The sequence below is a fragment of the Rhizobium sp. CSW-27 genome (assembly GCF_018760785.1).
Classification (GTDB): domain Bacteria; phylum Pseudomonadota; class Alphaproteobacteria; order Rhizobiales; family Rhizobiaceae; genus Neorhizobium.
Genome location: NZ_JAHHZO010000004.1, coordinates 335,393 through 392,368, shown reverse-complemented (window position 1 = coordinate 392,368; position 56,976 = coordinate 335,393). Strand labels below are relative to the sequence as shown.

Sequence of the window (56,976 nt, the reverse complement as noted above, 5' to 3'; positions counted from 1 at the left end):
CGAGGTGACGCTTGCCGCCTTTCTGTCCAGCCCGTCGAAGACGGTGCCGGGCACGCGGATGCGGTTCTTCGGTTTCTGGTTCTCCTCGCAGATCGAGGATGTCATTGCCTATCTGAAGGCCAATCCCTGAACGATTCCGCACAGCCTGTCGCGCGGATTTTGACCGGATATCCGGCAGCCTTGCGGTTTATGTCGCGCGGTTAATGAAGTGTTTATCGATTCATGAAAAAACTCTTTCCGGGTGCGATGGTGCCAGCGCGGTGAGAAGGGCCGGGCTTGGGGCACAAACGCGGTTTCTATCGCACCACGGATGTTTCGCCTGCGCATCCTCCCCCTGCAGGCTGTGTTTGGAGTTTTGCCATGTTCAAGAAGCCGTTCGCCCTGGCGCTTTTTGCCGCCCTGTCCACCTCGTCCCTGGCGACGGTCGCCGTTGCCGCTGACCTTGCCAACAGCTATGCGCCGCCGCCGGCCTATAACAGCGCGCCCGTTTCCAGCTGGAACGGCGCCTATGCCGGTATCCATGGCGGCTTTGCCTCGCCGAAGCTCGACCCGTTCAACAATAGCGGCCTCGCGATCGGCGGTCAGGCCGGCTACAATGTCGATATCGGTGGCGGCGTGATCGGCGGCGAAGTCGAGGGCTCCTATCTGGGCGATTCGCAGGTGAAAGTAAGTGGCGGCGAACTGAAGGAACGTCACCGTCTGGCTGCCAAGGTAAAGGCGGGCGTACCGCTCGACCAGACGCTGATCTACGGCACCACCGGTCTCGCCATGACCAACTTCCGCGACAGCGGCGGCGTGTCCGGTCCGGACGGCTGGAAGCCGGGCTGGATCATCGGTGCCGGCGTGGAGCAGAAGCTGAACCAGAACCTCTCGGCCCGCGTGGAATATAACTACACGGCGACCAATGACGTGCGCAGCTTCGCCAATGGCGTTGGCACCGAAAAGGACATTCACGACCACACCGTAAAGGCCGGCATCAACTATCACTTCTGATCCACCGCCGATTGATGCCTGCGCGGCTCTCCCGTACCCCGGGGGAGCCGTTTTGCATTTGCGGGGTCGCCGCGCTATCAGTTCCGCTCAGGAGCAGGATGGCATGAGGAGGCCGGACGATGAGCAGGATTGACGGGAAGATCGCGGTTGTCACGGGTGGCACGCAGGGGCTCGGCGCGGCGGTGGCCGAGCGACTGGCAGAGGCCGGTGCCGGCGGCATCGTCATTGTCGGGCGCGGCGCGGAAAAGGGGCGGACGGTGGCCCGGCGGATTTCTGATGCTACCGGTGTCCGCGTGGAACTGGTGACCGCCGATCTTGCCGAGATCGATGCCGTGCGATCCGTCATCCCGGCGGCCGACAGGCTGTTCGGCCGTATCGACATTCTCGTCAATGCCGCAGGCCTCACCGATCGCGGCAACATCCTCAACACCACGCCGGAACTGTTCGACCGCATGTTTGCGGTGAACACGCGGGCGCCCTTCTTCCTTCTGCAGGATGCGGCGAAGGTGATGATCCGCGAAGGGATCGAGGGCAGGGTGGTCAATATCGGCTCGATGTCGAGCCTTGCCGGCCAGCCGTTTCTTGCGCCCTATTCCGCCTCCAAGGGCGCGCTTGCGACGCTGACGCGCAACGCCGCCTTTTCGCTGATGCGCCACCGCATCCATGTAAACCAGCTGGATATCGGCTGGATGAATTCCGACCACGAGCGCAAGCTGATCCTGTCGGAAACCGGCGACCCGGATTTCATCGACCGCGCCGCCGCCCAAAAACCCTTCGGCCGCATTCTCGACCCGAAGGAAGTGGCCCGCGCGGTGCTGTGGATGGCGTCTGACGAGAGCGGCATGATGACCGGGGCGGTGATCCCATTCGACCAGTCGGTCTATGGCGGCTATGACGATGCGCCGGTGCCGAAGGAGAGGCTGGAGGGGTAGGGGATTTTTTTGGGCTTGCCTCACCAGAGTTCGGGATAAAGATCTCGCCAATCGGGGTTCATGCTTTCGATCAGCTGGATCTTCCATTTCCGGTACCAGCGCTTCAGTGACTTTTCGCACTGGATAGCCGTCTCGATCCGGTCATGCTCCTCGTACCAGACCAGCGTACGGCAACCGTATTTCGCGGCAAACCCGTCGTTGAGGCCTTCACGATGTTCCCAGATCCGGCGCGCGATGTCCGACGTCACACCGATATAGAGCGTGCCGTTCCGTTGATTGGTGATGATGTAGACATAACCTGTCATGCGTGCAGCATGCTTGGCAGTGGATCCTCGGGTCAAGCCCGAGGATGACGGAGTGCGGGGGGAGACGTCGGCGCATATCGTAGGTCCGGCCTCTGTCGTGACGTCAATATGGGGTTGTCGTGCGGGGAGGCAGGCTCTCTCCGTTAGTTGAGCCGAAACTCTTGCGCCTCTGGTTGCGGTTCTTTGGGCAGAGGCCCCGCTCGGTCGTCATCCTCGGGCTTGACCCGAGGATCCATCCACGAGCGGTACAAAGGAGCACCCTGGGGAAGTGACCTCTGGCCGATCCAGCCACCCATACACCAGAATCATTTCGGCCCGAGGTTTCCCCCGGGCCGCATTCCATTCAAACCTCAGCCAATCAGCTGCACCCGCTCGTTGCGCCACACGTCTCGCACTTCTCGCAGGTCCCATTGCGCACCATCGTAAAATTCTGGCACTCGGAGCACATGTTGCCCGTGTAGCCCTGCGCGATGGAGCGCATGCGGCGTTCGGCTTCCACCTTCTTGGCGTCCGCCTTGGCAGAGGCCGCGTCGGCGGCGGCCTTGTCGGAGAAGAGGGCGGTGGCGGCCTCGTCGGCGATCGCTTCCTCGATCATCTCTTCTGCCAGTTCCTTGGCCCGCTCCTCGTAGTCGCGCTTGAACGACACGACTTCGGAGGTGGAAATGGCAACCGTTGCTTCCAGCTTGCGGGCGGCGGAGCCGGCAAAGGCCGTCACATTGCCGCCGGCCGATGCCTTGGCCGGTGCCGCGGAGGCGGCGCCGCGCGGTTCGCCGGACTGGGCGCTGGAGACCAGCGTCGGGCGGTAGCCGCGGGTCAGACCCTTCGAGACGATGTCGGCCTTGCCTTCCGACACGCCGCGGCCGAGCGCCGTGGAGGAGAAGTCGGAGGTATCGACATGCGCCAGATCGTGGCGACCGAGATAGGAGATGGCGAGTTCGCGGAACACGTAGTCGAGGATCGAGGTTGCGTTCTTGATCGCGTCATTGCCCGTCACGATGCCGGCCGGCTCGAACTTGGTGAAGGTGAAGGCATCGACATATTCTTCCAGCGGCACGCCATACTGCAGACCGAGCGACACCGAGATGGCGAAGTTGTTGATGAAGGCGCGCAGCGCCGAACCTTCCTTGTTCATGTCGAGGAAGATTTCGCCAAGACGGCCGTCGTCATATTCGCCGGTGCGCAGGAAGATGGTGTGGCCGCCGATCTTCGCCTTCTGGGTATAACCCTTGCGGCGGGACGGCAGCTTTTCCTGGCTGCGGACCAGACGTTCCACCACGCGCTCGACGATCTTTTCGGTGACGACCACGGCCTGGGCGGCAGCCGGCTGCGACAGCAGCTCTTCCACCGTATCCTCGTCCTCCTCGTCCTCGATCAGCGAGGCGTTCAGCGGCTGGGAGAGCTTGGAGCCATCGCGATAGAGCGCATTGGCCTTCAGCGCCAGCTTCCAGGACAGCATGTAGGCGGAGCCGCAATCCTCGACGGTCGCCTCGTTCGGCATGTTGATCGTCTTGGAGATCGCACCCGAGATGAAGGGCTGGGCGGCCGCCATCATGCGGATATGGGATTCGACCGAGAGATAACGCTTGCCGATCTTGCCGCAGGGATTGGCGCAATCGAAGACGGGCAGATGCTCGGCCTTCAGGAAGGGCGCGCCTTCCAGCGTCATCGCACCGCAGACATGGATGTTGGCGGCCTCGATGTCCTTCTTCGAGAAGCCGATATGCTCCAGCAGGTTGAAGCTCATGTCGGCGAGCTGCTCGTCGGTGACCTTCAGCACGTCCTTCAGGAAGTCGGCACCCAGCGTCCACTGGTTGAAGACGAACTTGATGTCGAAGGCAGCCTTGGTGGCGCCGTTGATCGCCTCGATCTTCTCGTCGGTGAAGCCCTTGGCCTTCAGCGAGCCGGGATTGACGCCCGGCGCCTGGTTGATGTTGCCGTGGCCGACGGCATAGGCCTCGATCTCGGCGATCTGGCTTTCGGTGTAGCCCAGCGTACGCAGCGCTTCCGGAACGGCACCGTTGATGATCTTGAAATAGCCGCCGCCTGCGAGCTTCTTGAACTTCACCAGCGCGAAGTCGGGCTCGATGCCGGTCGTGTCGCAGTCCATCACGAGGCCGATCGTGCCGGTCGGCGCGATCACCGTCGTCTGGGCATTGCGGTAGCCGTGCTGTTCGCCGAGCGAGAGCGCCTTGTCCCAGGCGGCCTTGGCGTGGGCCACCAGATCCTGGTCCGGGTTCTCCGAATGGATCAGCGGAACCGGGTTGACGGAGAGGCCCTCATAGCCGGCCGCTTCGCCATAGGCGGCGCGGCGATGGTTGCGGATGACGCGCAGCATGTTGTCGCGGTTCGGGGCAAAGCCCGGGAAGGGGCCGAGTTCGGAGGCGATTTCCGCCGAGGTTGCGTAAGCCACGCCCGTCATGATCGCGGTCAGCGAGCCGGCAATGGCGCGACCTTCCGCCGAATCATAGGGAATGCCGGAGGACATCAGGAGGCCGCCGATATTGGCATAGCCGAGGCCGAGCGTGCGGTATTCATAAGAGAGTTCGGCAATGCGGCGCGACGGGAACTGCGCCATCATCACCGATACTTCCAGAACCACCGTCCACAGGCGCACCGCATGCTCGTAATCGGCAATGTTGATGCGCTTGGTGGCCCGGTCCTTGAACTGCAGCAGGTTCAGCGAGGCAAGGTTGCAGGCCGTGTCATCAAGGAACATGTATTCCGAGCACGGGTTCGATGCACGGATGGGGCCTGCCGCCGGGCAGGTGTGCCAGTCGTTCATCGTGGTGTTGAAGTGCAGGCCCGGATCGGCCGATGCCCAGGCGGCGTAGGAGATTTTTTCCCACAGGTCGCGCGCCTTCAGCGTCTTCATCACGCGGCCGTCCTTGCGGGCGGTCAGGTTCCACTCGCCGTCATTTTCGACAGCGCGCAGGAAGTCGTCCTTCAGTGAGACGGAGTTGTTGGAGTTCTGGCCGGAGACGGTGAGATAGGCTTCCGAATCCCAGTCCGTGTCATAGGTCTTGAACTCGAGATCCTTGTAGCCCTGGCGGGCGAACTGGATGACGCGCTTGACGTAGTTTTCCGGAACCTGGTCCTTCTTGGCGGCGCGGATCTCGCGCTTCAGGGCCGGGTTCTTCGTCGGGTCGAAGCAATCCTCGCCATCACCCTCGCAGTTGATGCAGGCCTTCATGATGGCCTTCAGGTGCCTCGACACGATCTTGGAGCCGGTGACGAGGGCGGCAACCTTCTGCTCCTCCTTCACCTTCCAGTCGATATATTCCTCGATATCCGGATGGTCGATGTCGACGACGACCATCTTTGCCGCGCGGCGGGTGGTGCCGCCGGACTTGATGGCGCCGGCCGCACGGTCACCGATCTTCAGGAAGGACATGAGGCCGGAGGAACGGCCGCCGCCGGACAGCTTTTCGCCTTCGCCGCGCAGATAGGAGAAGTTGGAACCGGTGCCGGAGCCATACTTGAACAGGCGGGCTTCGCGCACCCACAGGTCCATGATACCGCCCTCGTTGACGAGGTCGTCCTCGACGGACTGGATGAAGCAGGCATGCGGCTGCGGATGCTCATAGGCAGACTTCGACTTGGTCAGCTTGCCGGTGAAGGGATCGACATAGAAATGGCCCTGGCCGGGGCCGTCAATGCCATAGGCCCAGTGCAGGCCGGTGTTGAACCACTGCGGGGAATTGGGTGCCACGCGCTGGGTGGCGAGCATGTAGGCAAGCTCGTCCTTGAAGGCGGCGGCATCTTCTTCCGAGGAGAAATACTTGCCCTTCCAGCCCCAGTAGGTCCAGGTACCGGCCAGACGGTCAAAAACCTGACGTGCATCGGTTTCCGAGCCGTAACGTTCGGCTTCCGGCAGATCCTTCAGGGCCTTCTCGTCGGCAACCGAGCGCCACAGGAAGGAGGGAACGTCATTTTCCTCGACCTTCTTCAGGACCTTCGGCACGCCGGCCTTGCGGAAATATTTCTGCGCGAGAACGTCCGTCGCCACCTGGGAGAACTGCGCCGGAACATCGATGTCTTCCAGGCGGAAGACGATCGAGCCGTCCGGATTGCGGATTTCGCTCACGGCCTTGCGGAATTCGATCTCCGCATAGGCGCCCTGGCCAGGTTTGGTGAAACGACGTTCAATGCGCATCTCTCTCGTCCTCGCTGTTGCGCCTCTGCCAGGCGCACAAAAATCCGTTGGCGGCGATCGCTGGAAAACAACGCGCAGCCGTGTCCGTTTCAACTCGAATGGTAAATCATCCGTGGATGGTCGACCTGTATCTTGTGGGCAGATTGGCTGCAAACACTAAATATAGCGTAAAAGCAGTTTTCCACCACCCCATTTTGTCGAGGCGATGCCGCAAAAAGACACACGATCTCCCTCCAGCGAGCGAGCCATCATGGCCAGCCGCCGATCGACGGAGTTGGGTGATTTTTTGCGCGTGGGAGAACCGGCCTCGTGACGCCCGATCCTGTTGTCGCCGCAACGGTGCCAATCTCGGCCGAAGAGGGAGATTCGTCAAGGCTTAGACTGCAACGGTTTTTTAACCACAATATCTTGTGTCTGTAAGCTGTGGAAAACGGGGAGAAGCGAATCATTCAATCGCATCAAGCGCTTGGCCGGCGCGCCTTTGCTGGCGTGCGGACCTGCCTCGCGGATTTTGTATCCTTCGGCGCTGCGGGACCCCGTAAATTCTCCCAGTTTTCCCATGCGAAATTTTAACTTACGCACCTTAGAAACTTCGAATGGAAGAGTGGCGCGGGTGTGTACCCTGCCGTGCAATCCGCCTCGTGCAAAGCCTTCGGAGACGTGTCCGTGACGATCAAGAACCTGTCGATCCTGAAGAAGATCAGTCTGGTGGTGGTGCTGATGGGCGCAGCCGCCGCCGCCATTGCCGCAGTCGGAACGCAAGGCCTGTTCTCGCTCGGCGGTGCGCTGAAAGACACCGGCGCCCGCGAGGAGGTGGCCCGCGAGGCCATGGACCTGCGCATCGACATCATCGCCATCAGTCGCATGACCTATCAGCTGGCACTGGCACCCGAAAAGGCGGCCGACTTTGCCGCCGAGACGGAAAAACGCGCCAAGGAAATGCTGGAACGGCTGCCGAAGATCGCCTCCACCGCCGATGCGGAAGAGCAGAAGCAGCTTTCCGACATCAAGACCAGCCTCAATGCCTATTTCGACACCATCCGCCAGATGGTGAAGGTGGCGGGTACCGAGGCTGGCAAGGATCGCCAGGCCATGACCGCCGCGCTTGAGAAGGCGCTCGACGGCCAGAAGGCGGTCACCGCCGCGGTCAAGGTCTACAGCACCTATTCCGCCAAGACGCTGTCGCAGTCGCGCAGCCATGCCATCGATCAGTCGCAGACAACGGTGATGATCCTCGCGATCACCGCCCTCGTCTGCATCGTCGCCGGTGTGGCGCTCAGCCTTGTCATTGCCCGCCGCGAAATCGCCAACCCGATCCGCCGCATGACGCTGGTGATGAGCGCCATGGCCAAGGGCCAGACCGACCAGCCGGTGATCGATACCGACCGCACCGACGAGATCGGCGAGATGGCCCGGGCGCTCGAAGTGTTCCGTGCCAACGAAATCCACATGCGAGCCATGGAGGCGCAGGAAGCGGCGCTGAACCGCCAGAGCAAGGACCTGCAGGTCTCGATCAGCGGCATCGTGGCTGCGGCCGCGGCCGGCGATTTCAGCCAGCGTATCAGCAAGCGTTACGAAGATGCCGATCTCGAACGCTTTGCAAGCAGCGTCAACGAACTGGTCGACAATGTCGACAAGGGCATCAACGAGGTGCGCCGCGTCATCGCCGCCCTCGCCGAGCAGGACCTTACCCAGGACATGCGCGGTGAATTCCAGGGCGCCTTTGCCGAACTGCAGCAGAACGTCAACGTGACCATGGGCGTGCTGCGCGGAACGATGGAAAACGTGCGCACCGCCGCCGGCACCATCACCGACAATTCCGGCGAACTGTCGACGGCGTCGAACCAGCTGGCCCGCCGCACCGAGCAGCAGGCGGCGGCGCTGGAGGAAACCGCGGCAGCGCTTGAAGAGATCACCACCACCGTTCGCATGTCCACCGATCGCGCCAATGAAGCGACCCGCATGGTGGCTGAGACGAAAGCGAGCGCCGGACGCTCCGGCGGTATCGTGCGCGACGCGATCGAGGCGATGGGCCGCATCGAGCAGTCCTCGCAGAAGATCAGCCAGATCATCTCGGTGATCGACGAGATCGCCTTCCAGACCAACCTGCTGGCGCTGAATGCCGGCGTCGAGGCGGCCCGCGCGGGCGAGGCCGGTCGCGGCTTTGCCGTGGTGGCGCAGGAAGTGCGGGAACTCGCCCAGCGGTCCGCCAATGCCGCCAAGGAGATCAAGACGCTGATCAATACCTCCGCTGACGAGGTGAAGGGTGGCGTGACGCTGGTGCTGTCGACCGGCGATGCGCTGAAGGAGATCGAGGATCTGGTCAACCGCGTCAACGACCATGTGGCGACCATTGCGCGTGCCGCCGGCGAACAGTCCGCAGCACTTGGCGAGATCAACACCTCCGTCAACCACATGGACCAGATGACGCAGCAGAACGCCGCGATGGTGGAGGAAACCACCGCTGCGAGCCAGGTGCTGGCTGCCGAAAGCCGCCAGCTGACGGCGATCCTCGCACGGTTCCGCCTGGATGGTGCCGCAAGCGGCGGCCATGCCTATCGCACCGCGGCCTGAGAGCGGAGCCAGCAGACGGCAGGAATCGAAAAGGCGCCCGCAAGGCGCCTTTTCCCGTTTTCATGCCGTGGATCTCCGGCAGGATTTGCTGCTCAGAACTTTGCGGCCAGCTTGAAGACCACGCTGCGCGGCTCGCCATAGAAGTTGAACACCGAGGTGCCACCGACGCGCTCGTAATATTTCTTGTCGAACACGTTGTTGACCGTCAGGCTTGCCGAGAGGTTCTCGGTGAACTGATAGCCGGCCTGCAGGTCGACCACGCCATAGCCGGGCGCCTCGATGGTCGTGGCGCCACCCGTTGACGTGCGCGAGATATTCTTGAACGAGCTGAACAGCTTGACGCCGCCGCCGATATAGAGTCCGCTCAGCAGCGGCTGGCTGTCATCGAAGGTATATTTCGTCCACAGCTGCACCATGTGCTCCGGCGTGTAGAATTCCGAACCGGCGGCCGTTCTCGTGTTGTCATAGACGGTATCGGTATAGGTGTAGGCGGCCGTCGCCTCCCAGTTGTCGAGGATGGTGCCGGTCATTTCCAGCTCGATGCCCTGGATATTGGCCTCGCCGCTGGCAAGGTAATAGCCGGTATGAGCGGTATCGCTGACCGCGCGGTTCTTGTCCTTGATGTTGAAATAGGCGGCGGTGGCGTTCACGTCGTCAAACAGTTCCGCTTTCACGCCCGCTTCGTATTGCCGTCCCGTGCGAGGCTTCAGGATGCCGCCGCCATGGACCGGGCTTGATTGGGGCTGGAAGATTTCCGTGTAGCTCGCATAGGCCGTCACCTGGTCCGTGAGATCATAGGTGATGCCGGCATAGGGCGTCACCTTGCCATTGACGCTGACACTGCTGCTGCCGCTGTCGCTTTCATACCAGCTGACGCGACCGCCACCGATCAGGGTCAGCGGATCGACCGGCTTGATGCGCCACTGCCCGTAAAGACCCACCTGCCAAGTATCGGTATCAGTCGGTGCGCCGAATGTGACTGTCGGACGCGCGATGGAGCTGTTCCAGTCATAGATGCTCTGAACGCCACTGATGGTGTCCGATGCCGAGTACAGCCGGCTATCGACGCCGCGATAGTCGATCCCGGCGATGATGTTGTTTTCCAGCCCGAACAGTTCGAAGGGGCGGCTGACATGCGCATCCACCGCGTAGGATTCTTCGTGGTAATCGCGCGCCAGCCAGCGGGTGCCGGACGTAACATTGCCGGAGGCATTGGCGGCGCCGGCGGCATAGGCATAGAGGAAATCCACGTCGACGACGGAATAGAGCGCCGAGATCTTGGCGTGGCCGCCATCCTCGAAACGATGCTCCACCTCGGCGATGTAGTTGGTCACCTTGTTGTTGAAATAGTTCCAGTCGGCACCGGTATAGGTCGAGCGGTCGACATCGAGCAGGGTGCCGTCGGAAAGCGTCGGCAGGCCGTTGAACGGTGTGATGTCGCGCTGCTGGTGGGTCACGGACAAGGTGGCCGTGGTATTGTCGGTGATGTCGGCCTGCAGGGTGCCGTAGATCGCGCCGACCTTGTTGTCGGTGCCGTCGATGAAGCCGTCTTTCGAGGAGAGCGTGCCGACAAGGCGCCCGCGCACATCGCCGCCTTCCACCAGCGGTCCGGTGACATCGCCCTCGATGCGCTTGCCGTTCCACGAGCTGAAGATCGTGTTGATCCCCGCCTTGAATTCGTCCGAGGGCTGCTTGAGGCGCATGTTGATGGCGCCGCTCGGTTCGCCCGTGCCGCCGAACAGGCCGGAGGGGCCACGCAGGATCTCGACGTGGTCGACGAAGACCATGTCCGGCTGCGTGCCGTAGATGCTGGACAGCGGCGTCGGCAGGCCGTTCAGATAAAGCGAATCGAACTCGAAGCCGCGCGAATAGAGACTGGAGCGACCGTCGTCATTGGTGAGCACCACGACGCCGGGCGTTTCCTTGAGCGCCGTGTCGAGCGAGGTATAGTTGCCGTCGTCCAGCCGCTCGCGGGTCAGAACCGTGGTGGATTGCGGCACCTCGCGCAGGGGACGGGTATCCTTGTCGCCGACACTGATCAGGTCGGTCGTATAGCTGCCGGTGGTGTCGGTCTGATAGGTCGAGCCCTGTACCAGAACCGGATCGAGAACCGTGCCTTCTTCCGCCTCCTGAGCCCGAACAGTGGAGAGGGAACCGGCAAGGGCCGTGGTGGCAAGTGCAAGGCGAGCGAGGCGGCGGAGGTTCGAGACGTTGTTTTCGCGCAAGGATCTGGACATGCGTTTTTCCTGTCTTGTTCCATTGGTGATCAAATCATGAGGTTTTTGATCAAGAATGCGTGACAGGCGCAAGTGCAGGAATGTCGCAATCAGAATTTTCCTGAATCTTTTACTCCAATTTATCCGGCAGGAAGCCGCCGGTCTGCCGCTGCCAGAGCCGGGCATAGAGACCGCCCTTCGCCAGCAGGGCCTCCGGCGCGCCTTCCTCGACGATCCGACCGGACTCCAGCACCACGATCCGGTCCATGCGCGCAATCGTCGACAGGCGGTGCGCAATCGCGATGACCGTCTTTTTCTCCATGACCAGGTTGAGCCTGTCCTGGATTGCCGCTTCGGCCTCGCTGTCGAGCGCCGATGTGGCCTCGTCCAGCACGAGGATCGGCGCGTTCTTCAGCAGGACCCGGGCGATCGCCACCCGCTGGCGCTGGCCGCCGGAAAGCTTGATCCCCCGATCGCCGACATGGGCGGCATAGCCGGTGCGACCTTCCGAATCGGTGAGACTTGCGATGAAGCTGTCGGCCTCGGCGGCGCGTGCGGCCTGCGCGATCTGCTCCTGCGTCGCCTCCGGGCGTCCATAGCGGATGTTGTCGGCGACCGAGCGATGCAGCAGAGCGACATCCTGGGCAATCACGCCGATATTGCGCCGCAGGCTGGCCTGCGAGACCGCCGCGATATCCTGCCCGTCGATGAGGATCGATCCCTCGGCAATGTCGTAGAACCTGAGCAGAAGACTGACGAGCGTGGTCTTGCCGGCGCCGGACAGGCCGACCAGGCCAACCTTCTCGCCGGGCGCGATGGCAAGGGTCAGGCCATCGATGACCGGCCGGCCGTTCCCGTAGGCGAAACGGATGTTCCTGAAGAGGATCTCGCCGCGGTGCACTGCCAGTTCGCTCGCATCCGGCCGGTCGACGATGGTCGGCGGTGTGGTCATTACCGGCATGGCATCCTTGATGGTGCCGAGCGCCTTGAAGATCTGCTGGCCCATCTGCAGGAAGGTGAAGGCGCCGGCGGAAAGACGCTGCAGGATGTAGACCGCGGCGACAAAATCTCCCACGGTCAGGAAGTCCCGGTAGAGCCCCCAGAAGCCGATGCCGAGCATCACGAGCCACAGCAGCATGTTGAGACAGATCACCGCCAGCTCGGAGGTGCGGTAGATGCGCTGTTCCAGATGCATCGTGTCGACGGCTTTCGCCATGATCCGCCGCAGCGTGCCCGCCTCGCTGTCTTCCGCCGCGAACTGCTTGACCATCTGGATATTGCCGTAGAGGTCGGTGAGAGCGCCGGTGATCAGGCTGTACTGCCTGGCCGAGCGGCGGGAGCGTTCGGTAAAATGCGGCACCACCTTCACCGTCATCGCCACGTTGATGGCGACCCACAGCACGACAGGCAGGGCAAGCTGCCACGACAGCGACAGCAGGATGGCGACCGAGCCCAGGATCTGCAGCAGGAAGCGCGGCGCGGTCTGGAAGGCGATGAGGATCTGCTGCTGCACGGCATCGGCCACCTGGTTGAGGCGAGAAGCCACCTGGCCGGCAAACAGGTCGTGAAAGAAGGCAAGATCCTGCCGTTCCACCGCCTTGTGTCCCTGCCACTTGACGGCGATCGACAGGCTGATGCCGATGACATGCGAATTCAGCACATTGGTGATGTAGAAGAACACCGGCATGGCCGGGAAGATCATCAGGCCGAGACAGACAAGCAGAACCGTGTGGCTTGCGACGAAGGCCTCGACACCCTGCGTCGATACCCCGTCCACGATGACCGACAGCCCCCAGATGACGGCAAGGTTGATGCCTTCGACCAGCATCGAGCTCAGCGCCATTGCGGCAATGACACCGCGGAACATGCGCATGAAATGCAGGACGACCGCGACGGGGCCGCTGTCGGGCAGGGGAGCGTAAGCAATGTCGAGTGGCCGGATCAGCCGTTCGAACGGGCGGTAGATGGCATCGGACAGTGTCATGGAGCCCTCTCGGATCGGTACGCCGCGGCAGGGCGCAGGAACGCAAGGGGAGGGATACCAACACTTTCGGCGCGCAAGGGCCACCGAAAAAAGAAGCATGTATCGGAATAATTTTCGGTGGATTGTGCGCAGACCCCGACACGCTTCATGGATGAAGCTGCCGGACACGGAAAGGCCGCCCCGAAAGGCGGCCACCGTGTTCCGTCCGGCTTCTGTGAGGCGGGCGCGTCTCAGAGGGCGTCGAGATTGACGCCGATGGTGATGGCGCCGACCGGTGCGCCGGTTTCGTCGCTGATGGTCATCGAGGCCTGCGATTGCAGGGCCTGTGTCGATTCGTCCTTTTCGACGCCGTCGACGAACAGGGCATCCTTGCCGGCGCCGAAGCTCTTCTTGAACTTTGCCTCGTCGCCCTGCCAGTAGTCGGAGGTCACGTCGCTCTGGCCGACATTCAGGCCCTTGTTGTCCATCACGAAGACCTCCGCGATGGCGCCCTGCGAGGCCGCCTGCTTGTCCTTCAGGAAGGCGGAAACGGCATTGCCGAGGGTTTCGTTGATCAGCGGCTTGTCCGCCGCCTCGACTTCGGCGCGCCATTTCTTGTCAAGCGCGATGATATCCGCCTCGGAGAGGCCGGCATGCTTGGCATTCTGTGCCTTGAGCGCGCCGATGATCACCGGATCGCTGAGCCAGGGGGCGACATTGGTCTTCACGTAGTCGGTCACCGGGGCGACATGCGCTTCCTCGGCGGCGGCCGACTGAAGCGAAAAGGTCAGCAGGGCTGCGACGGCAAGGCCGGTCATGAAAGGTTTCATCGGGGTGCTCCTCAAGCGTGTTGTGCTGTGTTTCGGGACCTTCTGCCGAATGCGCCTCGCCGGTCCCATGCGGAGGCTTCGATCGGTCTGGTGGCGTCAGGCCACCCGGCGTGCGGTTGCGGCCATCCGGCCATCGGCCTGCCTGAAGCGGCCGGTGGCGTCCTGCATGATCTGGCTCTGGGACAGCAGATCGTGCGAGGCGGCGCTGACCTCTTCCACCATGGCGGCGTTCTGCTGGGTGGTCTGGTCCATGCTGTTGATGGCCGAATTGATTTCCTGCAGGCCGCTTGCCTGCTGGCGATAGGAATCGACGATCGCGACAATGCCTTCCGCGATCCGGCCGATATGGTTCTCGATCTTCAGCAGCGTGTCGCCGGTCTGGTTGACCAGCTGCACGCCGTTCGCCACCTCGTTGTTGGAGACGTCGATCAGTTGCTTGATTTCCTTCGCCGCATTGGCGGAGCGCTGCGCCAGTTCGCGCACTTCCTGGGCAACGACCGCGAAGCCCTTGCCGGCCTCCCCGGCACGGGCTGCCTCGACGCCGGCATTCAGTGCCAGAAGGTTGGTCTGGAAGGCGATCTCGTCGATCACGCCGATGATCTGGCCGATCTGCGAGGAGGAGTGCTGGATGCGGTCCATGGCGCCGATGGCATTGCGCACCACCTGGGCCGAATGGTTGGCCTCCGATTTTGCCTCGCCGACCATGGCGCCGGTCGTTTCGGCGTTCTGCGAGGAGGAGCGTACCGTGGCGGTCACCTGGCTGAGCGCCGCCGCTGTCTCTTCCAGTGCCGCGGCCTGCTGCTCGGTACGCTTGGCCAGTTGCTCGGCCTGTGAGGCAAGCTCCACCGCGCCGCTTCCGACATTGCCGGCAGACGCCTTGATCTCGGTGATGGTGGTGGCGACGGACTGGACCATTGCGTTGAAGTCAAGGCGCAGTTTCTCGAATTCCGGGCCGAGGTCTTCCAGCCTTGTGCCGAGATCGCCGCCCGCCAGCCGTTCCAGCGCGGCGCCGACGCTCGACATCACGCGGGCCTGGGTGGCGGCATTGTCCTCGGCCATGCGGGCATTTAGGGCCCGTTCGCTGCTGATCGTCTGCTGCTGTTCTTCGGCGAGGCGGCGCTGTTCCTGCTGGGCAATCGCGTCCTGGCGAAATCCCTCGAGGGCGCGGGCGAGAAAACCGATCTCGTCACCCTTCTGCTGGAAGACGACGGGCGACTGCAGGTCGCCTTTCTGCAGGCCGGCAATCCGGCTGCTGATCACCTGCAGCGGCCGGCCGACCAGCCGCCGCATGGTGACGATGAAACCGGCAACGGCGATCACGATGACGAGCGACTGCAGGGCAACGGCGGTCAGCACCTTGCTGCGGATATCGGCCAGGATCGTTGCGGCGGTCCAGGTCGTCACCACATAGCCGGTCGGCTTGCCCGCCTTGTCGAGGGGCAACGGCGCGACAATCGTCATCAGGGTCGGATCGTCGGTTGCGGCAACGGTGACCGGCTTTTCGGGCCTGCTGCCGACAGCCTTGGCAAGCGCGTCGGCGCCGGGCAGGCCATCGATTTCCTTGCGGTCCCAGCTGTCCACCACATTCAGATTGGCGCCGTAGGCGGCGAATTGCACGAGGCTGAGGTCCGGATCGTCGCGATAGAGCGCATAGGCCTCGCGCACGGCATCCGCCTTGCCCCACTTGACCCCGCCGGCGGCCAGCGTGGCAAACTGCGCGCTGTCCTTGGTCCAGCTGTCGGCCACCAGCTCAAGCATGGCGGCGCGTTCGCTGGTCCAGGTGGAAACGGCAAGGCCGACCACCCCGATGAAATTGATCATCACGATGATCGCCGACAGCTTGGCCGTCAGCGGCAGGGATTTCATGGAAGTCAGCATCGACGCCCTCAACTCCAGGGGCCACCGAAGGGGCAGCCCGCGTCACGGCTCCATGCGCTGAATGCTCGGGTCTCTCATGAACCGCCTGCAGCCATGAGCTGCAGTTACGCTCCGCAATTTATGGCATTCGAATATTAATGACGTGTGAAATGATGCTGCCGCACTGCGTTGAAACGGTCTCCCAAGGCATTGTGCGGAAAACGTAATGGCCTGTCATGTCGACGCACCCGATGCCGATGCGATGGTTTGGCAAAAAAAAGCCCGCGGGACGCGGGCTGTTGTAGTTGCAATCCTGGCGGGAAAGATCAGCCCTTGTGGCCCTTGGCGATCGGCTCCTGATAGGTGAAGCCCATGTCCCAGGGGAAGTAGATCCAGGTATCCTGCGAGACTTCGGTGACGAAGGTGTCGACCATCGGCACGCCCTTCGGCTTGGCATAGACGCAGGCAAAGTGGGCGTTCGGCATCATGGCGCGCACTTCCGAGGCCGTCTTGCCCGTGTCCGTCAGGTCGTCGACCACCAGCACGCCCTTGCCGCCATCGGTCAGCAGATCGGCGGCAATGCCCTTCAGCACGTTCATCTCGCCCTGGTTCACATAGTCGTGGTAGGAGGCGATGCAGACCGTTTCGATCAGACGGATGTTGAGTTCGCGCGAAATGATCGCCGCCGGCACGAGGCCGCCGCGGGTGATGCAGACGATGGCGCGGAAATCCTGGTTGAGGCCGGCCAGCCGCCAGGCCAGCGCGCGGGCATCACGATGGAACTGATCCCAGGAAACGGGAAAGGCTTTGTCGGGTAGGGACATGCGAAGAGGCTCCGAAGGCGCTGACGGGAGAATGGGAGGGCCGCCGCCAATGCCGGAGCAGCCCGCGGGCCACCTGATCGACAGGTTCCCGTTGGCTGCTGCTCTTAGCGGCAAATCCCTTGAAAAAGCAAGCCGTATGCGCATGCGGCAAGGGGGCGGCCGCGACGCGACGCCCCCGGTGTTGCAGCGGAAGCCTCAGCGCGACAGAAGCGTCAGCGCCGTCATGCTTTCCAGGACGCTGCGGGTCACGCCACCGAACAGCATTTCCCACCAGCGCGAATGGCCATAGCCGCCCATGACCAGCAGATCGATGCCATCATCGGCAAGCCGGTTCTCGATGGCGGTGGCAGTCGGCACCGGGCAGTTTTCCTCGGTCCTTAGCGTCACCTTCACGCCGTGCCGGGCAAGCGCATTGGCAAGGTCGGTGCCGGCCAGATCCGGCGCCTGACGCGGCATGCCGGGCGGATCGACCGAGAAGATCTCGACGCTGTCGGCGTGCACCAGGAAGGGCAGGGCGTCGAAGGCGGCGCGGGCGGCTTCGCGAGAGCCGTTCCAGGCGACCAGCGCCCGGCGGATCGGCTGCGGCTCCTTCAGGATGCGCGGCACGAGCAGCACCGGCCGGCCGCTTTCGAACAGGAGGGCATCCAGATCGGCGCTGCTGTCGTTGCCATGCTCCGGGTCGTTCTGGAAGGCGAGCACCAGATCGCTGGCGCGCATGCATTCCTGCACGCTGTCGGAACTGTAGCCGGCCGAGGAGACATAGGGCCGCCATTCGAAGGACAGCCCCTCCCGCTCCATGGCCGTGCGGAACACGGTCTCGATGCGCTTCGTCTCGGCCTGGGCCGCCTGCTGCAGCGCCTCGACGGCGGCGGGATCGGGAATTTCCATCGGCGCGATCAGCGGCACGGTCGCCAGCATTTCGGCGCGCAGGCCGATCACATGCGCGGAGAAGGTGCGGGCAAGATCGGCGGCGAAACGGCTGATGGGCGGTGCGCTCTGTTCGCTGTCGAGAACGGCGAGTATGGTCTTGTAACCCATGGGCGGTGTCTCCTCTCGGGCAGGATGGTGGAGCCTCTTGTTCCACCATGCGCCTTGAAATGGACCTCGCCTTGCGCTGGGTCAAGCGCCGGCCCCGATCACGCCTCTGGGCCGGGATTGCCGGTGGCTCGGGCCGCGTCGAGATCGCGGATCATGGCGCTGATCGCCGCGGCGGCGGCATCCAGCGTCTCGGCATCGCGCGCCCGCACCACGAGTTCGGTGGAGAAGCGCTGGCCGTCATACTTCGGATAGGAGCCGATGCTGGTGTCCGGATGCGCCTTCTGGATGGCGCCGAGCAGCATGCCGATATCGCCTTCTCCATAGGGGCAGGGCAGGGCGCGGCTCAGCATTTTCGCGCCGCCGGAAAGTTCCGGCAGGATGTTGTTCACCATGGCCTGGAAGACCTGCGGCACGCCTGCCATCACATACACATTCTCCACCACGAAGCCCGGTGCGGTGGAAACCGGATTGGCAATGTGGCGGGCGCCGCGCGGCATGCGGGCCATACGCTGGCGGGCCTCGGTGAACTCCATGCCGCGTTGCGCATACATCTCGCCGAGCAGCCGCATGGCCTCTGCATCGTGCTCGCAGGGCAGGCCGAAGGCCTTCGAGACGGCATCGGCGGTGATGTCGTCATGCGTGGGGCCGATGCCGCCCGAGGTGAAGACATAGGTATAGCGGCCCCGCAGCGCATTCAGCGCCTCGACGATCGCCTCCTCCTCGTCAGCGACGATTCGAACCTCCTTGAGGTCGATGCCGGACAGGAGCAGCACGTCGGCCAGGTGACCGATATTCTTGTCCTTGGTGCGGCCGGACAGAAGTTCGTCGCCAATCGCCAGAATGGCGGCGGTCACGATGGGGGTTGTCATGGAGGTCCTCGCTGAAAACTGGAATGGCTGTGATGACCTTCCTACGTCAAAACGGCGACCGGAAGAAGGCGTGGCTATGTGCCAGACATTTACGGGTTTGTGACCGCAACGGATTTTTCGTGCTGAAAGATTGAACAGTGCGTGCGACCACAGGGGGCTGGCGAAACGGCAGGCCGCGACTAAGTTGTTCAGCAACGGCCGCGCCATTCCGGCGCCGCACGAACGACGGGAGACACACATGCCGAAGGTTCTGGTTCTCTATCATTCCACCTATGGCCATATCGAAACCATGGCCTATGCGGTCGCCGAAGGTGCCAAGTCCGAGGGCGCCGACGTAACGGTGATGCGCGTTCCGGAACTGGTGCCGGAAGAGGTTGCCAGGGCCTCGCATTACAAGATGGATCAGGCGGCTGCGATCGCCAAGGTGGACGATCTTGTCGAGTATGACGCCATCATCGTCGGTGCCGGCACGCGCTTCGGCACGGTCGCCTCGCAGATGCGCAATTTCTGGGACCAGACCGGCGGCCTGTGGTTCAACGGCAAGCTGATCGGCAAGGTCGGCTCGGTCTTCACCTCCACCGCCACCCAGCATGGCGGCCAGGAATCGACCATTCTCTCCTTCATCCCCACCTTCCTTCACCATGGCATGGTGGTGGCAGGCCTGCCCTATTCCTTCCAGGGTCAGATGGGTACGGAACAGGTAAAGGGCGGTTCGCCCTATGGCGCCTCCACCATCACCGAAGGCGACGGCTCGCGCCAGCCCTCCGAAATCGAACTGGATGGCGCCCGCTTCCAGGGCGCGCATGTTGCGCGCATCGCCGCAAAGCTCGCCGGCTGATGTGCTGAGGCATCCAGGAAGCGACAAGGGGCGCGGGGAGAGATCCTCGCGCCCTTTTTGCCGGTGGCCGCCAGCGGAACGACTTGTCAGGCCAGGGGCTCGGCAAGCGGCCGGAACAGCCGCAGGCGGGCGGGAGGATTGCGGCGAATGCCGTTCTTCCAGTCGACGGTGAACTGGATGACATCGGTGGAGGCCTGCAGGGTGAGGGGCTTGGCGATGACGCCGAGCGCGCCCGCATCGCGCCCCTCCACCAGCGCCGGATTGCCGGTGACGAAGACGACGAGGATGCCCCGCTCCACCAGTCGCGCCGCCAGTTCCGGACCGGTCTCACCATCGGCGAGGCGCACATCGACAAAGGCAATATCGGCATCCCCGGCATAGTTGAGCGCCACGGACATGTCGGGCGCGATGCCGGTTACTTCATGGCCGCAGCGGCGGACGGCATCCTCTAGGTCCATGGCGATCAGCAGTCCGTCTTCGACGATGAGGAATCGGTAGGTCACGATGTGGCACTCTTCAGGCGGCAAAGCACCGACATAGGGTTGCAGCCTTCCCCGGCAAGTCTACCGGATGTCCGGGCAAAGCCGTGATGCGCCGTCCTGCGTCCGGCTCTCCCTCAGTTGTCATCGATGATGTCCGGAAGGAAGCGCCGCCAGATCAGCTTCAGGCTGCGGTCCGGCTGGATCTGGTAGGTTTCCACATACTCGCCGCCATCGGCATAGAAACGGTGCTCGAAGGTGCTGCCGACCGGCGACTTGGTGAGCTTCGTGCGCGGCTGGCCGCTATAGGTGATGGAGCCGGGAATGGGTTCCACCGTGGCGGTGGTGCAGGCGCTGAGGGCAAGCGCGGTGCCGAGGAGGATCAGAGGGATTTTCATCGGTGAAGGACCTGTTGCATGCGGTGACGGGAAAACCTGCCGGAGGCGTTGAAGTTCCAGGCCGGTCGTAAACGGTGAGGCCTCCCTCTCATGTGGGGTATGCGGCGGCGCAGCGCCAGTGCCGGATCGTCTCATGAAAGGCGGCTGCGAGCGTACGAATATTCGAGAACATGGACTTGCATTTTTCAGACAAGCCCATGATTAAGACATTGCCCATGATCAAGTCGGGGCAAGCGGACGTGGCGAAATTGGTAGACGCAGCAGACTTTTGACAATTGGAGTGCCCGCGGGGAAATCCGCGGTGTAGAACCGCTCAAAGTCGGGGAACGCTAAAGGGGAACACCCCAAGGCCAATCCCGAGCCAAGCCCTTCCGGCAGGAAGGGAAGGTGTAGAGACTGGACGGGCGGCGCCTAAAGCCTTTTTCGGTCATGGCGAAGGGACAGTCCAGACCACGAACGCCTGCGGGCGGCGGCGAAAGCCGAAGTGGTATGAAAATCTGCCTCTCGTTCGAGATTACGGGTTCGAGTCCCGTCGTCCGCACCATCTTCTCGTCAGCATGGCTGCTGGTCACGGTGCGGCTTGTGCTGCCACCGCTTGATTTGCCGGCCGGCCTCCGCTCTTGATGGGCGGACGAAAGGGGAAGCCGATTCCCCTCGCCGAACGATCTGGGATCATGCCGTGACGACACTGGAAGACAATGCTCGAGCCCTCGCACGCCGGTTGATCGACCGCCATGACGGAGCGCGCCTGATGGCCGGTATCGCCGGACCGCCGGGATCCGGCAAGTCGACGCTGGCCGATCAGGTGGTGGAGGAGATCAATCGCGAGCGGCCGGGGCTTGCCGCCGTCTTTCCCATGGATGGCTTCCACTTCGACGATGCTGTGCTGACGGCGATGGGGCGCCTGGCGCACAAGGGGGCGATAGACACCTTCGACGTGCATGGCCTGCGGCACATACTGCAGCGTCTGAAGAGCAACGAGGACGAGGTGGTGGCCGTGCCTGTCTTCGACCGGGCAATCGAGATCGCCCGTGCCGGTGGCCGGCTGATCGGGCGCGAGACCGGCATCATCGTCTGCGAGGGCAATTACCTGCTGATGCGTGAGAAGCCGTGGGACCGGCTGAAGCCGATCTTCGACCTGACGGTGATGGTCGAGGTGGAGGTGGAGGAACTGCGCCGGCGCCTGCGTGTCCGCTGGGAGGGCTACGGTCTCGACGAGGCAGCCATCCGCCACAAGCTGGACGGCAATGATCTGCCGAACGGCCTGGCCATTCTTGCCGGCAGCGCCGAGGCGGATCTGACGATCCGCAACTGAAGAGCCCGGACCCTGCTTGCGCGCGGCAAAGGCGCGCGCGATGCGGCTGGCGTTTTCAGTTGCGCCAGAACAGGGGCAGCAGAAGCACCATCACGGTCAGGATTTCCAGTCGCCCCAAGAGCATCATCAGCGACAGCAGGTAGAGCGCCGGCTCGCTGAGGCTGGAGAAGTTTCCGGCGGGGCCGATGGTCGTGCCAAGACCGGGGCCGACGTTGGACAGACAGGTCAGCACCGCCGAGAAGGAGGTGACGAGATCATAGCCCAGCAGCGCCATGCCGAGGCTGCCGACGGCCCACAGCATGATGTAGAGGCTGATGAACAGGAAGACGCCGCGCTGCACCTCGGGGTCCACCGTGGCAGTGCCGTAGCGCACCGGATAGATGGCATTCGGATAGATCAGCTTCTTCAGGCCGCTTCGGATGACGTTGAAGACGATGACGAAGCGGTAGGCCTTGATGCCCCCGGCCGTCGATCCGGAACAGCCGCCCATGAAGGTGGCGAACATGGCCAGCGCCACCGCGAAGGGACCCCAGAGCGTGTAGTCCTCGCTGGCAAATCCGGTGGTGGAGAGAATGGAGGAGATGTTGAAGAAGGAATGCGCCAGTGCCACCGGCAAATCCACGCCGTTGCGCACATGGTGGTAGATGCCGCCCGCCAGGGCAAACAACGTCAGATAGCCGAGGAAGAAGCCCACCTGCGGATCGCGCAGGCTGTCCAGCCGGCGGCGCACCGCAAACAGGATCAGGATCGAGAAGGGCAGGCTGCACAGCGTCATGAAGACGGTGCCGACCCACATCAGCGGAATGCTGTTGAAATAGCCGAACGAGGCATCGTGGGTGGAAAAGCCGCCGGTGGCGACGGTGGCCATGGCGTGGTTCAGCGCATCGAAATGCCCCATGCCCGCATAATCATAGGCCATGGTGCACACCAGCGTGATGCCGACATAGACGGCCATGAAGGCGCGGGTGAAGCTGGCCAGCTTGGCGAAGGGCTTGTCGTTGGTATCGGAGGATTCCATCTTGAAGAAGGACATCCCGCCAACCCGAAGAAAGGGCAGCACGAACAGGCCGAGCGCCACGATGCCGATGCCGCCCAGCCAGTGCAGCAGGGAGCGCCACATCAGGATGCCGGGTGGCATGTCGTCAAGCCCGGCAAGCACGGTGGAGCCGGTGGTGGTGATCGCCGAGATCGATTCGAACAGCGCCTGGGCAAAGCCGAGGTTCAGTGTCGACAGGTAGAGCGGAATGGCGCCGACCAGCGAGAACAGCGCCCACAGCATGTTGACCAGCAGGAAGCCGAGCCGCTTGTTGAACACCGGAATGGAGCCACGGGTGGCCATGGCGGCCGCCAGCGAAAGGCCGCCGACCATCACGCCGGACAGAGCAAAGATCTGCCAGTCCGGCTGGCCATAATACAGATCGACAAGCGCCGGGATGAACATCGCGGTCGACAGGTAAAGCCCGCACAAGGCCACGATATAGATCGATGAGCGGAATTGGTTTGCGTTCAAACGCGGCGGTCCCGATTAGTTGGCTCTGAAAAGAAGCTTTTGTCTCTCTCGATCAGCTATGGCATAGCGGGGACCGGTTTGAATTTCAACGGATGACAGGCAATGAACAGGGCGGCTGTGGACGAGGCGATGCTGGCGATGCGGGAGATCTTTCCTGAAACGCCGCTGCAGATGAACGAACATCTGAGCCGGCGCTTCGGAGCGGAGGTGTGGCTGAAGCGCGAGGATCTGTCGCCGGTGCGCTCCTACAAGATCCGCGGCGCCTTCAACTTCTTCCGCAAGGCAATCGCCGAGGGCGGCAGCGGCCGCACCTTCGTCTGCGCTTCCGCCGGCAATCATGCGCAGGGCTTTGCCTTCGTCTGCCGCCATTTCCAGGTGCCGGGCGTGGTCTTCATGCCGGTGACCACGCCGCAGCAGAAGATCGACAAGACCCGCATGTTCGGCGGCTCCTTCATCACCATCCGCCTGGTGGGCGACATCTTCGACCAGTGCTATGCGGCGGCTCGCACCCATGTGGAGGAGACCGGCGGCGTGATGGTGCCACCCTTCGACCACGAGGACATCATCGAGGGGCAGGCGACCGTTGCGGCGGAAATCCTCGCGCAACTGCCGGAGGGCGCGCTTCCCGATCTGGTCATCATGCCGGTTGGCGGCGGCGGCCTGTCCTCCGGCATGATCGGCTACCTCTCCAGGGATCTGGCCGACGAGGCCTTCCTGATGGTCGAGCCTTCCGGCGCGCCGAGCCTCAAGGAAAGCCTCAAGGCCGGCCGTGCCGTGACGCTGCCCAGGGTCGACAACTTTGTCGATGGCGCCGCCGTCGCACGCATCGGCGACCTGAATTTCGAGGCGCTGAAGCGCTTTGACGAATCGCAGGTCATGGCGATGCCGGAAAACGCCATCTGCGTGACGATGACGGAAATGCTCAACATCGAGGGTGTGGTGCTGGAGCCGGCCGGCGCGCTGTCGCTGACCGCACTTGCCGCGCTCGACCCCGAACGGGTGAAGGGCCGGCGCATCATTGCCGTCGTCTCCGGTGGCAATTTCGATTTCGAGCGCCTGCCGGACGTCAAGGAGCGCGCCATGCGGCATGCGGGGCTGAAGAAATACTTCATCCTGCGGCTGGCCCAGCGCCCGGGCGCACTGCGCGATTTCCTCAACCTGCTCGGACCGGAAGACGACATCGCGCGTTTCGAATATCTGAAGAAGTCGGCGCGCAATTTCGGCTCGATCCTGATCGGCATCGAAACGGCCAGCCCGGAAAACTTTGCCGGCCTGCTGGAGCGGTTCGAGGCGGCGGGGCTCGGCTATCAGGACATTACCGAAAACGAGATCCTGGCCAACCTGATCATCTAAAGGGATGGGCCACGCGCCTGAGACAAACGGTCTGGCAAGCCAGGCCCGACACACAAGGAAGGACGACTGATGGCATTCTTTTCCAAGATCCTCTCGATGTTTTCCGGCGGTGGCGAGCAGGAGGCGAAGGCCGCCCCGGCGGCCGAACCGCAGGAGCATGCCGGCTGCAAGATCTTCGCCGAGCCGGTGCGCGAGGGGTCGCAATACCGCCTGGCAGGGCGCATCGAAAAGGTGGTGGACGGCCAGACCATGGTGCGCACCTTCCTGCGCGCCGACATGTTTACCTCGCTGGATGATGCGCGCGAATGCACTTTCCGTAAGGGCCAGCAGATCATCGACCAGAATGGCGCCTCGCTGTTTTCCGATGGTGCCGTCTCCCGTAGCGCCTGAGGTGCTCGCGCACGGCTGGCCAAAAAAGAAGACCGCTGCCGATGGCAGCGGTCCTCGCATCGCTTGAACGGAAGGCTTGGCCGATCAGGCAGCCTTGGCCAGTTCCTCGGTGCGGCTCCTGGCAGAGGCCAGCGCCTTTTCGACGGCTTCCGGACCGAAGGCCAGGCCCTCGACGTAGAGAACTTCCACATCGGTCATGCCGAGGAAGCCTAGCACGGTCTTGAGATAGGGCACGGCATGGTTCAGCGGAGCGGCCGGGCCATCGGAATAGACGCCGGCAGCGGCCAGAACGATATAGACCTTCTTGCCCTTGACGAGGCCTTCCGGACCTTCTGCGGTGTAGCGGAAGGTGACGCCGGCGCGGGCGATGTTGTCGATCCAGCTCTTCAGGCCCGAATAGATGTTGAAGTTGATGAGGCCGGTGCCGATGACGATCTCGTCGGCCGCCATCAGTTCGGCAACCAGCGCGTCGGAGACTTCGACAGCGGCGGCTTCTTCGGCGTTGCGGTCGGCCGGAGCCTTGCGGATGGCCGAGGTGGTGACGGTGTCGAGATGGGCGATCGGGTTGGTGCCGAGATCACGCAGCGTGACTTCGCCGCTGGAGCGGGTGGCCAGGGCCGAGGCCAGATCGGTGGCGACCTTGGTGGAAACCGATTCTTCGCCGCGCGGGCTGGAGGTGATGAGCAGGATCTTGGACATGGTTTTGCGTTCCAGGTGAGTTGTTCAGGGGGAGGCACCGCCTCCATCGCGCTGCAACATAGGAATGGACACCCATCCAGAAAATGGGGATAATCTCGAACAAAGCCATCAACTGAGTGGATGATACCGATGGATGCCAATCCGACGCTCGATCAGCTGCAGGTGTTTCTCGCCGTTGCCGAAAGCGGCAGCTTTTCCGCCGCCTCGCGTCGGCTGAACCGGGCGCAGTCGGTGGTGAGCTACACGATCGCCAATCTGGAGGCGCAACTGGAGGTCTCGCTGTTCGAGCGCAGCGGTTCGCGGCAGACGCGGCTGACCGATGCCGGCAAGGCGCTGCTGGCCGATGCGCGGCGCATCCATTCCGACCTGCAGGTGATGCGTGCCCGCGCCAAGGCGCTGAAACAGGGGCTGGAGGCGGACGTGTCGCTTGCCATCAGCAACATGGTGCCGACCGATGCGGTGGTGGAGGCGCTCGGCGAGTTCGGCCGGCGTTTCCCGACCGTTGCGCTCAGCCTGCATGCGGGGGAGCTCGGCATGGTGATGGATATGGTATCCAGCGGCCGCGCCTCGGTCGGGATCGGTGGCGCGCTGCTGAAGCAGGACGACACGCTGACGGTGGAGAAGATCGGCCACTCCTTCATGGTGCCCGTCGCGGCTGCCGACCATCCGCTGGCGCGGCTCGACCGGCCTCTCACCCGGCGGGACGTGCGCGAGGAGATCCAGCTGGTGGTGACCGATGCTTCCGGCATCACGCACGGCCGCGATTTCAACGTCTTGTCCTACAAGATCTGGCGTGTCAGCGACGTTGCCACCAAGCACCAGCTGATCCGTGGCGGGCTGGGTTGGGGAGGGCTGCCGGCACCGCTGATTCGCGAGGACATCGCATCCGGACGCCTGATGCCGCTCAGCATCGATGCCTATGAAACGAGCGAATATCCGCTTTACTACATTCGCCGCACGGCCAATCCGCCGGGGCCTGCCACCGGCTGGCTGATCGAGACGCTGGCGCAGCGCCTCAGCCACTGCCCGAGCCGCGATGCCTTCGAAGAACTGATGAGCCGGGATGGCGGCAACCGTCGTCTGGCGGCGGAATAGCCCTCCTCGGGGCAAGGCTAGCATCCGGCACCGTGCGGCGGTTTCCGGGCACCGTCAGTCGGTGCGGCAATCCAAGAAAAAAATGCGCTCTCTGTCACAGGGTGTGGTAATCGCGTATGGAAGTCTGCGTGAAACGCATGGCTGGCGAAACAGTTCGAGCGATTATTGGTTGGGTTGCCGTGAACCTTTTGCTGTCTCGGTCCGTAAAGTTTCGTTTACAGACCCGCGTATGGGAGCAGGATTGAGTTGCAGCATCCGAAAGTCGTCATTGTCGCCGCGGCGGATTTCGTTTCCGAACCTGTAAGGCTTGCCTGGCAGAGGGCCGGCGTCGAGATTGTCGGTCCCGTCGCGCCCGTTCCGTTGCGGGATGACCTGCTGCAGGATGCTTTCGGCGTGCTGATGGATGTGACGCTGGAGGCGGAACTGCTGTTTGCCCAATCGCAGGTACTGATCGAGCGGGATATTCCCTTCCTGTTCGTCGTGCGTCAGGCGCGGCCGGAAAGTGTCATGGATCCGTTCGTCGTCAGTGACGATCCGCAGGACATTCTCGCCATTTTCGAGGCGCTGGGCTTCGAGCGGCACGAGGGCGTGCTGCACTGAGCTGAACCTTTGCCGGCACCGCCACGGGCGTAGAAACTGCACGAAAGGCGCGGAAACGAAAAAGCCGCCGGCGCGAAGGCCGGCGGCCACTCAATGCCTGAACATGCTCAGAGGACGAGGCGGAACTTGGCGAAGCCTTCGGCGCCTTCGCCGGCATCCTCGATCTTCGCACCCTTCACATCGGCCAGGTACTGGCGTCCCTTCGGCCCGCTTTCGAAAATGGCCGTGGTGCCGGGCAGCGGCTTGAACGACCAGTTCGCATCGGCCGAGGGGTTGATGGTGCCCTGCTGGATGATGTAGCGCACGATCACGTCGCGGTTGGTGTCGGGGGCCACCAGGATCACCTTGTCTCCGGCGATTTCCGGGAACTTGCCGCCGCCGCCGGCGCGGTAGTTGTTGGTGGCGACCACGAATTTCTGCGCCGGGTCGATCGGCTTGCCCTCGAACTTCAGGTCCACGATGCGGTTCGCGTCGGGATTGACGAGCTTGCCGTCACCGTCGAAGCGCGCCGGCTGCGACAGGTCGATCTGGTAGGTGACGCCATCGATCACGTCGTAATTGTAGGACGGGAACTTGGCGTTCAGCAGCGGCACATCCTTGGCACCGGCCGGGACCTGGTTGAACATGCCGGCAGACATTTCCAGCCAGTTCTTGACCTGCGCCCCGGTGATCAGCACGGCCTGCACCGTGTTGGGATAGAGATAGAGGTCGGCCACGTTCTTGATGGCGATGGCGCCTGCCGGAACATCGGTGAAGTATTCCGGGCCGCCACGGCCGCCGGCCTTGAAGGGGGCTGCGGCGGAGAGTACCGGATAATTCTTGTACTCGCCTTCCTTCAGCAGGTCCTTGACGTACCAGGTCTGGGCGTTGGAGACGATCTGAACCGAGGGGTCGTCGGCCACCAGCGCGAAGTAGGAGTAGAGCGGCGCGGAGGTCTTGCCGACCGGACGGCGCACATAGGCAAGCGTTGCCTCATGCTCGGCCTTCACGGCCGCAACGATTTCCGGCTTGTCCTTGGCATCGGCCACGACCTTGCGGTTTTCGTCGCGGTGATAGATCGGGCGGGCCTCGGTGGTGAAGTCCACCACCTTCCAGCCCTTGCCGTCCTTCTCCAGCAGCAGGTCGATGAGGCCCATATGCGAGCCCCAGAAGCCGGCCATCACGGCAGGCTTGCCCTGCAGCGAGCCCTTCTTGGCATCGACGCCGGCAATGCCTTCGAAATCCTTCGGACCGGGGAAGACGAGATGCTGGTGCCCGGTGAAGATCGCATCGATGCCCTCGACGCCGGCCAGATAGAGCGAGGCGTTTTCCATCCGCTCCGACTGGCCCGAGCCATCGATACCGGAATGCGAGAGCGCGATGATGATGTCGGCACCCTCTTCCTTCATGACCGGCACCCAGGCCTTGGCAGCCTGCACGATATCGCGCGTCTGTGCCTTGCCTTCGAGGTTCTTGGCGTCCCAGACCATGATCTGCGGCGGCACGAAGCCGATGAAGCCGATCTTGATCGGGCTTGTGGCGCCCGTGCCGTCCTTGATCTGCTTTTCGACGATCACGTAGGGCTTGAACATCAGCTCGTCCTTGCGCGGATCGGAGGCGAGCTGGCCCTTGGTGACATTGGCGCAGACGATGGGGAAGTTGGCGCCGGCCAGCACGTTCGACATGAACTCCAGGCCGTAGTTGAATTCGTGGTTGCCGACGGTGCCACAGTCATAGCCCAGCACGTTCAGCGCCTTGATGACCGGATGCAGGTCACCCGCCTTCATGCCCTTCTCATAGGCCATGTAATCGCCCATGGGATTGCCCTGCAGAAGGTCGCCATTGTCCACCAGCATGGAATTGCCGGCTTCGGCGCGTACCTGGTCGATGAAGGTCGCGGTGCGCGACAGACCCATCGTGTCATTGGGCTTATCGGCATAATAGTCATAGGGCATGATGTTCACATGGATGTCGGTCGTCTCCATGATGCGCAGATGCGCCTGATTGGCCTGGGCTCGGGCTGCGAAGGGATGCAGCACAACGAGCGCGGAACCGGCCGCGATGCCGCCCAGAAGCGAACGGCGCGTGAGTGCGGGTTGGGTGAACGAAAATGACATGGAGCTCTCCCTCAGTCGTTTGCGGCGAAACTGTAGGGCCAATGTCACGCCAACGCATCAGGAAAATGACAGCGGATCAGCCAATATGTGAGCATCTTCGGACGCGCTTGCTTAGCCGGCTGAGCTTCAACGGAAAATCACGCCATTCGTCCGGAAAGACAATCTACGATATATCGACATTTCGCGGAACCCTGTTGTGAATGGCGCGCTCAGGCCTGTTTTTCTGGGTGGAGGGCGTCCAATGAACGGAAAAGACCTGTTTTCGATATATCGCATCTTGCAAAGGGAATGACGGCGATTATCTTAGATATATCGGAACGTAATCGAAAGGATAAATCGATGTTTGGACGCAAGTGCGAAGACGGGGCCGGTCGCGGCCACCGGATGCGGATGGATCTGGAGGGCCTGTTTGCCATGCGTGGCGACGGCTTCGGTCGTGGTTTCGGCCGCGGCGGGCGTGGTCGCGGTTTTGGCGACGGCGGGCAGGACGATGGCGGCGATAGCCGCATCGGCCGCTTCCTGCTGCAGGGCGACCTGCGCCTGCTGGTGCTGGCGCTGATCGAGAAGGAGCCGCGCCACGGCTACGAGATCATCCGCCATGTGGAGGAGCTGACCTATGGCTTCTATGTCCCGAGCCCCGGCGTCATCTACCCGACGCTGACCTATCTGGAAGAGGCAGGCTACATTACGGCGGAAACGGACGGCAACAAGAAGCGCTATTCCATCACCGACGAGGGGCGTGCACATCTCGACAGCAATCGTGGACCGACCGGCGCCATTCTGGAGCGGCTGTCCATGGTGGCAGAGCGCCTGCGCCAGCGCCGCGAGGGCGGTCGCGGACGGCGGGAGGAGCAGGGGCCGGAGCTGCCGCGCAGCGTGGAGGCCGCACTGCTCAACCTGCGCGAAGTGATGGCCCGCCGCCTCGGCGAGGACGAACGCCGCGCCGGTGCGATGGTGAAACTGCTGCTGCAGATCGCCGAGGATCTCGACGCGCAGACCACCCGCGACTGAGCGTTTGTCGCCGCGCTTGCCGTCGCCGCACGGTCGTTGCGACCGGGCCGTGTCAGGCCCGGTCGATCCGGCACTGGTAGCAATTGTTGCGGGCCGAGCGCACATGGACATAGGCAATCTCGGGGCGGACAAGGAGCGTTGCGGCGCGGGCGGCGATCTGCTCCGTCGGCGTCACGGCACCCGTGCCATAGACGATGCGGTCGTTTTCATCATAGCCGCGCAGGATGTAATCCGGGCTGGCGAGCATCGGCGGCAGTGTCTCGACGGCCTCGTAACGCGGGCAGGGGCCGCCATGCAGGAAGATCGGCCCGGTTTCGGCATAGGGCTGCCGCTGCGGGAAGGGACGATAGGCAAGGACCAGCATCGACTCGCCGGCGGCGATGAAGCCGAGGCAGTGGCGGCAGGGCGTGCCCTCGCCGGACGAGATCGTGCGCTCGGGCGGATGGTCGTAGGCATCCGTGGCACCGTTCCACAGCGCTGTGGCGGCCTCGGCGGGCATGGCGGTGAAGCGTATCGCGGGCATGATGGCATTCCTCCGGTTCGATGCCGACGACCCTGCCGTCTTCACCAAACCGCCGCCACCCGTTTCCTGCGCGGCAAGGTGCATCAAGCTCCATGCTGCAGATCCCGTGCCGCGCCGACACCCGGCCTTCACCAAAAGGTGGGTGGTCTTTGCGCCCGGCCTCCGCTATGGGAGCGCCAGATCACCGGTAGCCTTTTCATGACGCCTTTGCTTCCCGCCCTGTCGGCATTTCTGCTGACACTCTCCCTCGCCGCTCCGGCGGCCGCGCTCGATCCGACGCAACTGCCGCCGCAATCCCGATCCGTGGTGCAAGAGCCGGCAAGAGGCGCGCATCAGCCGCCGGTGCCGCGCGCCGCCAAGCTGCTGGAGCCGGCGCTGCATCTGCCGAAGAGCCAGACGCCCGGCGTGCTGCGCGTGGCACTCACCTTCGATGCCTGCATGGGCGAGGTGGACCAGCGCATCCTCTCGGTTCTGCTCTCAGAAAGAATCCCCGCCACCATCTTCGTGACTGCCCGCTGGCTGCGTCGCAATCCGCAGACGCTGGCCTTGTTCAAGGCGCATCCGGAACTGTTCGAACTGGAGAATCATGGCGAAAACCATGTGCCGGCGGTGGACCAGCCGATGCAGATCTATGGCATCGCGGCGGCCGGTTCGCCACAGGCGGTGGAACAGGAGGTGGCGGGCGGCGCCAGCGCCATGCAGGCGGCCGGCGTCGACAGGCCGCACTGGTTCCGCGGCGCGACGGCAAAATACGACGTCTCGGCCATGATGCAGATCCGCGCCATGGGGTTCCGGATCGCCGGCTATTCGGTCAATGGCGATGGTGGCTCGCTGCTGGGCGCGGCGCTCTCGGAAAAGCACATCGCCAACGCAAGGGACGGCGACGTGGTTCTCGCCCATATCAACCAGCCGACGCATGCCGCCGGGGAAGGTGTCGCGCGCGGCATCCTCGCCCTGAAGCGCCGTGGCGCTACCTTCGTGCGCCTCTCCGACGTTCCGGATCTGTCCGACGAGACGCTGACGCATTGAGGCGAACACGCGCGCTGCAGAACAGGTTCGCGGCCGCCGCCATGGACTGAACGAGGCTGCGGGAAACGGATTCCGACCGCGCCCGTTCGCGAGCCGGAGCGTCCGCTGCCTGTCTCCCCTCTCTTCGTCGGGAAGACGATGTCCGACGGGGGCTGTAGGCCGGGGCTTGCCGCGTCGTGCCGACGAAGGCACAAGCCGCCGCCGCCGTTTTGCGAGAACCGCTCAGTCCCGCTTGGCGAGCGCCAGCAGTTCCGCATCCGACATGGGTTCGATCCAGGCCTCGCTGGTGCCGACCGGGGCAAAGCCCATCATCTGGTAGAGCGGCAGCGCACGCGGATGATCCAGCGTGTTGGTCGAGACGATGACCTTCTTCGGGTTCATCTGCCAGGCGGAATAAAGCGCCTGCAGCAGGAACCATTTGCCGATGCCGAGGCCGAGCGCGTGTTCGAAGAGGCCGAAATAGGACAGTTCCACCACTTCGTCGCTCAGCTTGTTCAGCTCGAAGAAGCCAGCCGGCGCGCCGTTGACGTAAAGAACGGTCACCGAAACGCGCTCGTTGCGCAGGATCGCTTCCAGTTCGTCATCGGGCATGCGCAGGCGCTTGTACCAGTGCCAGCGCTTGCCGACCTGACGGTAGAGATAGCGGTAATAGTGCAGCGGAATGTCCTTCGCCACGATGATCGCCGTGTGCAGGTTGACCGGCATCGGCAGGCTCTGGCGCGGCGGGGCGGTCATTTCAAGCTGCGTGACATGCGCCTTGATCGGCCCGTGTGCCGGGCGGTCGAGCGTCTCGGCGGGGCCGGTGACGACGGGCGTGTCGGTGCGGCCGCCCCATTCCGACCAGGAACCGTCATAGAGCGAATTGTTGGTGTGGCCGAGCGATTCGAGCGCGAGCGTGACGACGGCGGCGGTAACGCCCGAGCCGCAACTGGTGACGACCGGGCGCGAAAGATCGATGCCGGCTTCGTCCATCATCGCCTTCAGCGTGTCGAGATCCTTCAGATGGCCGCCTTCGGAGAGGCTGGCGGCAGGCAGGCTGCGCGCGCCCGGCATATGACCGGAGCGCATGCCGGCGCGTGGCTCTGCCTCCTCGCCGGTAAAGCGTCCGCCGCCACGCGCATCAACCACCTGCGCCGTGCGATTGTCTACGATGCCGCGCATTTCCTCGAACGTCGTGACGCGGCGGCCGCGGAATTTCGGGGTAAACACGGCGGGCTCCGGTTCCGGCAGTTCGGATTCCAGCTGGCGGCCGTCGCGCTTCCAGCCGTCGAGGCCGCCATCCAGCACATAGACCTTTTCCGCACCCATGGCCCGCAGCATCCACCAGAGGCGCGGGGCGGAAAAGAAGCCCGGACCGTCATAGACGACGATCACGTCGCGCTCGCTGATGCCGAGCTTGCCCATCGTTTCGGCAAAGAATTCCGGCGAGGGCAGGGAATGCGGCAGGCCCGTGGAATGATCGGCTATGGCATCCTGGTCGAAAAAGACGGCGCCCGGAATATGGCCTTCCGCATATTCGGCGGCGCCATTGCGCTTCTGCGCCGGCAGATACCAGGAGGCATCCACGATGCGGAAGCCCGGCACACCCAGTTGGCTTTCCACCCAGTCCGCCGAAACGACAAAACGGCTCTTGCCCATGCTCCACTCCTCAGCGCGCTTGCAATGGCCGCCGCTCAGGCCTCATCGGCGGGCGTGCCGAAGCGGATGCGGAAGCGACGGTTTTCCTTGCCCTTCTTTTCGATCTTCGCGATGTGAATCGCGCCGACCTCCTGGGTTTCGGAAACATGTGTGCCGCCGCATGGCTGGCTGTCAACGCTGGAGTTTTCCCCGATGCAGACAAGGCTGACGCGGCCAAGCCCGACCGGCGGGCGTACGTTCTTCGATTTGACGATATCCGGATTGGCGATCAGTTCCTCGTCGGTGATCCAGTTGAGGAAGACCGGATGGTTTTCCGAGACGAGCTGCATCAGCCTTGCCGTCACCTCATCCTTGTCGATGGTCTCCGTCATGTCGAAATCGACGCGCGATTCCTCCTCGCCGACGGCCGCGCCGGTGATCGGGAAGGGGCAGACGACGGACAGCAGATGGCAGGCCGTATGCATGCGCATCAGCCTGTAGCGGCGCGGCCAGTCGACATGCAGAACGAGCCTCTCGCCAACCTCGGGGCGCATTTCGCCCGCAAGCGGCATGTGCAGGATGATGTCCTTGCTTTCGCCGTGGCGGGTCTGGCCGAGCTGTATCCGGCTGCCGTCCTCTCTCTCCAGAAAGCCTGTGTCCCCCGGCTGACCGCCGGAGGTGGCATAGAAGCAGGTCTGGTCGAGCTCTATGGCGCCATCCTCGCGCACGGCCGTCACCGTGCCCTCTGCCGTGGAAAGATAGAAATCGTCGCGGTAGAGGGCTGTTGTGCTCATTGACTGTCTCAGGCTGTCTGGAAGGGAACCTCGATGCTGCGTTTGTGCACCAGCCAGCCCGGCACGGGCAAGCCCTTGGACTTCAGGAAGTCCGGATTGAACAGCTTCGACTGGTAACGGTTGCCGTAGTCGCACAGGATCGTCACGATGGTGTGGCCGGGGCCAAGATCCTCCGCAAGACGGATGGCGCCGGCGATATTGATGCCCGACGACCCGCCAAGGCAGAGGCCTTCGTTCTCGACGAGATCGAACACCAGCGGCAGTGCTTCGGCATCCGCAATGCGATAGGCGAAATCCGGGGAAAAACCTTCCAGATTGGCGGTGATGCGGCCCTGGCCGATGCCCTCGGTGATCGAGGAGCCTTCCGACTTCAGTTCGCCATGCGCATAATACGCATAAAGGGCTGCGCCTTCCGGATCGGCAAGCCCGATCTTGATCGCCGGATTCTTTGCCTTCAGGCCGAGCCCGGTGCCCGCCAGCGTGCCGCCGGAGCCGACGGCGCAGATGAAGCCATCCACCTTGCCGCCCGTCTGCTCCCAGATTTCCGGCGCCGTGGTTTCGATATGCGCCTCGCGGTTGGCGACATTGTCGAACTGGTTCGCCCAGATCGCGCCGTTCGGCTCGGTCTTTGCCAGTTCCTCGGCCAGGCGACCGGACAGCTTCACGTAATTGTTCGGGTTCTTGTAGGGGACGGCCGGCACTTCAACCAGTTCGGCGCCGAGAAGCTTCAGGGCATCCTTCTTCTCCTGGCTCTGCGTTTCCGGAATGACGATCACAGTGCGGTAGCCGAGTGCCTTGGCAACCAGCGTCAGGCCGATGCCGGTATTGCCGGCCGTGCCTTCCACGATGACGCCGCCCGGCCGCAGCAGGCCCTTCCGTTCCGCATCGCGAATGATGAACAGTGCGGCGCGATCCTTCACCGACTGGCCGGGGTTGAGGAATTCGGCCTTGCCGAGGATTTCGCAGCCCGTGCGTTCGGATGCGCCCTTGAGGCGGATCAGGGGAGTGTTGCCGATCGCGCTGAGGACGGACGTATGAATGGTCATGGAACGGCCCTATCTTGCAGATACTGATTGGCTTGCTTTTCCTACGTTGTCCGTCGGCGGGCAAGGAATACCGTTCCGCTTCGGGGCGCTTGCGGACAAAACCATCTCAGGGAGAAGCTTTCGGGCGATGGAGCGCGCCAAGGCGGAGGATAAGGCGGCGCGCTGCCTTGCGGTCGTTTCCCGCACAGCGAAAGGGCCGGTCGCACCGACCAGCCCTGCCGCAGATGGCTGCAGATCGAAGATCAGCAGGTTTTCGGGGCCGAAGCGGATTCGTTGATGTCGCGCTGGTTCTGGTTCGGCGTAACATTGCTGCAATCGCCGCTGATGGTGCGGCCGGTGCCCGGCGACTGGGCCGAACTGTTGCTGTTGGTGCTGTTGGTCGTCGTGGAATCGACGCCGCTGCCCGAGCCGTTCTGGGAGCCGGACGTCGAGCCATCCTGGGTTGCCGAGCCGCCGGACGAGCCGCTGCTGCCGGAAGACGACTGGGCCAGGGCGCCGGTGGCGAGGCCGAGGGAAAGTGCGGAAACGGTGACGAGCTTCAAGAACATGGGTGTTCCTCCTGTTGTCTCATACAGGCATTCCATGATGCCCGCTGACGGAACCGGAGGACGGCAATCTTGTTCCCGATTTTTTCGCGGCGTCTGCCCTCGCGCCCGGTCTTTTCCATCCGCATTTCTTCGCAGGGAAAGGGGCATCACCCCGTCTGTGAGGCGGTAGGCGATCCTGGTCGAAGGCGTCTCCTCAGTCGAATTTCAGCTTCATCTGCACGCCCTTCGGGACGTAAAGCGGCTTGCGGCTGGCGATCTCGATCCTCTGGAACCTCTTGCGTTCCTCGGCCACACGCTCCCGGTATGCCCGCGATGCAGCCACGGCTGCCATTGCATTCTGTACGGCCTGCTCTGCGCTTGTCATAAGCACCTCCGCGTTTTGTTCTTGTTATGTTCTAGAGCAAAACATGAATATCGTCAATCAGAATATGAGGCAATGGTGATGAAGGCGGTTTGGCAGGGCGGGCACGACGGGATGAGATGTCGCGGTCAGTCCACCCGGGCAATCACGTTGCGAAGCCAGCGCTGGCCGAGTGCGTGATCGCTGCGGTGATGCCAGATCTGGAAGATGCGCAGCGGCGGCATCTTTACAGGACATTCGATCATGGCCAGCGGCAGGATCTCGGCAAAGCAGCGTGCAAAGCGCCTGGCCACCGTCAGCACCAGATCGCTGTCCTGCAGCATGAAGGGAGCATAGAGATGGTTGTCGGTGATCACATTGCGACCGCTGAGCGCAGGGCCGCTGCCCAGTTCTCCGTAGCCGGGCTCCCGGCCGAACGGCTTCTGGTCGCAGACGATCAGGTGGCGGGCCTCGCGATAGCTCCCCAGCGACAGGTCTTGGCCGGCAAGCGGATGCTTGGCATCCAGCAGGCACACCATGTCGTCCTCCATCACCAGCATGCTGCGCAGAAGCGGCGATGACACCGCCCAGTCTCCCAGCACCACATCCATCATGTTGGTCGACAATGCCCGCGTAATGTCGAAGCCGGCTTCCAGATGCTGCACGGTGACACGCGCGTGCGGCGCGAGACGGCTGATCTCGCTGATGGCATTCTGGATCAGATTCGGCGCTATGCTGTTCTGCACGCCGATCACGAAGGAATCCGTCAGGACGCTCGGATCGAAATTTTCCGGCGACAATGTCAGATTGGCGATGTCGGCGAGAACGCGCCTGGCGACCTCGTGGATGGCGAGCGCCCGTTCGGTCGGAATCAGTTGTCCGTGGCGCCGCTTGACCAGCGGATCCTTGAACGTGCCCCTCAGTTGCTTGAGGGTCTGGCTGGCCGCCGGTTGCGACAGGTTCAGTTTCTTTGCTGCCCGCGTTACGCTGCCTTCCTCGACGATCGCACACAGGACGGTAAGGCCTGAGATCGAAAGACCACTCAGCGATGCATAGTTTTTACGAAGGTTCGAATCCAGCATCACGGTGTGTTGTGCGCCATTTCACGCCAGAGGGGGAGAACCAGCAACGGCGGTGGTTCTCTTGATGTCGCAGATCATGACTCATCGACTATCCTGCACCCGAACTGCGTTCAAGCGTTGCGGGTACTCAGCATACTACAATAAGAACAATGAATATTTATGGGCTAACATATTGGCTATTTTGCCAGATTTTTAACAATATTTATAAGTCATTATTATTTGCTAAAACGCGGCGGATTTATTTCAATATAAATGTTTTACCCTGAGGAAATTCCGGGGCTTCGCTACCTTGCTGTCGCATTTGCGCCGTCGCGCGCGTGCTGAGGCCAATACTTGCGCACTCTTTCGCCTTAACGCGCCAACCGCAAGGGGCGGATGGCGTTTTGCGGATCCTCCGCTCCGGATGGCTTGGGAAAGAAGGGTGTGGTGGCCTGCCCGACACTGCGAAGAGCGAGGAGGCAGGGCGCAGCATGTCATGGTGGCCGAGTCGGCGACAGGCGGGGCCGATGGTGAGGCAATGCGCGGGACTGGAAAGACGAGTTATGGGCCGGCGGCCGCAGGAAATATTACCGGCCGCAAGAAGCAGAAGGCCCGCGCAACTGAATGCGCAGGCCTTCAAGAAACTGGCTCCCCGGGCCGGATTCGAACCGGCGACCTGTCGATTAACAGTCGAATGCTCTACCGCTGAGCTACCAGGGAACATCGCGTCGCCGCGGTGTGAGCGGGGTAATACTCATGCCCGTTCGATTTGCCAAGCGCTTTTTTCAAAAAAAATTCGCAGGCTTGTTTTATCCACATGCCTTCCCCATGTCACCGCTGCGGCCGAACGGGGCCGGACTGGGTGAACGGCTTGGAAGACAGGAACAAACGGCGCGGCTTCGGTGTGGACCCTCAGACGGGGCGGTTGCGGCTCGGCAGTTTCGAGACGCCGCTGCCAAAATCGAGGGCAGGGCGCATTGCAATCGGTGCAGGGCTTGTTGGGGGCGGGTGTCTCGGATTCCTGCCCGTTCTTGGATTCTGGATGATTCCGCTCGGGCTGATCGTGCTGTCGCAGGATCTGGCTTCGGTGCGCCGGCGTCGCCGGCGCCTGTCGTTGTGGTGGGCACGGCGGCGGGCCGGGCAGCGGCCTCGCCGTCGCGGCTGACGCAATCTCCGTCAGCCCCAGATGCCTGCAAGCCCCTGGCCGGCGGCAAAGGCCATGAGACCGAGCGCGGTGAAATAGACCGTGGTAATCAGCAGGAACAGATAGCCGCCGAGCACGACGGCGCCGTCACGCTGCATCATGCCGGTTGCCAGCAGCAGGATGGCTATTCCCGGCAGCGTGTTGGAAAAGGGGATGAGGCCCAGCGGAAACATCAGCAGCACGCCGCCGAGCGCGATGGCCAGCGCGTTCAGGCGGTTGATCGCGCCGCCCGTGGTCAGCACCGACAGGCGCGGCTTCAGGTAGCGGTCGAGGCGCGATACCATGCTCGCCCCCTTTTCCAGCGTCGGCACCAGCCGGGCGGTTTCCAGCTTCCGGTCGAGAATGCGCGAGGGCAGCCAGGGCAGCCGGTTCAGCGCGATGGCGATGCTGACGAGAATGATCGCGGCGCCGAACACCGTACTGACGCCTGGAATCGAGACCGGCAACAGAAAGGGCAGGGAGGCCAGCGCGCAGATCAGCAGCAGCCCTTGTTCGCCCACGGCATCCATCAGTTCTCTCAACGTGACTGTGTGGCCGCGAATTCCGGCAATGAGGTCGTGCAGCGTCTGGCTCAGCGATTTGGACGTATCATCGAAGGTGATGGGCTGCTGCAAGGTTCCGGCTCCCGAAATTGTTTCGCAAGCCCCAGCAATACCAGCATTCCGCGCGCGCCAGAAGAGCCGACCTCAGTGATGATTGAGCCACTTGTCATAGGCGCCGCACGCCAGAACAAGGGCAAGGGCGCCAAGAATGTAGGGGTTCAGTGCAACAAGCTGGTGAAGATACTGCATGACGGTTCCTCCAAACCGAAATGACACTCGCCGGTTGCGCTCCTCCACGCCGCCGACATGGAAACATCTTACGCCCATTTGCCGGTCTTGGCCACCGGCAATGTGTCTGTCGCCATCATGCCAGCCCGCGACAAGCTTCGCCTGTCAGAAGGGATCGTTTCCGAAACGGGGAGGGCGATTCGCATGGCGGCAGGTCTGAGGGTCATCATGGGCGGGCTGGAGCGGCCGGATGCAGCGCCGGACAGGCCGACGCCCACGCCGGGCGATGTCCAGCGCGAGGCGGCGCGACGCCTGCAGGCGATCAGCTACGAACGCCATCGCGTCCGCTCCCTCGGGACCGGCATCCGCATGCCGGCCGACATACGTCACTTCAAGCTGCAGGTGGATTACGTGGCGCAGACGCTGAGCCGCCTGCGCCGGATTCCGGCGGATTTCGCCGACGACCGCTACTGGCCGCAGCTTGCCTGACGGGATGTCAGCCGGCACAATGCCGAAAAGATCCGGAACGGGAGCTGAAGCCCAAGGGTCTAAGGAAGGTTGGAGGCCTCGCCGAGAATCGAACTCGGGTGCAAGGATTTGCAGTCCTCTGCGTCACCACTCCGCCACGAGGCCAACCGGGTATTAAAAGCGTGTGGTGGCGGGCATTTAGAACGGATCTTGAAACTGTGCAAGCCCTTAATCGAACCTGCTTCCGATTTTTCCCGTCGTAAGCCGGGGCGGTTGTGGATGAGGGGCCGCCCCGGCGCAGGCGACCTCAACCTGCGGCAAGGGCGGCGATCCTGCCGCGATAAAAGTCCGTTCCCTGCGCGATGCGATCGAGCACCGCCTCCAGGCCCCAGTGGCGGGCGTGGATATCATGCGGCACGGCACGGCTTTCCACGCCCTGGAACGTGCCGAGGCGGCGATGATAGAGCTTGGCGAGCTTCGGATAGCCCATCGGTTCCGTCTGTGCCGACAGCACGAGGAAGACGCAGAGCTCCTCGGCAAGTTCGGGATGCGCCTCGCCGTGATCCTGCAACCACCGATAGAGATCCGGATGGAAATTGGCCATCACGCCGCAGAAGCCGGCGCGGCTTGCACGCATCGCCTGATGGGCGATCGCCGCATTGGCGTTGCAGATCCGCAGTGGCGATCCCCTGGTGAGCGCCACCCGCCGGCGCACCACTTCGATGTCGCAGGACACATCCTTGATCAACACGAACCGGCCGCTCTGGGCGCAGAAATCGATCTCCTCGTCCGACAGCAGCCGGCGATAGGGCGCGGGGCATTCGTAGAGGCCGAGTGGCATGTCGGCGGGAAGCGCGTTCAGCAGGGCGTTGAAGCTCGCGCGAACCTCGGCCGGGGTGCCGTTTTCCGCGGCAAGCCGGTTGGTGACCAGGATGACCGCATCCACGCCCGTATCGGCCACCGCCTGTAACTCGGCGATCTGATCCGCGAGGCTGTCGGAGATATGGCCGGAGGAGACGACGGGTACGCGCCCGCGCACCGTGTCGACGGTGAAGCGCGACAGCGCCACCCGCTCCTCAAGCGATAGGTACCGCATCTCGGACGACTGGCAGACGGCAAACAGCGCTTGCGAGCCATGCTCGATGTACCACTCGATCAGGGCCTCATAGCCCGCCCAGTCGATCCGCCCATCCGGGCCGAACGGCGTGATCATGACGGGAATGATGCCGGATATGCTCTTGTGCAAGGGGGACTCCATCGGAATTAGCCGGCATAGCCGAACAGTTGCGGCAGCCAGAGAATGAGTTCGGGAAACAGGATCATCAGTACCAGCGCGAAGACGAGGGCGGCGATGAAGCCCCAGATCTCGCGGATGATGTCCACTAGCGGAATGCGGGCCGTGGCGTTGATGACGAAGAGAAGAATGCCGTAGGGCGGGGTTATGAGGCCGATCATGGTGTTGACCACCGCCACCACGCCGAAGTGGATGAGGTCGATGCCCAGTTCGCGGCAGGTGGGAATGAACAGCGGCAGGATGACGAGGATGATCGTGGAGGCATCCAGCACGCAGCCGAGCACCAGCAGCAGGATGTTTACGCCGAACAGGAAGACGAGCGGAGACACCTGGATGCCGGTCAGCGCCGCGGCAATCTGTGCGCCGATGTTTTCCGAAGCGACGATGTAGTTGAGAACCAGCGCGCCGCCGATCACCAGGCCCACCGAGGCGGAAGGGCGCACGCTTTCGACGAGGATGTCGTAGAAGGAGCGCAGCGTCAGGCTGCGATAGACAAGGGCGGCCAGCACCAGGGCATAGGCCGCGGCAATGGCGGCGGCCTCTGTCGGGGTGGCGATGCCGCCATAGATGCCATAGAGCAGGATCGCCGGCATCAGCAGCACGGGGAAGGCGCGGAAGGTCAGCGCCGGAATCTCGCGCACCGGCACCGCGCTTTCGCGGCCGAGGCCCCGCCGGCGGGCGTAAAGGCTGTTCATCACCATCAGGACGGCCGCCATCAGCAGGCCGGGTGTCACGCCGCCGAGAAAAAGGTAGCCGATCGAGGTGTTCGAGACGAGCGCGTAGAGCACCATCGGAATCGACGGCGGGATGATGGGGCCGATGGTGGCGGATGCGGCGGTCAGCGCCGCGGCATAACCCGGCGAATAGTGGCCACTCTTGCGCATCATGTCGATGACGATGCGCCCGACGCCGGCCGCATCGGCGACCGCCGAGCCCGACATGCCGGAGAAGATCACCGAAGAGACGATGTTGACATGGCCGAGCCCGCCGCGGAAGCGCCCGACGGTCGCCACGCAGAACTGCAGCAGCCGCTCCGAGACGGTGCCGGCATTCATGATGTTGGCGGCGATGATGAACAGCGGCACCGCCAGCAGCACGAAGCTGTCATAGAGGCCGGAAACCATCTGTTCGCCGGCAATCGCAAGATCCTGTCCCTTGACCGCCAGATAGACGATGGAACCGGCAAGGATCGAAAAGGCAACCGGCGTGCCGATGGCGGCAAGCACCAGAATGGCGAGAAGGCAAAGGGAGAGCGCCAGCGTCATGGCCGATCCTCCGGTGTCGCGATGTCGGTGCGGTCCTCTTCGGCGCCGAGCCGAATGACGCGCCAGGCCTGCCACAGCGAGGCGACGATGACGGCGGCGAGAAAGACCATGTAGATGATGTAGATGTCCCGCATCGGAATGCGCAGCGTGGCACTGCGCTTGATGCGCAGGAAGTCGATCCAGTCCCAGGTGGGCAGGAAGGACCAGGCCAGGAAGCCAGCCACCGCGAGCGCCGAAACGGCGGCCATGATGCGGCGCGGACCGCTGGGCACCGCCTGATACAGGAGGTCGAAGGTGATGTGGTCCTGCCGGCGCACGATGAAGGCGCAGCCGAAGAAGACGATCCACACCCATAACAGAAGGCAGAATTCCAGGGTCCAGCCGAAGGGCGCATCCATCACGTAGCGTGAGAAGATCTGCAGCAGGAAGGTGGCAAACAGGGTCAGCATCATCAGCGCGCCGATGGCTTCCGCACCCCGTCTCAGCCAGGCGAGAACGGCGTTCATCATGATCTCCGCGAAACAAGCCGCCGCAGGGCAGAACCCTGCGGCGCGGGGGGGGGGGCAACTCAGCCGCCGAGGGCGTTGATCTTGTCCAGCATGCCCTTCGGCCAGGCGGATGCGAAATCGCTCTTCTGGAAGGCCTGCTGCACATGCGAACGGAAGGCGGCCAGATCGGGCTCGTAGATCTCCAGGCCCTTCTGCTTGAGGAAGGCCACCAGATCCTCCTCCTTTTTCAACTGGTTCTGCCGGCCGAAATCGGCGGCATCGTCGGCGGCCTTCTGCAGGGCGGCCTGCTGGTCCGCTGGCAGCGAATCGAACAGCTTCCTGGAGATGGCCAGATAGTTGAGGTCGACGAGATGCGAGGTGAGGCAGATCTGCTTGGTCACCTCGTAGAACTTCGCGTCCACCACCGTCGGCAGCGGATTGTCCTGCGCATCGATCGCGCCGGTCTGCAGCCCGGTGTAGATTTCGGTAAAGGCCATCGGCACCGGGTTCGCGCCCAGCGCCTTGCCGAGGAACTGCCAGGCATCGGTGCCGGGCATGCGCAGCGTGACGCCCTTCAGATCCTCCGGCTTCATCACCGTCAGTTCCGCCTTGGGCTTGCGCAGGTTCAACTGGCGGCGGCCGAGATACATGACCGTCAGCAGCTTCACGCCGAGTTCGTCCTCCGTCTTCTTCTTCAGTGGAGCCATCAGCGGATCGTTGAACACCTTCACCTGATGGGCGGCGCTCTGGTGGACATAGCCGGCGGAAAAGATCGAGAATTCCGGCATGAATACGGCCAGTTCCTGCGCCGAGGTGATGGCCATGTCGAGGTTGCCGCGCGCAATGGCCTCAAGTTCGGTGCCCTGCTTGAACAGCGTCGCGTTCCAGTGGGGCTGGAAGGTGGCAAAGCCGCTGATGGCGGGGCCGAATTTCTGCAGCAGCGCAATCGCGCGCTGGTCCGTTTCGGACGCGGGCGAAGACAGCCGGATGGTGGGCTTGTCGGCGGCTCGGCCGGAGCGGGCCGCCAGAGGCAAGGCGGCTGCCGCTGCCCCGAGGGCAAGCACGGACCGGCGTGAGAATGTCGTCGTCATTGTTTCCTCCCTGATCGACAAGGGTGCGTGCGCCCCGGACTTCCTGCCCGGTGCCAGACCCTGACCTCAGCCGGCCGAGATCCTCCCGCGGCCGGCATGCGGGCTCCACCATAACGTCAAATTTCCCGCTGACAAGTGGCTAACATGTCAGTATCATGTCACGACAACAGGAGATGTGTAGTCAGCATGGCCGGAGTGAATGGGGAAGATGAGGCGCGCGATGCACGGCGGGCGGGCACGCATGCGCCGCTGCGGCAGGCCGCCTATGACCAGATCGAGGACCTGCTCAATGAAGGCGGGCTGAAGCCCGGTCAGATGGTGTCGCAGCGCGAACTGGTGGAGAGGACGGGCCTGACGCTGGGCGCCATCCGCGAGGCCATTCCACGGCTGGAGGCGGAGGGATTGCTGCAGACCCTGCCGAAGCGTGGCCTGATGGTGCCGAGCCTCGACGTGAGCTTCGTGCGCGAAGCCTATGAGCTCAGAGCGATGATCGAGATGACCGCGCTGACCGAGGGCTATTCACGGCTGGCGGGGCGTTGGGCGCGGGACTGGCTCGTTCGCCACGAAGAGGCCCGCGAGCGGCTGCAGGCGCAGGCCGACCTGGCGATTGCCCGCGAGATCCAGCGGCTGGACTGGAGCATGCATGCCGCAATCGTCGGCGCGCTGGACAATACGCTGGTCAGCAATGTCTACCGGGTCACCGCAATCAAGATCCGCATGGCGGTGCAGTCGCAGATCCGCATCACGCCCGGAAATGCCGAACGGGTGCTGCGCGAACACCTGGTCTTCCTTGCCGCCCTGGCGCAGGATCGCCGCGAGGAGGCGATCGCCGGGCTCAAACGGCATGTCGGCATTTCGCAGATGCTCGCCCTGGGCGGCAGGCTGCCGGACGGCCAGGAATAGCGATTGCTGAATGGCAGACAGGCCGCGGCCCGGGCGGGCGGCGGCCTGTCTGCATCGGCGGGGCGGGCGGCGTCACGCCATTCCGGCGGGGTCTCCAATCCGCATCAGGGCCGGCTTCAGTGTCGGGTCGTTCGGGTTCTTGCTGTCGCCGGGATCCTGTGCCGGCGTCAGCGGCGGCTTTTCCTGTGTCCGGTCCGGCACGCCGGGTGCCGGCGTCGGGCCGCGCGGCGTTTCCGCAGGGTTGGGGTCTGGCAGCTTGGTCGGCATGAGATATCTCCCTTCACGTGTCTGTCGTGACAGGGCAACCCGGTCCCTCAGGGCTTTGTTCCGCATTTTCCCCCTATCCGGCACGCTTTTTGACGGCGGCCGACAAAGCAGTCTTGAAAGCGGACCGAGCCGCCAGTAATACGGTGGCCAGACAGACGCTTTCATGAGGCGAACAGCAATGATGGATTACGAAGCAGCACGCATCAAAATGGTCGACAACCAGGTGCGCACCACCGATGTCACCTCCCATTCCGTGCTGCGGGCCTTCCTCACGGTGCCGCGTGAAGCCTTCGTGCCGGAAAAGTCCAAGGTGCTCGCCTATATCGACGAGGATATCGAAGTGGCTCCCGGCCGCTACGTGATGGAAGCCTCGCCGCTGGCCAAGCTTCTGCAACTGGCTGCCGTGACGAAGGATGACGTGGTTCTCGAAGTGGGCTGCGGCACCGGTTATGCGACGGCGCTTCTGTCGCAGATCGCCAGCGCCGTCGTGGCGGTCGAAAGCGATGCGGGCCTTGCCACCAAGGCAACCGAGACGCTTGCGTCGCTCGGCTGTGACAACGTGGTGGTCGTGACCGGCGACATGGAAGCCGGCTACGCCGCCGAGGCACCCTATGACCTGATCTTCATCAACGGCTCCGTCGAGGAGGTCAGCCAGGCCCTGTTCGGCCAGTTGCGCGATGGCGGCCGTCTGGTGACCGTGGTCGGCTACGGCAATGCCTCCACCGCCCGCGTCTACCGCAAGGAAAACGGCGTGATCTCGGAGGCGACCTTCTTCAACACCTCCGTCAAGCCGCTGCCGGGCTTCCGCAAGGCCAAGGAATTCGTGTTCTAGGAACACCCGAACTGCCGTCAGGCCCGTGGTTTTCGGGCCTGACGAGAAAGCTGTGCATCCAGCCCGCCGCCCCATCTGCGGCAATTGTGAAATTCCCCGCCCATCGCGTAGACTTGTGATTGATTCGGCAGCCTGATCTCGTGCGAGATTGAAGAATTCGAAGCTGTCAACCAGTCATGAACGGGGAACCAGATGGCTCAATCCAGTGTAGCGCGCGAACCTTCCATGGAAGAAATCCTGGCCTCCATCCGCCGGATCATCGAAAGCAATGATCCGGTCAGCGAGGGGCAGGCCGTGGCAGGCGCCCGCAACCGTGCCGTCGAGGATCCTGCGCAGGATTTCGACGAGGACGAGATCGAACTCGATGCCGAACTGGAAGCGCCCTTCGTGGCGCAGGTGGCCGCCAATGATCCGGGCGGCAGCTTCGTGCCGTCCTCCGAAAGCCTGCCCCTGCGTCCGACGATCGATCCGGCCATGCGTCAGCGCTTTGCCGAAGAGGCCGGCCTGTCGACGGAGAAGGCTCCCGAGCGCACTCTTTCGCTTGCCGATGTGGCAGCCCGCGTGCGCGCCGCTGCCGGTCGCGTTCCGGAGCCCGTTGCAGCCCGTGCGGCGCCCCAGCCGCAGCCTGCCGCTCCGAACATGGCCGCCGAAAACCGGTCGGCACCGGTTTTGCGCGCCGCCGAGCCGATGCGGTCGGACGTGCGGCCGGAACAGCCGCCGCGCGAGGTGCCGGTGACGGAATTTGCCGAACATCGTCCGGTGGTCGCCGCCCCGGCCGTTGAGGAGCGGGCGGCCCCTGCCGAGTCGCTGCCGGCCCGTATCGAGGAACAGGTGGCGCTTCTCTCCGACGAGGCCGGCGCCCGCATTGCCCGCTCGTTCAACGAACTGGCCGACATCTTCAACGGTATCGAGCGCCAGTCCGTCGAGGACATGGCGCGGGAGATGCTGCAGCCCATGCTGCGCGAATGGCTGGACGACAACCTGCCGACGCTGGTGGAGCGGCTGGTGCGCGAGGAAATCGAACGGGTGGCGCGCGGCCCGCGCCGCTGAACCGGATCTGGCGCCATGCCGAGGGCCGCTTTCCGGAGCGGCCTTTTTTATTGACTCGCCTTGGGCAGTCCTATTTACAGCCAAGCAAAGCGAACTCGAAATTCTGGTCGGAAAATGCTCGAAAAAACCTACGATTCCGCCGCCGTCGAACCGAAAATCGCAGCCGCCTGGGATGAGGCCGATGCCTTCCGCGCCGGCGCGAATGCCAAGCCCGGCGCCGAAACCTTCACCATCGTGATCCCGCCGCCGAACGTGACCGGTTCGCTGCATATGGGCCATGCGCTGAACAACACGTTGCAGGACATCATGATCCGCTTCGAGCGCATGCGCGGCAAGGACGTGCTGTGGCAGCCGGGCATGGACCATGCCGGCATCGCCACCCAGATGGTCGTCGAGCGCAAGCTGATGGAAAGCCAGCAGCCGGGCCGGCGCGAGCTTGGCCGTGACGCCTTCATCGACAAGGTCTGGGAATGGAAGGCTGAATCCGGCGGCTTGATCTTCAACCAGCTGAAGCGGCTCGGCGCCTCCTGCGACTGGTCGCGCGAGCGTTTCACCATGGACGAGGGGCTGTCGAAGGCCGTTCTCGAAGTCTTCGTGACCCTCTACAAGCAGGGCCTCATCTACCGCGGCAAGCGCCTGGTCAACTGGGATCCGCATTTCGAGACGGCGATTTCCGACATCGAGGTCGAGAACCGCGAAGTCGACGGCCATATGTGGCATTTCAAGTATCCGCTGGCCGGCGGCGAGACCTACACCTATGTGGAGAAGGACGCCGACGGCAACGTCACCTTCCAGGAGGAGCGGAACTACATTTCCATCGCGACCACCCGGCCGGAGACCATGCTGGGCGACGGTGCGGTCGCCGTCCATCCCTCCGACGAGCGCTATGCGCCCATCGTCGGCAAGCTGTGCGAGATCCCGGTCGGCCCGAAGGAAAACCGTCGCCTGATCCCGATCATCACCGACGAGTATCCGGATCCGACCTTCGGATCGGGCGCGGTGAAGATCACCGGTGCGCATGACTTCAACGACTATCAGGTCGCCAAGCGCAACAACATTCCGCTCTATCGCCTGATGGACACGCAGGCGCAGTTGCGCACCGATGGCGAGCCCTACGCCCGCTGCGCGGAGCTGGCGCTCGAAATCACCCGCTCCGGCCAGCTTCCGACGGAAGCCGAGGTCGACGACATCAACCTCGTTCCGGAAGAATATCGCGGCCTCGACCGTTACGAAGCGCGCAAGCGCATCGTCGCCGCCATCAATGCCGAGGGCCTTGCCGTCACCGTCAAGGATGCCGAAGGCAATGACGTGCCCTACGTCGAGAACAAGAAAATCATGCAGCCGTTCGGCGACCGTTCGAACGTCGTGATCGAGCCGATGCTGACCGACCAGTGGTTCGTTGATGCCAAGACGCTGGCAGAGCCGGCTATGGCGTCCGTGCGCGAGGGCCGCACGAATTTCGTGCCGAAGAACTGGGAAAAGACCTATTTCGAATGGATGGAAAACATCCAGCCCTGGTGCATCTCCCGCCAGCTGTGGTGGGGCCACCAGATCCCGGCCTGGTACGGCCCGGACGGTCAGGTTTTTGTCGAGAAGACCGAGCAGGAAGCGCTCGACGCCGCCGTCCAGCACTATCTTGCCCATGAAGGCCCGTGGAAGGCCTGGGTGCAGGAGAAACTCGAAAACTTCGAGCCGGGCGCCATTCTGACCCGCGACGAGGATGTTCTCGACACCTGGTTCTCGTCCGCGCTCTGGCCCTTCTCGACGCTTGGCTGGCCGGATGAGACGCCGGAGCTCGCGCGCTATTATCCGACGAACGTGCTCGTCACCGGCTTCGACATCATCTTCTTCTGGGTCGCCCGCATGATGATGATGGGCCTGCATTTCATGAAGGACGAGGACGGCAACCCGGTCGAGCCCTTCAGCACCGTCTATGTGCATGCGCTGGTGCGCGACAAGAACGGTCAGAAGATGTCGAAGTCGAAGGGCAATGTCATCGATCCGCTGGAACTGATCGATGAATATGGCGCCGATGCGCTGCGCTTCACGCTCGCCATCATGGCGGCGCAGGGGCGTGACGTGAAGCTCGACCCGGCCCGCATCGCCGGCTACCGCAACTTCGGCACCAAGCTGTGGAACGCCACCCGCTTTGCCGAGATGAACGGCGTGAAGCGCGATCCGAACTTCGTCGCCGAAGCCACGACCCAGACCGTCAACCGCTGGATCCTCACCGAACTGTCGGCCACGATTGCCGACGTCACCGCCGCCATCCAGAGCCAGCGTTTCAACGATGCGGCGGCCAGCCTCTATCGTTTCGTCTGGAATCAGGTCTGCGACTGGTATCTGGAACTGCTGAAGCCGATCTTCTCCGGAGAGGATGAGGCGGCCAAGGCGGAAGCCCAGGCCTGCGTCGCCTATGTGCTGGAAGAGACCTACAAGTTGCTGCACCCCTTCATGCCGTTCATGACGGAAGAATTGTGGGCGCACACCGCCAGCCGCGACACGCTGCTCTGCCATGCCGAATGGCCGGCCGCCGGCTTTGCCGACGAGGCCGCCGCTGCAGAGATCAACTGGCTCGTCGATCTTGTGTCAGGCCTGCGCTCGGCACGCGCTGAAATGAACGTGCCGCCCTCGGCCAAGGCGCCGCTGATCGTGGTTGGCGCGACGGCACTTACCGAAGGCCGCCTGCAGCGGCATGACGCGGCGATCAAGCGTCTGGCGCGCGTCGAAACCATCGAACTGTCCGCCACCGCCCCCCGCGGCGCCGCCCAGGTGGTGATCGGCGAGGCCACTGCCTGCCTGCCGCTCGGCAGCCTGATCGATCTCGCCGCCGAGCGGACGCGCATCGAGAAGGCACTCGGCAAGGTCGATGCCGATATCGATCGCGCCCGCAAGAAGCTCGGCAACGAGAAATTCGTCGCCAATGCCGACCCCGAAGTGGTGGCCGCCGAGCGCGAGCGCCTCGCCGAGCATGAGGTCCAGCGCGCCAGCCTTGCGACGGCGCTGCAGCGGATCATCGAGGCCGGCTGACATCCGTCGGTCGAATCGTGCGGTTTTCGGCCCCGCCAGTCCGACTGGCGGGGCCATTCCGTATCCGCGCGCCGGCTGCAGCCCTCCGCGCAGGTTCTCCACCAGATTGCTGGCGGTGTGCTTTTTTTGCAACGGTCGTGGCAAAAGCAGGAATTGAATTCTATCAAGTTCTGTATGAAGGAAACTTGTTGGAAAAAAATGCGCACGAGTCAGTGTATCCCATCCTCCGATCAGAAACTTACGTAAATCTGGACCGGGGGGTGCTGCAGTGCGGCATGCTGAACGCAAGTTGTCTTTTAGTCCCAAATATTTAGGCTCTTCATCACATTTGCATGGGAGTGGGAGGAACATGACCAGAAATCTGATGGTGAAGGGACTGCTGACGGCTGCAACGGTCGTCGTCCTCAATAATGGTGCTTGGGCGGGCGGACTTGAGCGGGGCGGTTACAATATCGATCTGCTGTTCGATCCATCGCCCTTCGCCTTTGAATCAACGACCACTTATGTTGCTCCGCAGCGCAAGCTGAAGAACGTCCAGGACACGAGAGCTGCGGACGGACTTGGTGCCGACGGTATCGGCGGCGGCACGACGACCGCTGATGAAACGGAAGGCTACTGGGCGCCGCGCATCGGCATCAAGGGCGCGGTCGGCGATTCCGCCGACTGCATGTTCGACTATTCGCAGCCCTGGGGCGCGCATGCCAACCCCGGCCGCAACTGGGTTGGTGCCAACAACAACACCGAAACCAAGATCGAAAGCGACAATTACGCCGCGACCTGTTCCTATCGGTTCGACATGGGGCCGGGGCAGCTTCGTCTCATCGGCGGTGCCTTCTACCAGGAGGTTTCCGGTTTCAAGGAAAGACTGGTAGCGCCGGCTTCGGCGAGCCTTGGCAACGGGATCGGACGGCTTGATCTCGCTGGCCACGGCTGGGGCTGGCGTACCGGCATCGCCTACGAGATCCCCGAATATGCGCTTCGGGCAAGCCTTGTTTACAACAGCGAAGTCAATCTGGATAACATCACCGGCACCGTCAATCTCAGCCAGGTCAATGGCTTGGTGATCCCCGTGTACGGTTCGCAGAAGACGCCCGATTCACTGGAGCTCAAGCTGCAGAGCGGCATCGCACCCGACTGGCTGGCCTTCGGTTCCGTGAAGTGGACCGACTGGAGCCAGTTGCAGAAGATTCCGTTCTGCCAGGTTGGCAGCAGTTCGTGCTCCCCGTCGAATGCGGTGACCTCGCTGGAACTCGGCTATCGTGACGGCTGGACCATCACCGGCGGCATCGGCCACAAGTTCAACGAACAGTGGAGCGGTGCCGTCAGCCTGACCTGGGATCGCGGCACCTCGCAGGGATTTGGCGCGCAGACCGATACCTGGCTGGTGGGTGCCGGGGTCGGCTACCAGCCCAACAAGAATGTCGAGATCCGTCTCTCGGGTGCTGTCGGCATCCTGACGGGCGGCTCGTCCGGTGCGGTGACGCTGGATGGCGTTTCCTACGGCAGCGACGTCTCCTACAGCTTTGACGACGACATCGTCGCCGCCGTGTCGACGTCGCTGAAGATCCGCTTCTGAGCATTGTTGCACGCATGCGCAACGGGAAGGGGCTGGCCGTGGGCCGGCCCCTTTGCATGTCGGCGGAAGGCTTCTGTGTGTCCCTGCGTTTGTGACGATTTGGCAACAGATTTCTGCGACGATTGTTCCTAGTATTGTCCCGGGTCCCGATGTCTATTTCCCGCCACAAAGCAGGAGCAGCGATAGGGCCCGAAAGACGGGCGGACCTGCGGGGGCGGGGGCGCAAATCGGAGTATTATGGGCGGATTATCGAGTGAAATGCCACAGATGCACCGGACGGATACTTCCGTCGCCGGCAGCGTGCACATGCGGCAGTTTCTCCGGAATTCGGGTCGCAGTATTGCCGAAAAGGCCTTCTATCCTTCGCACATCGGAAGCGGCTTGGCCGATTGCTTCCCTTGCAGACCGGGTTCGCCGGTAACGGCGTCATTGATCACGTGTGCGGAGTAGGGATATGACCCCTGTTGAAAGTTTTGGCCGACAAGACCAGGCACATACTGAAGGCGCGATGCGTATCCCCTCTCATCTAGACATCGGCATGGTTAAGGAAGTCTGAACATGCCGCTGCTTTTCCTGCGTTCCATTGGCCTTCTGGCCGTCGGACTGAGCCTTGCGACGGGGCTTTCCCACCCTGCCTCGGCATTTGACATCAATGCCGGCGTCACCAAGGAATCCGGCCCCTTCGATCTCTTCAAGTTCGGTTTCAAGGCCTACAAGAACGGCCAGAAGGCCGACGCGGTCGAGGCTTACCGCTATGCGGCGGAGAAGGGGCATACCGGATCGCGCTGGGCGCTCGCCAACATGTATGCCGATGGCGACGGCGTGACGCAGAACGATTTCGAGGCCTTCAAGATCTATAGCGAGATCGCCAGCCAGGGCGTCGAGCCGGGTTCCGAGGATACCGGCTTCTTCGTCAACGCGCTGCTGGCGCTGGCCAATTATTACCGCCACGGCATCCCCGGCACCCCGGTGAAGATCGATCTGTCTCAGGCGCGCCAGCTGTATTTCCAGGCTGCCTCGACCTTCGGTGTGCCGGAAGCCCAGTTCCAGCTGGCCAAGATGATCCTGGCGGGCGAGGGCGGCGCGGCCAATGTGCAGCAGGCGAAGAAATGGCTGAACCAGGCCCGCAAGGGCGGCCATCCCGGCGCCATGGCCGTGTTCGGCAACATCCTGTTCCAGGAAGGTCAGACGGTGCGCGGCCTGGCCTTCATGACGGCGGCGCTCGATCGCTGCAGCAAGAAGGATTGTCCCTGGATGGAGGACATGCAGGAGGATGCCTTCTCGCTGTCCAGCGAAAAGGACCGCCGCACCGCCATCACGCTGTCCCAGCAGTTTGCGCAGGGCATGGACGACTGACGCCAACGGGCATGGCGCTACCGATCTTCGGAGAATGCGCCTGCCGTCCTGCCGCGAAGCAACGGGGTGCCTGCGGATCCTGCCTCTGGTGGGCTCAGGGCTCGAAGTTGAAATGGCCGATAACCGGCACATGGTCGGACGGCTTTTCCCAGGCCCGCACATGCTTTTCGATGGCCGTCGAGGCCAGCCGGTCGGCGGCTTCCGGCGACAGCAGCAGATGATCGATGCGGATACCGTTGTTCTTCTGCCAGGCGCCGGCCTGGTAATCCCAGAAAGTGTAGAGCCTGGTCTGGTCGGTGGTGGCCCGGACGGCGTCGGTCAGGCCCAGCTGTTCCAGTCGGCGGAAGGCCGCCCGGGTCTGTGGCAGGAAAAGGGCATCCGCTTCCCAGGCCCGCGGATCGAAGCAGTCATGCGGCTCCGGGATCACATTGTAGTCGCCGGCGAGGATCAGCGGCTCCTCGAGTTGCAGGCGGGATTGCGCATGTCGGCGCAGCCGTTCCATCCAGGCCAGCTTGTAGGGATATTTGACCGGATCGTCGGCCGGATTGCCGTTCGGCAGGTAGATGGACGCAACGCGCACGACGCCCGACGCAACCGAGAACACCGCTTCGATGTAGCGGGCCTGTTCGTCGCTCTCGTCGCCCGGCAGGCCGCGCAGCACCTCGTCCGGCTTCAGCTTCGAAAGGATGGCAACGCCGTTGAAGCCCTTCTGGCCATGCGTTTCCACGTGGTAGCCGAGCGCTTCGATCTCAAGACGCGGAAAGCCCTCGTCCACCGACTTGATTTCCTGCAGGCACACGATGTCGGGCGCGCTGTCGCTCAGCCACTGGCGGAGATTGTCGATGCGCGCCTTGACGCCGTTGATGTTCCAGGTGGCGATCTTCATGGGATAAGGATCCTTGTGTCGGTTCCTTTTACCGCATGAACCGGCCATTGGAAGCGGCAAAAGCCGTTCTCCTCAGATGGAGAAGCTCGTGCCGCAGCCGCAGCTTGCCACCGCATTCGGGTTTTTGATCTGGAAGGACTGGCCAAGCAGGTTGTCGACGAAATCGATCTCGGAGCCGGCCATGTAGACCAGCGAAAGGCTGTCGATCAGCACCTTGGCATCGCCCCTGGAAATCACCAGATCATCCTCGGCGGGCGAATCGACGAGATCGAACTTGTAGGAGAAGCCCGAACAGCCGCCGCCCTCGACGGAAACGCGCAGTGCCTGCTTGCCGGCTTCCGCGCTGACGATCTCGGCAATCCGGCGTGCCGCCGATTCGGAAAGGGTTACGGAGTTTTCTGTCATTGCTGTGCCTTCCTGCCGGGTTCAAGGCCCGGAGATTGCTGTCATCGGCTTTGCGCCGATCCTGCTCTATAGGTATGAAGGGTTCCATCGGGCGTCAATGGGGTGTGGCGCCGGACAGGGAAGGCGTCAACACAGGGATGAGCATGAGCATCGATACACGCACACTCGGATTCGGCTCCGGCGAGAGGGCGTCCTATGCGGCCGATCCCTGGGCCTCGCGCGGTCGTCTGGTTCCGGAATCCTCCAGCCTGACGCGTTCGGAATTCCAGCGCGATCGCGACCGCATCGTCCACACCACCGCCTTTCGCCGCCTGAAGCACAAGACGCAGGTCTTCATCGGCGTGGATGGCGATCATTATCGCACGCGGCTGACCCATACCATCGAGGTGGCGCAGATCGCCCGCGCCCTGGCCCGGGCGCTTAAGATCGACGAGGATCTGGCGGAGGGCGTCGCCCTTGTGCATGATTTCGGTCACACGCCCTTCGGTCATACCGGCGAGGATGCGCTGCATGAATGCCTGGCGCCCTATGGCGGCTTCGACCACAATGCCCAGTCGCTGCGCATCGTCACCAAGCTGGAGCGCCGCTATGCGGAGTTCGACGGCATCAACCTCACCTGGGAGAGCCTGGAAGGGCTGGTGAAGCACAATGGCCCGCTGATGGATGCCAACGGCGTCGGCACGCGCGGCTCGGTGCCGCTGCCGATCCTCGACTATTGCGAGATCAACGACCTGGAACTGGCGAGCTTCGCAAGCCTTGAGGCGCAGGTGGCGGCGATTGCCGACGACATCGCCTACAACACCCATGATATCGATGATGGTCTGCGCTCGGGCTATCTCACGTTCGAGATGCTGGAAGACGTGCCGTTCCTCGCCGCCATGATGGCGCAGGTGAGGGCGAAATATCCGGTGCTGGAGCCGGCGCGTTTCGCCAACGAGATCATGCGCCGCCAGATCACCCACATGGTGGAGGATGTGATCGGCGTGGCGCAGGCACGGCTCGATGCGCTGCGTCCGGAAAGTGCCGCCGATATCCGCGCCGCCGATCGCGCCATCGCCACCTTTTCCGACGGCATGGCCGAGACGGACCGGCAGATCAAGAAACTGCTCTTCTCGCGCATCTACCGGCATCCGGAGATCATGCGCATCCGCGCCGGCGCCGCGCAGATCGTGACCGACCTGTTCGGCGCCTATATGGCCGACCCGTCGCAGATGCAGAGCCACTACTGGGTCAGCCACATGGCTGGCCTTGGCGAAGCGGCTCGCGCCCGCCATGTCGGAGACTATCTGGCGGGTATGACCGACACCTATGCGGTCAAGGCACATCGCCGGATGTTTGACCATACCCCCGATTTGGGCTAGGCACCCCGGCAACACAGTCTGAGGCGGCCCGATGGGGGGCTGCCCTTTGCGCGGATGCAGCCCATGAACCTTTTCGCCGATTTCGAAGTCCGGATCAAAAACGCTCTGGAAGGCCTCGACATCATCCGGGAGAAGCGCGACAGCGTCGATTTCAGCCGCGTGACGGTGGAATCGCCGCGCGACCCGAGCCATGGCGATGTCGCGACCAATGCGGCCATGGTGCTCGCCAAGCCGCTCGGCACCAATCCGCGCGCGCTCGCCGACGTGATTGCCGCCAGGCTGAAGGAAGATGCCGATGTGGTGGAGGTGACAGTCGCCGGCCCCGGCTTCATCAATCTGCGCCTGTCCACCGGCTACTGGCAGCGCCTGCTGGCCGCGGTGATTCGCGCCGGCACCGATTATGGCCGCTCCACGACCGGTACCGGCAAGAAGGTGAATGTGGAATTCGTGTCGGCCAATCCGACCGGTCCGATGCATGTCGGTCATTGCCGTGGTGCGGTGGTCGGCGATGCGCTCGCCAACCTCATGGGCTTTGCCGGCTATGAGGTGACCAAGGAATATTACATCAACGATGCCGGCTCGCAGATCGATGTTCTGGCGCGCTCCTGCTTCCTGCGCTACCGCGAGGCGCTGGGAGAGCAGGTTGGTGACATTCCGGCCGGTCTCTATCCCGGCGACTATCTGGTGCCGGTCGGTCAGGCGCTCGCAACGGAATTCGGCACGCGGCTGCACAACATGCCGCCCGAAGACTGGATGCCGCTCGTCAAGGAACGGGCGATCGATGCCATGATGGCGATGATCCGCGAGGATCTCGATGCCCTGAACGTGCATCACGATGTCTTCTATTCCGAGCGGACGCTGCATGCGGATGGCGCGGCGCGCATCCGTCAGGCGATCAACGATCTCACCTTCAAGGGGCATGTCTATCGCGGCACGCTGCCGCCGCCGAAGGGCCAGCTGCCGGAGGACTGGGAGGACCGCGAGCAGACCCTGTTCCGTTCCACCGAAGTGGGCGACGACATCGACCGTCCGCTGATCAAGTCGGATGGCAGCTACACCTATTTTGCGGCGGACGTGGCCTATTTCAAGGACAAGTTCGATCGCGGCTATGACGAGATGATCTATGTGCTCGGTGCCGATCACGGCGGCTACGTGAAGCGTCTGGAAGCGGTCGCGCGCGCGGTTTCCGGCGGTTCGGCCAAGCTCACGGTTCTGCTGTGCCAGCTCGTCAAGCTGTTTCGCAATGGCGAACCGGTGAAGATGTCGAAGCGCTCCGGCGATTTCGTCACGCTGCGCGAGGTGGTGGACGAAGTGGGCCGCGATCCGGTGCGCTTCATGATGCTCTACCGGAAGAATTCCGAACCGCTGGATTTCGACTTTGCCAAGGTTACCGAGCAGTCGAAGGATAATCCGGTCTTCTACGTGCAGTATGCG

The 56,976-nt window shown here is 63.1% G+C and carries 51 protein-coding genes and 2 tRNA genes (2 of these 53 only partly in view); 22 read left to right on the top strand and 31 right to left on the bottom strand.

Features of this window, described 5'->3' with window-relative positions; all coding sequences use genetic code 11:
- The 3 genes from KLP42_RS10940 to KLP42_RS10930 form a co-directional block, all read left to right on the top strand.
- Positions 1-130: the 3' end of a c-type cytochrome gene (locus tag KLP42_RS10940; protein ID WP_252192905.1), read on the top strand. It extends 272 nt beyond the left edge of the window; the window shows 130 of its 402 coding nt (coding positions 273-402); its start codon lies beyond the left edge, outside the window; the stop codon is at positions 128-130.
- Between the two features lie 230 nt (positions 131-360).
- Positions 361-993, top strand: coding sequence for an outer membrane protein (locus KLP42_RS10935; RefSeq protein ID WP_215566619.1), 633 nt, complete (start codon positions 361-363; stop codon positions 991-993).
- Positions 994-1,112: 119 nt separating this feature from the next.
- Positions 1,113-1,925 (top strand): SDR family oxidoreductase, encoded by an 813-nt coding sequence (locus KLP42_RS10930; RefSeq protein ID WP_215566617.1) that lies wholly within the window; start codon positions 1,113-1,115, stop codon positions 1,923-1,925.
- A 20-nt stretch (positions 1,926-1,945) separates the two neighbouring features.
- Here KLP42_RS10930 and KLP42_RS10925 read toward each other — a convergent pair whose 3' ends face one another.
- Both KLP42_RS10925 and KLP42_RS10920 read right to left on the bottom strand, forming a co-directional pair.
- A complete protein-coding gene (locus KLP42_RS10925) occupies positions 1,946-2,230 on the bottom strand; it encodes a GIY-YIG nuclease family protein (RefSeq protein ID WP_215566615.1) in 285 nt (94 codons plus the stop codon).
- A gap of 358 nt (positions 2,231-2,588) precedes the next feature.
- Positions 2,589-6,383 (bottom strand): vitamin B12-dependent ribonucleotide reductase, encoded by a 3,795-nt coding sequence (locus tag KLP42_RS10920; RefSeq protein WP_215566613.1) that lies wholly within the window; start codon positions 6,381-6,383, stop codon positions 2,589-2,591.
- Between the two features lie 666 nt (positions 6,384-7,049).
- Here KLP42_RS10920 and KLP42_RS10915 point away from each other — a divergent pair.
- Positions 7,050-8,957 (top strand): methyl-accepting chemotaxis protein, encoded by a 1,908-nt coding sequence (locus KLP42_RS10915; protein WP_215566611.1) that lies wholly within the window; start codon positions 7,050-7,052, stop codon positions 8,955-8,957.
- A gap of 92 nt (positions 8,958-9,049) precedes the next feature.
- Here KLP42_RS10915 and KLP42_RS10910 read toward each other — a convergent pair whose 3' ends face one another.
- From KLP42_RS10910 to KLP42_RS10880, 7 genes are all read right to left on the bottom strand, one after another.
- On the bottom strand, positions 9,050-11,194 hold the full coding sequence (locus KLP42_RS10910) for a TonB-dependent siderophore receptor (RefSeq protein ID WP_215566609.1): 2,145 nt from the start codon (positions 11,192-11,194) through the stop codon (positions 9,050-9,052).
- Between the two features lie 109 nt (positions 11,195-11,303).
- Entirely contained in the window at positions 11,304-13,157 is a 1,854-nt protein-coding gene (locus tag KLP42_RS10905; protein WP_215566607.1) for an ABC transporter ATP-binding protein, read from the bottom strand.
- 230 nt (positions 13,158-13,387) lie between these two features.
- Positions 13,388-13,954, bottom strand: a complete 567-nt coding sequence (locus tag KLP42_RS10900; RefSeq protein ID WP_502941294.1) for a hypothetical protein — start codon at positions 13,952-13,954, stop codon at positions 13,388-13,390.
- Between the two features lie 108 nt (positions 13,955-14,062).
- The gene (locus KLP42_RS10895) at positions 14,063-15,844 is read right to left on the bottom strand and encodes a methyl-accepting chemotaxis protein (protein ID WP_215566603.1); all 1,782 of its coding nucleotides are present in this window, start codon (positions 15,842-15,844) and stop codon (positions 14,063-14,065) included.
- A gap of 305 nt (positions 15,845-16,149) precedes the next feature.
- Positions 16,150-16,647 carry a xanthine phosphoribosyltransferase gene (gene gpt, locus KLP42_RS10890; protein ID WP_215566601.1) on the bottom strand — a complete coding sequence of 166 codons (498 nt, stop codon included), beginning with the start codon at positions 16,645-16,647 and terminating at the stop codon, positions 16,150-16,152.
- A 195-nt stretch (positions 16,648-16,842) separates the two neighbouring features.
- Positions 16,843-17,685, bottom strand: coding sequence for a universal stress protein (locus KLP42_RS10885; RefSeq protein ID WP_215566599.1), 843 nt, complete (start codon positions 17,683-17,685; stop codon positions 16,843-16,845).
- A gap of 98 nt (positions 17,686-17,783) precedes the next feature.
- Positions 17,784-18,554 carry a competence/damage-inducible protein A gene (locus KLP42_RS10880; protein ID WP_215566597.1) on the bottom strand — a complete coding sequence of 257 codons (771 nt, stop codon included), beginning with the start codon at positions 18,552-18,554 and terminating at the stop codon, positions 17,784-17,786.
- A 238-nt stretch (positions 18,555-18,792) separates the two neighbouring features.
- Between KLP42_RS10880 and wrbA the strand changes: the two genes are divergently transcribed.
- Positions 18,793-19,392 carry an NAD(P)H:quinone oxidoreductase gene (gene wrbA / locus KLP42_RS10875; protein WP_215566595.1) on the top strand — a complete coding sequence of 200 codons (600 nt, stop codon included), beginning with the start codon at positions 18,793-18,795 and terminating at the stop codon, positions 19,390-19,392.
- Positions 19,393-19,478: 86 nt separating this feature from the next.
- On the opposite strand, the gene KLP42_RS10870 is transcribed toward wrbA, so the two are convergent.
- Together KLP42_RS10870 and KLP42_RS10865 are read right to left on the bottom strand one after the other, a co-directional pair.
- Positions 19,479-19,895: a response regulator gene (locus tag KLP42_RS10870; protein ID WP_353844859.1), complete on the bottom strand. Its 417-nt coding sequence runs from the start codon at positions 19,893-19,895 to the stop codon at positions 19,479-19,481.
- 113 nt (positions 19,896-20,008) lie between these two features.
- The gene (locus KLP42_RS10865) at positions 20,009-20,269 is read right to left on the bottom strand and encodes a hypothetical protein (RefSeq protein ID WP_215566591.1); all 261 of its coding nucleotides are present in this window, start codon (positions 20,267-20,269) and stop codon (positions 20,009-20,011) included.
- 679 nt (positions 20,270-20,948) lie between these two features.
- On the opposite strand from KLP42_RS10865, the gene KLP42_RS10860 reads away from it, so the two are divergent.
- On the top strand, positions 20,949-21,584 hold the full coding sequence (locus tag KLP42_RS10860; RefSeq protein ID WP_215566589.1) for a nucleoside/nucleotide kinase family protein: 636 nt from the start codon (positions 20,949-20,951) through the stop codon (positions 21,582-21,584).
- 55 nt (positions 21,585-21,639) lie between these two features.
- Here KLP42_RS10860 and KLP42_RS10855 read toward each other — a convergent pair whose 3' ends face one another.
- On the bottom strand, positions 21,640-23,094 hold the full coding sequence (locus KLP42_RS10855) for a TrkH family potassium uptake protein (protein ID WP_215566587.1): 1,455 nt from the start codon (positions 23,092-23,094) through the stop codon (positions 21,640-21,642).
- Between the two features lie 102 nt (positions 23,095-23,196).
- On the opposite strand from KLP42_RS10855, the gene ilvA reads away from it, so the two are divergent.
- Positions 23,197-24,447 carry a threonine ammonia-lyase gene (ilvA, locus tag KLP42_RS10850; protein WP_215566586.1) on the top strand — a complete coding sequence of 417 codons (1,251 nt, stop codon included), beginning with the start codon at positions 23,197-23,199 and terminating at the stop codon, positions 24,445-24,447.
- A 69-nt stretch (positions 24,448-24,516) separates the two neighbouring features.
- Positions 24,517-24,837 carry an HlyU family transcriptional regulator gene (locus KLP42_RS10845; protein ID WP_502941291.1) on the top strand — a complete coding sequence of 107 codons (321 nt, stop codon included), beginning with the start codon at positions 24,517-24,519 and terminating at the stop codon, positions 24,835-24,837.
- Between the two features lie 84 nt (positions 24,838-24,921).
- On the opposite strand, the gene KLP42_RS10840 is transcribed toward KLP42_RS10845, so the two are convergent.
- Positions 24,922-25,536: an FMN-dependent NADH-azoreductase gene (locus KLP42_RS10840; RefSeq protein WP_215566584.1), complete on the bottom strand. Its 615-nt coding sequence runs from the start codon at positions 25,534-25,536 to the stop codon at positions 24,922-24,924.
- 129 nt (positions 25,537-25,665) lie between these two features.
- Here KLP42_RS10840 and KLP42_RS10835 point away from each other — a divergent pair, with 129 nt between their 5' ends.
- Positions 25,666-26,631 carry a LysR family transcriptional regulator gene (locus KLP42_RS10835; protein WP_502941290.1) on the top strand — a complete coding sequence of 322 codons (966 nt, stop codon included), beginning with the start codon at positions 25,666-25,668 and terminating at the stop codon, positions 26,629-26,631.
- 246 nt (positions 26,632-26,877) lie between these two features.
- Complete coding sequence (locus tag KLP42_RS10830) at positions 26,878-27,231, top strand: hypothetical protein (protein WP_215566580.1); 354 nt, start codon at positions 26,878-26,880, stop codon at positions 27,229-27,231.
- A gap of 107 nt (positions 27,232-27,338) precedes the next feature.
- On the opposite strand, the gene KLP42_RS10825 is transcribed toward KLP42_RS10830, so the two are convergent.
- The gene (locus KLP42_RS10825; RefSeq protein ID WP_215566578.1) at positions 27,339-29,327 is read right to left on the bottom strand and encodes a bifunctional 2',3'-cyclic-nucleotide 2'-phosphodiesterase/3'-nucleotidase; all 1,989 of its coding nucleotides are present in this window, start codon (positions 29,325-29,327) and stop codon (positions 27,339-27,341) included.
- 339 nt (positions 29,328-29,666) lie between these two features.
- Between KLP42_RS10825 and KLP42_RS10820 the strand changes: the two genes are divergently transcribed.
- Positions 29,667-30,338 (top strand): PadR family transcriptional regulator, encoded by a 672-nt coding sequence (locus KLP42_RS10820; protein ID WP_215566576.1) that lies wholly within the window; start codon positions 29,667-29,669, stop codon positions 30,336-30,338.
- A 52-nt stretch (positions 30,339-30,390) separates the two neighbouring features.
- Here the strand turns inward: KLP42_RS10820 and KLP42_RS10815 are convergent, their stop codons facing one another.
- On the bottom strand, positions 30,391-30,861 hold the full coding sequence (locus KLP42_RS10815; protein WP_215566574.1) for a DUF1203 domain-containing protein: 471 nt from the start codon (positions 30,859-30,861) through the stop codon (positions 30,391-30,393).
- Positions 30,862-31,059: 198 nt separating this feature from the next.
- On the opposite strand from KLP42_RS10815, the gene KLP42_RS10810 reads away from it, so the two are divergent.
- Entirely contained in the window at positions 31,060-31,890 is an 831-nt protein-coding gene (locus tag KLP42_RS10810) for a polysaccharide deacetylase family protein (RefSeq protein WP_215566572.1), read from the top strand.
- Between the two features lie 222 nt (positions 31,891-32,112).
- Here the strand turns inward: KLP42_RS10810 and sseA are convergent, their stop codons facing one another.
- The 7 genes from sseA to KLP42_RS10775 all read right to left on the bottom strand — a co-directional run bounded on the left by sseA (position 32,113) and on the right by KLP42_RS10775 (position 38,016).
- Positions 32,113-33,528, bottom strand: coding sequence for a 3-mercaptopyruvate sulfurtransferase (gene sseA / locus KLP42_RS10805; protein WP_215566570.1), 1,416 nt, complete (start codon positions 33,526-33,528; stop codon positions 32,113-32,115).
- Positions 33,529-33,563: 35 nt separating this feature from the next.
- Entirely contained in the window at positions 33,564-34,301 is a 738-nt protein-coding gene (locus tag KLP42_RS10800) for an alanyl-tRNA editing protein (protein ID WP_215566568.1), read from the bottom strand.
- 8 nt (positions 34,302-34,309) lie between these two features.
- Positions 34,310-35,347 (bottom strand): cysteine synthase A, encoded by a 1,038-nt coding sequence (locus KLP42_RS10795; RefSeq protein ID WP_215566566.1) that lies wholly within the window; start codon positions 35,345-35,347, stop codon positions 34,310-34,312.
- 242 nt (positions 35,348-35,589) lie between these two features.
- Positions 35,590-35,895: a hypothetical protein gene (locus KLP42_RS10790; protein ID WP_215566564.1), complete on the bottom strand. Its 306-nt coding sequence runs from the start codon at positions 35,893-35,895 to the stop codon at positions 35,590-35,592.
- Positions 35,896-36,088: 193 nt separating this feature from the next.
- Positions 36,089-36,259, bottom strand: a complete 171-nt coding sequence (locus KLP42_RS10785; RefSeq protein ID WP_215566562.1) for a hypothetical protein — start codon at positions 36,257-36,259, stop codon at positions 36,089-36,091.
- 125 nt (positions 36,260-36,384) lie between these two features.
- Positions 36,385-37,317, bottom strand: coding sequence for a LysR family transcriptional regulator (locus KLP42_RS10780; protein ID WP_215566560.1), 933 nt, complete (start codon positions 37,315-37,317; stop codon positions 36,385-36,387).
- 624 nt (positions 37,318-37,941) lie between these two features.
- Positions 37,942-38,016 (bottom strand) — tRNA-Asn (locus KLP42_RS10775).
- A gap of 184 nt (positions 38,017-38,200) precedes the next feature.
- Here KLP42_RS10775 and KLP42_RS26910 point away from each other — a divergent pair.
- Positions 38,201-38,461 (top strand): hypothetical protein, encoded by a 261-nt coding sequence (locus KLP42_RS26910; protein ID WP_353844866.1) that lies wholly within the window; start codon positions 38,201-38,203, stop codon positions 38,459-38,461.
- Between the two features lie 11 nt (positions 38,462-38,472).
- On the opposite strand, the gene KLP42_RS10770 is transcribed toward KLP42_RS26910, so the two are convergent.
- The gene (locus tag KLP42_RS10770) at positions 38,473-39,114 is read right to left on the bottom strand and encodes an exopolysaccharide biosynthesis protein (RefSeq protein WP_215566558.1); all 642 of its coding nucleotides are present in this window, start codon (positions 39,112-39,114) and stop codon (positions 38,473-38,475) included.
- A 360-nt stretch (positions 39,115-39,474) separates the two neighbouring features.
- On the opposite strand from KLP42_RS10770, the gene KLP42_RS10765 reads away from it, so the two are divergent.
- Positions 39,475-39,759 (top strand): hypothetical protein, encoded by a 285-nt coding sequence (locus KLP42_RS10765; protein ID WP_252192904.1) that lies wholly within the window; start codon positions 39,475-39,477, stop codon positions 39,757-39,759.
- A 70-nt stretch (positions 39,760-39,829) separates the two neighbouring features.
- Here KLP42_RS10765 and KLP42_RS10760 read toward each other — a convergent pair.
- The 5 genes from KLP42_RS10760 to KLP42_RS10740 form a co-directional block, all read right to left on the bottom strand.
- Positions 39,830-39,903 (bottom strand) — tRNA-Cys (locus KLP42_RS10760).
- Positions 39,904-40,045: 142 nt separating this feature from the next.
- Positions 40,046-40,984 (bottom strand): dihydrodipicolinate synthase family protein, encoded by a 939-nt coding sequence (locus KLP42_RS10755; RefSeq protein ID WP_215566556.1) that lies wholly within the window; start codon positions 40,982-40,984, stop codon positions 40,046-40,048.
- A gap of 17 nt (positions 40,985-41,001) precedes the next feature.
- Positions 41,002-42,297, bottom strand: a complete 1,296-nt coding sequence (locus KLP42_RS10750; protein WP_215566555.1) for a TRAP transporter large permease — start codon at positions 42,295-42,297, stop codon at positions 41,002-41,004.
- Positions 42,294-42,806 carry a TRAP transporter small permease gene (locus KLP42_RS10745; RefSeq protein WP_252192903.1) on the bottom strand — a complete coding sequence of 171 codons (513 nt, stop codon included), beginning with the start codon at positions 42,804-42,806 and terminating at the stop codon, positions 42,294-42,296. Before KLP42_RS10745 ends, KLP42_RS10750 begins: the two co-directional genes overlap by 4 nt.
- Before the next feature lie 59 nt (positions 42,807-42,865).
- Positions 42,866-43,876: a sialic acid TRAP transporter substrate-binding protein SiaP gene (locus KLP42_RS10740; RefSeq protein WP_215566553.1), complete on the bottom strand. Its 1,011-nt coding sequence runs from the start codon at positions 43,874-43,876 to the stop codon at positions 42,866-42,868.
- Positions 43,877-44,062: 186 nt separating this feature from the next.
- On the opposite strand from KLP42_RS10740, the gene KLP42_RS10735 reads away from it, so the two are divergent.
- Positions 44,063-44,779 (top strand): GntR family transcriptional regulator, encoded by a 717-nt coding sequence (locus tag KLP42_RS10735; protein WP_215566552.1) that lies wholly within the window; start codon positions 44,063-44,065, stop codon positions 44,777-44,779.
- Between the two features lie 72 nt (positions 44,780-44,851).
- Here the strand turns inward: KLP42_RS10735 and KLP42_RS10730 are convergent, their stop codons facing one another.
- Positions 44,852-45,046, bottom strand: coding sequence for a hypothetical protein (locus KLP42_RS10730; protein ID WP_215566550.1), 195 nt, complete (start codon positions 45,044-45,046; stop codon positions 44,852-44,854).
- A 178-nt stretch (positions 45,047-45,224) separates the two neighbouring features.
- Here KLP42_RS10730 and KLP42_RS10725 point away from each other — a divergent pair, with 178 nt between their 5' ends.
- The 5 genes from KLP42_RS10725 (at position 45,225) to exoR (ending at position 52,890) form a co-directional block, all read left to right on the top strand.
- Positions 45,225-45,878: a protein-L-isoaspartate O-methyltransferase family protein gene (locus KLP42_RS10725; protein ID WP_215566548.1), complete on the top strand. Its 654-nt coding sequence runs from the start codon at positions 45,225-45,227 to the stop codon at positions 45,876-45,878.
- A 192-nt stretch (positions 45,879-46,070) separates the two neighbouring features.
- Positions 46,071-46,928 carry a PopZ family protein gene (locus tag KLP42_RS10720; protein ID WP_215566546.1) on the top strand — a complete coding sequence of 286 codons (858 nt, stop codon included), beginning with the start codon at positions 46,071-46,073 and terminating at the stop codon, positions 46,926-46,928.
- Positions 46,929-47,042: 114 nt separating this feature from the next.
- A complete protein-coding gene (locus tag KLP42_RS10715; RefSeq protein WP_215566545.1) occupies positions 47,043-49,958 on the top strand; it encodes a valine--tRNA ligase in 2,916 nt (971 codons plus the stop codon).
- A 349-nt stretch (positions 49,959-50,307) separates the two neighbouring features.
- On the top strand, positions 50,308-51,534 hold the full coding sequence (locus KLP42_RS10710; protein WP_215566543.1) for an OmpP1/FadL family transporter: 1,227 nt from the start codon (positions 50,308-50,310) through the stop codon (positions 51,532-51,534).
- 558 nt (positions 51,535-52,092) lie between these two features.
- Positions 52,093-52,890, top strand: coding sequence for an exopolysaccharide production regulator ExoR (gene exoR, locus KLP42_RS10705; RefSeq protein ID WP_215566542.1), 798 nt, complete (start codon positions 52,093-52,095; stop codon positions 52,888-52,890).
- A 94-nt stretch (positions 52,891-52,984) separates the two neighbouring features.
- Here the strand turns inward: exoR and xth are convergent, their stop codons facing one another.
- Both xth and erpA read right to left on the bottom strand, forming a co-directional pair.
- A complete protein-coding gene (xth, locus tag KLP42_RS10700; RefSeq protein ID WP_215566540.1) occupies positions 52,985-53,776 on the bottom strand; it encodes an exodeoxyribonuclease III in 792 nt (263 codons plus the stop codon).
- 72 nt (positions 53,777-53,848) lie between these two features.
- Positions 53,849-54,181 (bottom strand): iron-sulfur cluster insertion protein ErpA, encoded by a 333-nt coding sequence (gene erpA, locus KLP42_RS10695; RefSeq protein WP_215566538.1) that lies wholly within the window; start codon positions 54,179-54,181, stop codon positions 53,849-53,851.
- 143 nt (positions 54,182-54,324) lie between these two features.
- On the opposite strand from erpA, the gene KLP42_RS10690 reads away from it, so the two are divergent.
- Together KLP42_RS10690 and argS are read left to right on the top strand one after the other, a co-directional pair.
- Positions 54,325-55,542, top strand: a complete 1,218-nt coding sequence (locus KLP42_RS10690; RefSeq protein ID WP_215566536.1) for a deoxyguanosinetriphosphate triphosphohydrolase — start codon at positions 54,325-54,327, stop codon at positions 55,540-55,542.
- Positions 55,543-55,605: 63 nt separating this feature from the next.
- On the top strand, positions 55,606-56,976 hold the 5' portion of the coding sequence (gene argS, locus KLP42_RS10685) for an arginine--tRNA ligase (protein WP_215566534.1). The gene runs 387 nt beyond the window's last position; the window shows 1,371 of its 1,758 coding nt (coding positions 1-1,371); it begins with the start codon at positions 55,606-55,608; its stop codon lies off the right edge, out of view.

Excerpts from the sequence above, each read along its gene's own strand:
- KLP42_RS10935 (WP_215566619.1), top strand. The coding sequence starts at position 361 with ATGTTCAAGAAGCCGTTCGCCCTGGCGCTTTTTGCCGCCCTGTCCACC.
- KLP42_RS10930 (WP_215566617.1), top strand. The coding sequence starts at position 1,113 with ATGAGCAGGATTGACGGGAAGATCGCGGTTGTCACGGGTGGCACGCAG.
- KLP42_RS10925 (WP_215566615.1), bottom strand. The coding sequence starts at position 2,230 with ATGACAGGTTATGTCTACATCATCACCAATCAACGGAACGGCACGCTC.
- KLP42_RS10920 (WP_215566613.1), bottom strand. The coding sequence starts at position 6,383 with ATGCGCATTGAACGTCGTTTCACCAAACCTGGCCAGGGCGCCTATGCG.
- KLP42_RS10910 (WP_215566609.1), bottom strand. The coding sequence starts at position 11,194 with ATGTCCAGATCCTTGCGCGAAAACAACGTCTCGAACCTCCGCCGCCTC.
- KLP42_RS10905 (WP_215566607.1), bottom strand. The coding sequence starts at position 13,157 with ATGACACTGTCCGATGCCATCTACCGCCCGTTCGAACGGCTGATCCGG.
- KLP42_RS10900 (WP_502941294.1), bottom strand. The coding sequence starts at position 13,954 with ATGACCGGCCTTGCCGTCGCAGCCCTGCTGACCTTTTCGCTTCAGTCG.
- KLP42_RS10895 (WP_215566603.1), bottom strand. The coding sequence starts at position 15,844 with ATGCTGACTTCCATGAAATCCCTGCCGCTGACGGCCAAGCTGTCGGCG.
- gpt (WP_215566601.1), bottom strand. The coding sequence starts at position 16,647 with ATGTCCCTACCCGACAAAGCCTTTCCCGTTTCCTGGGATCAGTTCCAT.
- KLP42_RS10885 (WP_215566599.1), bottom strand. The coding sequence starts at position 17,685 with ATGGGTTACAAGACCATACTCGCCGTTCTCGACAGCGAACAGAGCGCA.
- KLP42_RS10880 (WP_215566597.1), bottom strand. The coding sequence starts at position 18,554 with ATGACAACCCCCATCGTGACCGCCGCCATTCTGGCGATTGGCGACGAA.
- wrbA (WP_215566595.1), top strand. The coding sequence starts at position 18,793 with ATGCCGAAGGTTCTGGTTCTCTATCATTCCACCTATGGCCATATCGAA.
- KLP42_RS10865 (WP_215566591.1), bottom strand. The coding sequence starts at position 20,269 with ATGAAAATCCCTCTGATCCTCCTCGGCACCGCGCTTGCCCTCAGCGCC.
- ilvA (WP_215566586.1), top strand. The coding sequence starts at position 23,197 with ATGAACAGGGCGGCTGTGGACGAGGCGATGCTGGCGATGCGGGAGATC.
- KLP42_RS10845 (WP_502941291.1), top strand. The coding sequence starts at position 24,517 with ATGGCATTCTTTTCCAAGATCCTCTCGATGTTTTCCGGCGGTGGCGAG.
- KLP42_RS10840 (WP_215566584.1), bottom strand. The coding sequence starts at position 25,536 with ATGTCCAAGATCCTGCTCATCACCTCCAGCCCGCGCGGCGAAGAATCG.
- KLP42_RS10835 (WP_502941290.1), top strand. The coding sequence starts at position 25,666 with ATGGATGCCAATCCGACGCTCGATCAGCTGCAGGTGTTTCTCGCCGTT.
- KLP42_RS10825 (WP_215566578.1), bottom strand. The coding sequence starts at position 29,327 with ATGTCATTTTCGTTCACCCAACCCGCACTCACGCGCCGTTCGCTTCTG.
- KLP42_RS10820 (WP_215566576.1), top strand. The coding sequence starts at position 29,667 with ATGTTTGGACGCAAGTGCGAAGACGGGGCCGGTCGCGGCCACCGGATG.
- KLP42_RS10815 (WP_215566574.1), bottom strand. The coding sequence starts at position 30,861 with ATGCCCGCGATACGCTTCACCGCCATGCCCGCCGAGGCCGCCACAGCG.
- KLP42_RS10810 (WP_215566572.1), top strand. The coding sequence starts at position 31,060 with ATGACGCCTTTGCTTCCCGCCCTGTCGGCATTTCTGCTGACACTCTCC.
- sseA (WP_215566570.1), bottom strand. The coding sequence starts at position 33,528 with ATGGGCAAGAGCCGTTTTGTCGTTTCGGCGGACTGGGTGGAAAGCCAA.
- KLP42_RS10800 (WP_215566568.1), bottom strand. The coding sequence starts at position 34,301 with ATGAGCACAACAGCCCTCTACCGCGACGATTTCTATCTTTCCACGGCA.
- KLP42_RS10795 (WP_215566566.1), bottom strand. The coding sequence starts at position 35,347 with ATGACCATTCATACGTCCGTCCTCAGCGCGATCGGCAACACTCCCCTG.
- KLP42_RS10790 (WP_215566564.1), bottom strand. The coding sequence starts at position 35,895 with ATGTTCTTGAAGCTCGTCACCGTTTCCGCACTTTCCCTCGGCCTCGCC.
- KLP42_RS10785 (WP_215566562.1), bottom strand. The coding sequence starts at position 36,259 with ATGACAAGCGCAGAGCAGGCCGTACAGAATGCAATGGCAGCCGTGGCT.
- KLP42_RS10780 (WP_215566560.1), bottom strand. The coding sequence starts at position 37,317 with ATGCTGGATTCGAACCTTCGTAAAAACTATGCATCGCTGAGTGGTCTT.
- KLP42_RS10765 (WP_252192904.1), top strand. The coding sequence starts at position 39,475 with ATGGCGGCAGGTCTGAGGGTCATCATGGGCGGGCTGGAGCGGCCGGAT.
- KLP42_RS10750 (WP_215566555.1), bottom strand. The coding sequence starts at position 42,297 with ATGACGCTGGCGCTCTCCCTTTGCCTTCTCGCCATTCTGGTGCTTGCC.
- KLP42_RS10745 (WP_252192903.1), bottom strand. The coding sequence starts at position 42,806 with ATGATGAACGCCGTTCTCGCCTGGCTGAGACGGGGTGCGGAAGCCATC.
- KLP42_RS10740 (WP_215566553.1), bottom strand. The coding sequence starts at position 43,876 with ATGACGACGACATTCTCACGCCGGTCCGTGCTTGCCCTCGGGGCAGCG.
- KLP42_RS10735 (WP_215566552.1), top strand. The coding sequence starts at position 44,063 with ATGGCCGGAGTGAATGGGGAAGATGAGGCGCGCGATGCACGGCGGGCG.
- KLP42_RS10730 (WP_215566550.1), bottom strand. The coding sequence starts at position 45,046 with ATGCCGACCAAGCTGCCAGACCCCAACCCTGCGGAAACGCCGCGCGGC.
- KLP42_RS10725 (WP_215566548.1), top strand. The coding sequence starts at position 45,225 with ATGATGGATTACGAAGCAGCACGCATCAAAATGGTCGACAACCAGGTG.
- KLP42_RS10720 (WP_215566546.1), top strand. The coding sequence starts at position 46,071 with ATGGCTCAATCCAGTGTAGCGCGCGAACCTTCCATGGAAGAAATCCTG.
- KLP42_RS10715 (WP_215566545.1), top strand. The coding sequence starts at position 47,043 with ATGCTCGAAAAAACCTACGATTCCGCCGCCGTCGAACCGAAAATCGCA.
- KLP42_RS10710 (WP_215566543.1), top strand. The coding sequence starts at position 50,308 with ATGACCAGAAATCTGATGGTGAAGGGACTGCTGACGGCTGCAACGGTC.
- exoR (WP_215566542.1), top strand. The coding sequence starts at position 52,093 with ATGCCGCTGCTTTTCCTGCGTTCCATTGGCCTTCTGGCCGTCGGACTG.
- xth (WP_215566540.1), bottom strand. The coding sequence starts at position 53,776 with ATGAAGATCGCCACCTGGAACATCAACGGCGTCAAGGCGCGCATCGAC.
- erpA (WP_215566538.1), bottom strand. The coding sequence starts at position 54,181 with ATGACAGAAAACTCCGTAACCCTTTCCGAATCGGCGGCACGCCGGATT.
- KLP42_RS10690 (WP_215566536.1), top strand. The coding sequence starts at position 54,325 with ATGAGCATCGATACACGCACACTCGGATTCGGCTCCGGCGAGAGGGCG.